Below are 57376 nucleotides of genomic sequence, written 5' to 3'. Positions count from 1 at the left end.
TCCGGGTGCTGTCCAAGATCACCGATCCGAATGACTACACCGGTCCGGCAACGGGTTACACGCTCACCGAACAGCGCCGGGCCGAGATCGACAACATCCGCCAGCAGCGCAGAGCGGCCGAGCTCACCGCCGACCAAGCCGAGCATGCCGGCCACATCAGCGTCACCGACCTCGAAACCGCGCGGCAGGGCAGCGATCCGCGGGAGGTGTGCATAGGCGTGTCACCGGCGCTGGGGCGCAGCGTGTGGCTGAGCCTGTGCGGCCTGCCGATCGGCGAGGTGATCCGCCAGCTGTCCGCCGGGCTGGAAGAGGAGGGCTGTGTACCGCGGTTCGTGCGGGTGCGCTCGACCATCGACGTCGGCCTGATCGGCCTGACCGCGGCCAAGCTGTCCGGGTCGGGGATCGGAATCGGCTTGCAGGGCAAGGGCACTGCTCTGATTCACCGTCGGGACCTGGCGCCGCTGGCCAATCTGGAGCTGTTCAGCGTGGCGCCGTTGTTGACCGCCAAGAACTATCGGGAACTGGGCCGCAACGCGGCCCGCCACGCCAAGGGCATGGCGCCGGTACCGATCCTGACTGGCGGCACCGACCAGTCGATCTCGGCCCGCTACCACGCCCGTGCCGTCGCGTTGGTGGCACTGGAGCGTGAAGCCTGTGAGCCGGGACAGGCACCCGTCACGGTGGAGGTGACTCGGAAATGAGTGAGAAATACACGGTCGAAGCCGCCGTCGACGGCAAGCTGGGCCTGTCGGACCTGCGGATGGACCCGGCGGTGCTGGCCCATCAGGCCGTTGTCGCCGAGGAGCACGGCAACCTTCAGCTCGCCGAAAACTTCCTTCGCGCAGCCGAATTGGCCACGATCGACGATGACCAGGTGATGGCTCTCTACGAGGCGCTGCGCCCGCACCGCTCCACCGCTGCCGAACTCGATGCGTTGCAGTCGTCGCTGGAAACGCGCGGTGCCGTGCGGTGCGCCGAACTGGTGCGCCAAGCCGCCGCCGTCTATGCCCGCCGGGGTCTGTTGCGGTGAGGGTGATCGCGGGCATCGACGTGGGCAACCACACCACCGAGATCGTCTTGGCCCGCATCATCGACGGCGTCGTCGAGCCGCTGACCCATGGTCAGGCACCGACCCGGGCCCGCAAGGGATCCCGGGATTCCTTGGAGGGAGCCGCGGCACTGCTGCACCGTATCGAGGTGGACGCCGGCGTGCGGGCAGACGCCTTGGTGCTCTCGAAGATCCGGCCGGTCGACACCGAGACCGCCCCGTTGGCCCCGGCGCCGTCGCCGCGCTCACCGGTGCGCAGCCTGCGTAGGCCCGATGCCAGCACCCCGGCCGGCACGGGCTACGCGGTGGGCCGGCATGTGCCGCTGGGCGAGCTGACCGCCGGACCCCAGGCCGGCCCGGTGATCGTCTCGGTCGACGCCGACACCGATTTCGAGGTGGCTGCCGAGGCGATCACCGCCGCCGTGGGGAACGGCTGGACGATCGCGGGTGTGCTGGCTGCCCAGGACGATGCGGTGCTGATCCGCAACCGGATTCCGCTCGATGTCCCCGTGGTCGACGAGGTGGGCCTCGACGGGCTGGCGTCAGGGGTGCTGGTGGCGGTGGAAGTGGTGGCCGAGGGACGCGCCTACCGGGCGCTGGCGGATCCGATTGCGCTGTGTGCGGCACTGGAACTCGGTCATGATCAGATCCACGACGTCGCTGAGTTCACCCGTGAGCTCGCGGATTCCCCGGCCATCGCGGTCACCGCCCGCACCGAAGCGCCGCAACCTCCCGACGTGGACGATGACTACGTCGAGTTCCGGATCGACGGCGCGCCCGTGCGGTATTCGCCGGCCCAGGCCCACACCATTCTGCGGCGGGAAATCCCGGGCAGCGTCGTGCGGATCCGGTTGCGCTCGATCCCGACGGCCGACCACGAAATAGCCGTCGACGACGCCTTTTTCACCGATCTCGCCGCGCTGGACAGCGGGACGTGGCTGCGCCGGGGCGTGGCCGACGCGCGGGGCACGGTGGTGGCCTTGCTGGCCGCCGATCACGTCGAGGACGCGGCGGCGACGCTGACCGAGCTGACCGGACGCCCGGCCCGCACCATCGCCACCGAGCCGGAGGCCGCCGGCCGGGGTGCCCGCACCACCCCGGGGTTGCCGCCGGATTCGGTGGTGTGCGACATCGGTGGTGGCACCATCGATTTGATCGGTGCGGAGCGCACGGTCACGGCGGCCGGGGCGGGGGAGACCATCACCGTCGCGGTGGCCCGCATGCTGAACATCCCGCGGGCGCTGGCCGAGCGGGTCAAGCGCACCCCGGCGATCCGGGTCGAGGGCCCGCACGTCGCTCACGAGGAGGACGGGCGCCGCCTGTTCCTGGACTCGCCGGCCCCGGCCGATGCGATCGGCCGGCTGTGCACGCGCGGCACAGCCGGGTTGGTTCCCTTCTCCACCAAGCTGGCTGCCGAGGAATGGCGCAGCCTTCGACTGGCGATCAAGCAGGAAACCGTGGCCGCCAACATTGCCCGCTGCCTGGCCGCGTTCGACAAACCCCCGACCGCGTTGGTGCTGGCCGGCGGCGGCGCGCTCGACGATGAGCTGCTGCGTGCGGTTGGCGAGTCGCTGCGCGGCGTGGGGGTTGTGGTGGGGCGAGCCAATATCGACGGTGTCCACGGCCCGCGCTTCGCGGTCGCCTCAGGTCTGGTGCACCTGGCTGCCGGATCGGCCTAGCCGGCCGATCGCAGGAAGTCGCCGGAGATCTTGACCGCGGGCGCCGACGAGTCGCCGCCCACCACCAGGGTGGCGAACGCGATGTCACCGGCGATCCCGGCGAACCAACCGTGTGAATGCGTGTTGTCGCCGAACTCCGCCGTCCCCGTCTTGCCGCCCAGGTCGGGGATGTCGCTCAATTGGCTTGCCGTTCCTTCGGTCACGGTTTTGCGCATCATGTCCCGTAGCGCCGCGGTGACGGTGGCAGGCAGGGGCTGCGAGGGGGTATCGGCGGTCACCTTGTCGCCGTCGACCAGGTTGGGCAGGATGGTCGAGCCGTGGGCGAGGCTGGCCTCGGCCACCGCGAGCCCGAACGGGCTGACGGTCACGGTGCCCTGGCCGATACCGTTCTCGACCCGTTGTGCGGCGGTGTCGGCGTTGGGAACCTTGCCTGTCACCGTGGTCAGGCCGGGGATGGTGAAGTCCACCCCGATGCCGAAGGCGCGGGCGGTCTTGGTCAGTGCATCGGCGGGCAGCTTGTCCGACAGTGCCGCCATGCTGGTGTTGCACGAATGGGAGAACGCCGACGTCAACGGCACTGTCCCCAGGTCGAAGTCGTCGTCGTTGGGAATGGTGCGGTTCTCGATGGTCAACCGTCCAGGGCAGGCCACGGGGGATGCCGGGGTCGCAAGGTTGGCCTCCAGTGCGGCAGCCGTGGTGATCGTCTTGAATGTCGACCCTGGTGGATAGAGGCCCGAAAAGGCAATGGCGCCTTGCGGATCGGCGGCAGAGTTCTGCGCGGCGGCCAAGATGCCGCCCGTCGAACCGGAGATCGCCACCACGACGGCGGGCCGGCCCTCCTGGGCCACCGCCTGCTGTGCGAGCAGCTGCAGTCGCAGGTCGATGGTGGTGCGCATCGGCTCGGTGGGGGCCGGTGGTTGTGCGGCCAATCGTTGCGCGGGCGCGCCATCCGCATCGACCAGATACACCGACCAACCGGCGGCTTCGGTGATCCGGTCGTGCCAGATCTGGGCCAGCCCGCTCATGGCGGGTGAGGACAAAGCCCGGTCCGTGGTCAGCAGCTCACCCTGTTCGGTCACCGCGACGCCGGGAACGTGGCTCAGTTGGTCGCGCACCGTGGCGAGGTCGTCTTCGCGCAGCTTCATCACCGTCACCCGGTCATCTGAGTTCGACGCGAACTGTGCGTTGATGGATTCCGCGGTGGTGGTGGCATCGAAGGGCGCGAGCAGTGCGGCGACCGGGGCCGCCGAATCGAGGTGGGCGCGTTCCAGGGAGATCACGCCCACGGTCTGCCACGTCATCAGCGGCTGACCGGTGCGGTCCAGCACCGGGGTCTGCAGGTCGCTGTCGGTGCTGTATTGAAACCTCAAGCCGTCCCGCAGGTCTCGGTGCAACACCGTCGGCGCCCAGGAGATGCGCCAGTCGTCGCCGGTCTTGGTGGCGGTGCCGGTGGTGTCGTAGGCGAAATCCCGGCCCTCCCCCCAAGACCACTGATACTTCAGTGTTGCGCCGGCTTGATCATCGGGTTCGGTGCTGACCTTGACCGTCGCGGCATCGCCCATGCCGTCGAACATCGACTTGATTGCCGTCTCGGCCGCCACGGGATCGCTGGTCTCGGCAGCGGCGGCATGAGCGTCTTTGCGCTGCAGCGCATCGGCGAACGCCGCAAAACGATCGGCCGGGTCAGGAGACGACGAACATCCCACGATCGAGAAGAGCAGGCACAGCAACAGGAACCAGGCGCGCCGTTGAGTCATGCTCCCAGCATGACATCAGAAGCTATGCGGCCTTGTCCGTGTCTGACTCGGTGGATGACTCGGTGGATGACTCGGTCTTGGGCTTGGCCTGGTGTTTCGGCTTGTGCGGTTTGAACGTGTCCCTGACATTCTTCGCGACGTCCGACATGGCATTGCGCACGTCGTCCCGCCGGTGGGTGGGCATGCGCTTGACGGGTTTCTTGGGGACGTCGATCTTGGGCGAGTCGACCGTGGGCGAGCTGACCTTGGGCGAGATGACCTTGGGCGAGCTGACCTTGGAATCCTCCTTCTTCGTCGCGCTGCGATCGGTCGGTCCCGACGTCGTCGAAGGTGATGTGGTGGACGGCAATCCGTCCTTGACGTTGTCCGCGCCTTCCTGCAAGGCGCCGGGCAACTGTTTGATGGTCTCGGCGATCCGCTTGGGGGGAGTGATCAACGAGAAACGGGTCGGTGTGGCGGGATCGGAGTAATCCCGATCGGTGTAGCCCATGTCGACCGCGAGCTTGAGCGTCGGTTCGATCGCCCCGAGCACCGGCTCGGTGAACGCCACGGCGTTCAGGGCCAGCGACACGTCCCGGATGGGCTGCAGCAAGGGCAGGTGTTCGGTTTTGACCAGGATGTAGGTGTCGGTGCCGCCACCGGGCTTGGCTATCGGCGTCACGATGATCGCGTCCGGGTCGTTCAGGTCGGTGGTATCCGGCGTCGGGTCACCATGCAGATAGAAGAACCCGGCCGCGGCGTTGGCCAGTGACAGTGGGTTGGCGTAGGCCGGGAAGTCGCCGATCGGGTCGTATTCGATGGTGATGAAGGTCTGGTCGTAGGGCGTGGGGGCCGCGGCCCCGGTGCTGGTGAAGCCGAGCAGTCCGAGCGGACCCAGATTCGGGAAGCGGGCGTAGATGCCGCCGTTGGGCACCGTCGGTGCAGCGATGTACACGAACGCGATGTTTCCGCCGGGGTCGATTGTTCCGGCATTGAGTTCGCGCTTGTAGTTCTCGGCCACCAGACTTCCCTCGGAGTAGCCGACGATGTAGACCGTCCCGCTCGGACCGACTTCGGTGCGGGCCGCGGTCACTTCGTCGATCAGTGGTTGGCGCCCGTCGGCCACGCTCGTGTCGATCGGCAACGTGGCCGAATATGCGACCGGGTAGTACCGATCCGCCGCCGGTCCGGCATAACCGCCGTTGTACGGCACGTAGTTGCCTTCGAACTTGTTCGGGATCCGCTCACCCAGGGTGTCGCCCCTGCCGCCGATTCCGATGACAGCGTTGTTGCCCGGCAGCGTGGCCGCGAGCGCGTCGGCGACCTGTCCGAAGGTGAGGATCGCGGTCATTCCCGCGGTGGCGCCGACTACGACGGCGGTAGACGTACGTCCGCGTTTCCGGTGATTGGCCACGGTGCACCTCCGGTCGCGATTGAAAACGACTGAGGACGGAGTGTGGGCCCGGGATCAGTCCGGGCCCACACTATGTCAGAGCTTTGCTAGTTGTGAGTGTTTTCGTCAAGGACAGGATACTTCGAGTTCGAAAGGCTTGGTTACCGGGCTCATCCCGTCCACGCCGGTCGCTTCTCCCTTGATCGTGTACTTGTTGCCATCCTTGGTCGCTTCGGCGCTGCCGCCGGGCACACCCGGGGTGTAGCCGAGGCTGACTCCGTCGATGTTGCCGAGTGCCAGGGCGGTCACCGATGGCTGGTCGCCCTCGCTGAGTGTGGCGCTGACTCCGGACATGCCCTGTCCGACGTTCAGGGTGACATTGCCTGCGACCGTGGCACACATGACCGTGCCCTCGACCTTGTGGTCCTTGCCGTCGATGCTGACCCGGGCGGTGCCCGAGCCGGTCGTGGCGGTCGTGTCGCCGCTCACCACCGAAGTCGTCGGCGCAGCCGAGGCGGTGGCCGTTTCCTCGCCGGAGGTGTCTTTCTTGTCGCTCGACGAACAGCCGGACAGGCCGGCGATGACGATCGCGGCGCCGCCGACGGCTACCAGGAACTCACGCTTCACCACTGCTCTCCTCACGGTTGTGCAGCCCGTCGCAGGTGGCGGACTGTCAGGCAGAAGTATGGAGTTCGTGCAGGTGCTCGGCGTGGGTTTGGTGGAATTGTCCGTACCGGTGGCGGTGCGCTCGTAAGTTCGAGGCCATGGAAATACTGCGCACTCCTGACGCCCGCTTCGCTGAGGTACCTGAATTTCCTTATGCGCCAGAGTTTTCCGACATCGACGACGGCGACGGCGGTCGGTTGCGGATGGCCTGGGTGCAGGCCGGGCCGCCGGATGCGGACCCGGTGCTGTTGTTGCATGGGGAACCATCGTGGTCTTTTCTGTACCGGCGGATGATCCCGATCCTGGTCGCGGCCGGGCACCAGGTGATCTGCCCCGACCTCGTCGGGTTCGGCCGGTCGGACAAACCCACCCGCATCGAGGACCACAGCTATGCACGGCACGTCGAATGGATGCGCGCGCTCGCCTTCGACGTTCTCGATCTGCGGCGGGTCACGTTGGTCGGCCAGGATTGGGGCGGGCTGATCGGGTTGCGGCTGGCCGCAGAACACCCTGACCGATTCGCCCATATCGTCGTGGCCAACACCGGACTGCCGACCGGCGACATCCCGATGCCCGAGATCTGGTGGCAGTTTCGCACGGCCATTCAGAGCTTGCCGACGATCGACGTCGGCAGGTTCGTCGCGGCGGGTTGCCGGCGCCCGGTCAGCGATGAGGTCCTGGCGGCCTACGATGCGCCGTTCCCCGATGATTCTTACTGTGCCGGTCCCCGGGCGATGCCGGGCCTGGTCCCCACCGGCCCCGATGATCCGGCCTCGGCTGCCAACCGGTCAGCATGGAAAGTGTTGTCGGCGAGCCAGACCCCGATGCTGGTGGCGTTCAGCGACGGTGACCCGATCACCGGCGGTATGGCGCCGATCTTCAAGCGGGAGATGCGCGGAGCGCAGGGCATCGATCATCCGGTGATCGGTGATGCCGGCCATTTCCTGCAGGAAGACGCCGGCGAGGAACTCGCCCAGGTGATCGTCGAGTTCCTCGCCGACGGCACGGCTAGGGGCAGGTGACGGCGATGTCGAACGGCATGTCCACCGGGGTACCCGGCTCGTTGGGGTCGATGCCCATGCCGGTGCCGGTGATGGTGTAGCCCTTGCCGTCGCGCGCGGCCACCACCGGGGCGCCGGACAGGCCGGACAGGTAGGTCAGCGACGCGCCCTCGCCGTTCACGTCACCGATGTTCACCGACTGCACCGCCGGGGCCTCCCCCTCGGTCAGCACCACCGAGGCCGGCATCTTGCCCTCGATCCCGATCGTGGTCAGCCCGTCTTTGGTCTCACAGCTGACGCTGGTCACCGGACCGGCGTCATTGGGACCGAAGGTGACCCGGCCCTGGCCGGACTTCCCGGACGAACCCGATTCCTGCGACGAGCATCCGGCGAGCGCAGCCAGACAGACAGCAAATCCGGTGGCGATGACAATGGGGCGGCTCATGACCAAATTCACGTCCGCAGTATGGTCGCGTCCGCCCCCGTGACGGAAATCGGACGCGCATCCGGTTGAATACCAGGTGTGGACCAGCCGTATTTCACCGTGGAGGCCGAGTTGCCCGGCCGACTCGGCCGGGTCGGGACCATTCACACTCCGCACGGCGATATCCACACCCCGGCCTTCATCGCGGTCGGTACCGCGGCCACCGTGAAATCGGTGTTGCCCGAGGCGATGAAACAGCTTGGTGCCCAAGCCATCCTGGCCAATGCCTACCACCTCTACCTGCAGCCGGGCCCCGACATCGTGGCCGAGGCCGGCGGGCTCGGGGCGTTCATGAACTGGCCGGGGCCCACCTTCACCGACAGCGGCGGCTTCCAGGTGATGTCGTTGGGTGTCGGGTTCAAGAAGGTCCTGGCCATGGACACCGACCGGCTGCAGACCGACGACATCATCGCCAAGGGCAAGGAGCGCCTGGCCGTCGTGGATGACGACGGTGTCACGTTCCGCTCGCATCTGGACGGCTCGAAGCACCGGTTCACCCCCGAGGTCTCGATCGGCATCCAGAACCAGCTCGGCGCCGACATCATTTTCGCGTTCGACGAGCTCACCACCCTGGTCAACACGCGCGGCTATCAGGAGAGCTCGGTGCAGCGCACCCATGAGTGGGCGGTGCGATGCCTGGCCGAGCACCACCGCCTGCAGGGGTTGTCACCGGAGCGGCCGCGGCAGGCGTTGTTCGGTGTGGTGCAGGGCGCCCAGTACGAGGATCTGCGTCGGCAGGCCGCGCGCGGGCTGGCCACGATCGGGCAGGAGGCCGGGGCGGCCGAGGGTCTCGGTTTCGACGGCTACGGCATCGGCGGCGCCCTGGAGAAGCAGAACCTGGCCACCATCGTCGGCTGGGTCAGCAGTGAACTGCCCGCCGACAAGCCGCGGCATCTGCTCGGGATCAGTGAGCCCGACGACCTGTTCGACGCGGTGGCCGCCGGGGCCGACACCTTCGATTGCGTGTCGCCGTCGCGGGTGGCGCGCAATGCGGCGGTGTACTCGGCGACGGGGCGGTTCAACATCACCGGTGCGAAGTACAAGCGGGATTTCACCCCGATCGACGCCGAGTGCGATTGCTATACCTGCGCCAACTACTCGCGCGCTTATATCCGGCATCTGTTCAAGGCCAAGGAGATGCTGTCGGCCACGCTGTGCACGATCCACAACGAGCGGTTCGTGATCCGGCTGGTGGACCAGATCCGGGCGTCGATCGTCGCCGGCGAGTTCGACGAGCTGCGCGCCGACGTACTCGGCCGGTACTACGGGGTTGCCCAAGAGCGTCGATAGCGACGGGTGTACAAACGCGTCTGCTCGCGAAAGAGTGACGCCATGCCGGAAGAGCTCACCGCCCGACAGGCCGCTGCACGCCTGGAGACCACCGACACGCTCGGGATTCCGTTGGGGCCCGGCCAGCCTCCGGGGTTCCTGCGCGCGCTGGGCGAACGTACGGATTGGGTGGACCTGCGCGTCTACGGTGCGCTGCTCGGGGTGGGCACCGAACTGTCCACCCGGGCGGGTGTGCATTTTCTGTCGGGCTTCTTCGGTCCCTTCGAGCGGGCGTTGCGGGACATGGGTGCCGACGTGGAATTCACGCCTGCGGATTTTCGTCGGTTCGCCCCGTTGCTCAAGCACCAGGCACCGCGCGTGATGACGACCGTTGTGTCGCCGCCCGACGCGGGTGGCTGGTGCTCGCTGTCGCTGCATGCGGGTGGCACCGTGGGCGAACTGCGCCGCGCGGGGGCCGATCCGCAGCGGCTGCTCGTCGCCGAGGCATCGGATGCGTATCCACGGACATTCGGGCTCGACGATTACCGTCATGCGCTGCACATCGATGAGATCGACATTCTGGTGCACTCGACTGACGCGCCACTTGCACTGCCCGCGGCATCGCCCACCGATGTCGACAGGGCGATCGCGGGGCACGCTGTCGAGTACATCCCGTCGGGCGCGACGCTGCAGACGGGCATCGGCTCGATCCCCAGCCAGATCGCCGCGCTGCTCGCCGAGGGGGACGGGGGAGACTACGGGCTGCACAGTGAGATGTTCACCGACGGGTGCATGCAGTTGCACCGGGCCGGCAAGGTCACCAATGTCGGCAAGGGTCTGTACGACGGTGTGAGCGTGACGACGTTCGCGTTCGGCTCGACCGATCTCTATGAGTGGCTCGACGGCAACACCGATGTCGCGTTCCTCCCCGTGGAGATCGTCAACGCACCCGAGGTGATCGGTGCGAACAACGACATGATCACGATCAACGGTGCGCTCGGTGTCGACATCCATGGCCAGGTGGTCGCCGACACCATCGCCGGCGATCAATTCAGCGGGATCGGCGGCGCCGAGGATTTCGTGGCCGGGGCCGGCCTTGAGTTGTCGGACCGCTCATTGATATGTCTGCCCTCGACGTTCGAGAAGGACGGTGTGCTCCAGTCACGCATCGTGCCGTGGTTCGGCCCCGGCGCGGTCATCACGACACCTCGGCATCAGGTGGACGTGATCGTCACCGAGTACGGCGCAGCCGAATTGGAGGGCCGGACGGTCCGTGAGCGCGGCGAGGCGTTGGCCGCGATCGCCCACCCGCAGTTCCGTGACGCATTGCTGGCGGCTGCGCAGCGTGCGGCGCAGGGCCGCTCTCCCGTCCAATAGCACCCGCACACCCCGACGACTAACTTACAATTTGCAAGTTGGTCGACGGAGGGAGCTGCAACATGGGTGATCGCTACGTGGTGATCGGCGGCGGGCTGGCCGGCCTGGCCGCCACGGTATGGCTGAGTGAAGCGGGCAAGAACGTCACCCTGCTGGAGCGCCGGGGCCAACTCGGCGGACGCACGCATGCGATGCGCGCCGAGACTGTCGACGACATCCCGGACAACGGCCAGCACGTGATCGCCAGCGGCTATCAGCACCTCTACCGCTATCTGACGAGCGTGGGCACCCGGCAGCACATCGCGTTCCCGAAATCGTCCACGCTGCGCTGGCCCGACGGGCGCAAGGTCACCATGCAGACCACGGGCGTCGGTGCGATCCGGACCCTGTTCGGGGTGCACCCCGACGCGAGCTGGGCTGACCGGCTGCGGGCAGCCCGCGCGACCCTGCGGTTGGGTTGGCAGGCGTTGCATCAACCGGCCGACCTGGCGGACCTGACCACCGAGCAATGGTTCGAGCGGGTCGGCATGCCGGCGCCGGCGCGGGAAGCCTTGTGGGACTGGCTGGCTCTCGGTATCGCCGCCGAGCCGGTGGCCCGCGAATCCGCCAAGGTGTTCGCCAACGTGATGGCCACCGGGTTCCGAGTCGGGGTCAAACACCGCACCCCGGTCACCATCGGTTACCCCACCGTCGACCTCGACACGCTCTACATCGCCGGGGCGCTGAAAGTGTTCGCCGAACGCGGCGTCGACGTCCGTTACCGCGCCGTCGCGCGAAAGATCCGTATCGAAAACGGTTCCGTCACCGCGGTGTTGCTCGCCGACGGCACCGAGGTTCCTGCCGACGCGGTGGTGTGTGCGGTCCCGAACTCCAACATCGGCGGGCTGCTCGACGACCTCCCCGAGCACCCCGAGATCTATGCGGCTGCCGACAAACTGGGTTATACCCCTATCGTCAGCACCAATCTCTACCTCGACCGGCCGTTGGGCACCGAATCCGCATTCGAGGGACTCATCGGCGGCACCGGGGTGATCGATGAGGTCTTCGACCGCCAGCTCATGCACGGCCGCAACACCGACCGCGCTTGGTTGTACTGCCTGACCACGAGCGGCGCGTACGAGCAGATCCACAAGAGCAACGACGACATTGTGGACGAGCAGATGGCGCTGCTGCGTCGCTACTATCCGGCGGCGCGGGACGCGAGAGTGGTTCAGGCGCAGGTGGTCAAGATGCCCAAGGCCACCTTCTCCCAGGTGGTGGGGACCGATGCGCTGCGCCCACCGCAACAGACCTCGGTACCCTCGCTCGTCCTGGCCGGCGACTGGACCGCGACGGACTGGTCGGCCACCATGGAGAGCGCCGTGCAGAGCGCGGCCAAGGCCGTGGATCTCTTGCTGAAATGACGCGGCGCCGGCTCAGTGGTGCAGAGCGCCGGGCCCAACTGCTCGACGTGGCCCGCGACATCGTCGCCGACGGTGGCTATCCCGCACTGACCATCGAGCAGGTGGCCGGGCGGTCGGGAGTCACCAGGACCGTTGTCTACCAACAGTTCACCGACCTGCCGGGTCTGACCACGGCCCTGCTGGACCGGGAGTCGGCGATCGCGTTCGCGGGGGTGGGCTCCGTGGACCAGCCCGACCTCGACCCGGAGCAGCTGGGCAGGGGAATTCTGGCCTACTTGCACGCGGCGCCGACGAGCTGGCGCATCATCCTGCGGCCACCCGACGGCGCGCCCCCGCAGGTGGCCGAGCGCATCGAGCTCGGGCGCCGGTATGCCAGGAAAGTCGCCGCCCGGCCGCTGTCGGCTGCGGTGGGCGCGGACGTGGATCCTGACGGTGCCACCGTACGAATCCTGTTGTCGGCCATCGAGGAGCTGGCCCGCCTGCACCTGGAGGACCCGGCCGGCCAGCCCGACGACACGGTGCTCGCATATCTGCGTTCGCTGGTTGCCTGGGCGGTGGGCATCGAGCGGTCGGTGTCTACAGCGGGTTGAGGATCCGCTGCAGGAACTGGCGGGTGCGTTCTTCTTTCGGGTCACCGATTACCGCCGCCGGCGGCCCCTGCTCGAGGATGACCCCACCGTCGGTGAACAGCACCTGATCGGAAACTTGTCGGGCGAACTGGATTTCGTGTGTGACGATCACCAGTGTCCAGCCTTCCACGGCCAGGTCCCGGATCACCGCGAGCACTTCGCCGACCAGTTCCGGGTCCAGTGCCGAGGTCGGTTCGTCGAACAGCACCACTTTGGGTTTGAGTGCCAGTGCCCGCGCGATACCGACGCGCTGCTGCTGACCGCCCGAGAGCTGATACGGATACTTGTCCCGCTGGTCGGCCAACCCCACCTGGCCCAGGAGTTCGGAGGCCTCGGCCAGCACTTCCTCACGTGGGCGCTTCTGCACCACGAGCGGGCCTTCGGTGACGTTTTGTAGCACGGTCTTGTGCGGAAAGAGGTTGTGGGACTGGAACACAAAGCCGCTTTGCGCCCGATAACGGCGCAGCTGGTCTTTGGGTACGGGCTGGGAGAAGTCCAGCTCGGTATCGCCGACCCGGATCACCCCGGAGTCGGCGACATCGAGGGCATTGAGCGTGCGCAGCAGCGTCGTCTTGCCCGAACCCGACGGGCCGATGACGGTGGTCGCGGTACCGCGCGGCACGGTGAACGAGACGCCCTTGAGCACCTGGACGTCGCCGAAGGCCTTGTGTACATCGGAGGCGACGATCCGGTCTTCGCGTGGTGTGGTCATCGCGCAACATGCCTTTCCAGTCGGCGTTCGAGGCGACTCTGGCCGAACGACAGCACCAGGCAGATCACCCAGTAGTAGATCGCGGCCGTGCCGTAGAGGGCGAAGAACTCGAATGTCGGGGCCGCGACGATCTGAGCCTGCCGGAGCAGCTCGGTGACCAGGATCGTCGATGCCAGGGATGTGTCTTTGACCAGTGAGATCAAGGTGTTCGACAACGGGGGGACCGCTACTCGGGCGGCCTGCGGCAGGATGATGCGCCGCAGGGTTCCGGCATAATTGAGCCCGATCGTCTCGGCCGCCTCCCACTGTCCCTTCGGGATGCTCTGGATGGCCGAGCGAATGATCTCCGCGGCATAGCCGCCGACGTTGAGGCTGAAGGCGATCACCGCGGCGGGAAACGGGTCGATCTTCACACCGAACTCGGGCAGCGCGAAGAACACGATGAACAGCTGAACCAACAGCGGTGTCCCGCGGATGATCGAGATGTAGAACCGGGCCAGGTTGCTCAGCAGCACATTTGGCGACAGCCGGGCCAGTGCCACGGCCAAGGCGATCACCAGGCCGATCGTGAAGCTGATGATCGTCAACGGAATGGTCATGGTCAGGGCGGCTTTGGCCAGCGGCCACAGGTTGTCGGCGATGAGCTGCCACGTCGATCGCGCGGGCGGGGGTTCGTCTGCCGTAGGCGCACCGGAGGCGTCGGCCCTGAGATATTTCTGCGAGATGTCCGCCAGGGTGCCGTCGGCCCGCAGTTGGTCGAGCGCGGTGTTGAGTTCGGGCAGCAGTCCGCTGTCCTTGCGTGCGGCGAAGCCCTGCTCGCTCTTCTCGCCCACGGTGCCCGCGATCTTCACCGACTTGTCGTTCGTCTCGGCCAGATAGGCGTAGACGGCGATGCTGTCGTTGACCACGACGTCCACTCGGCCCTGGTTGAGGAGCTTGATGGCCTGGGTGAAACCTTCGACCGCTTCCACCCGGGCGCCGGCCGCCCGCGCGATCTCCGACCAGTTGCTGGTGGCGTTTTCGGCGGCCACCTTGCCCTTCAGATCCGCGAGGGTCTTGATCGAATTGTCGTCTGCGCGGGTGACGATGACGCCCTCGCCGATCGAATATGGCTGGGAGAGGTCATATTTGGCTTGCCGTTCCGGCGTGATCGTGACCTCGTTGGCCACCACGTCGAATCGGTTGGCCTCGAGTGCGGCGAAGATCGAATCCCATGGGGTTTCGATGAATTCGACTCTGACACCGAGCTTGTCGCCGACTGCGCGTGCCACGTCGACGTCATAGCCGACGAGTTGACCGGTGGCGGTGTCGTGGTAGCTGAATGGGGAGTACACGCCTTCGGTGCCGACGCGCAGTACACCGGCCGACTTGAGCGGCTCGTCGGATTCACCGGCTTTCCCTCCGCACGCGGCAATCATCACCGCGAGGATCAGCAGGAGCCCCAGCAGCGAAATTCGTCGGGAACGCACCGCCGGACGCTAACAGGGGCGCGCGGTGTTCTGCAGGCTTCTGCTCAGCCGGGCTGATATATCCACGGGTGCCGGGGCAGAGCGGCCGGGTCGAATCGGTCCAGCATTCCGGGCAGATCGAGTGGGGGCCACCCGAGCGAGGCACTGATCTGTTCGAGCGCCCGCTCGACGCCGATCTCGGCGAGATTGACTGCCCCGTCGCGTTTGGCCAGCCGGGCGCCGTCTTCGTTGAGTACCAGGGGAACGTGGGCGTAGGTGGGTTCGGCGCAGTCCAGCAGTCGTGCCAGGTAGGCCTGGCGTGGGGAGGAGCTCAGCAGATCGTCGCCCCGCACCACCTGGTCGACTCCGCCGGCGGCGTCATCGACCACTACGGCCAGGTTGTAGGCGGGCACGCCGTCACCGCGGCGCACCACGAAGTCGTCGATGATCCCGGTGTAGCTGCCGTGCAGCAGGTCGGCGACGGTGCCGACGAAGGTGTCGGTGCGCAGCCGCAGCGCGGGCGGGCGGCCGGTTTCGGCGCGGCGCGAAGCGCGTTCGGCCGCGGTCAGGTCGCGGCAGGTGCCGGGGTAGGCACCTTCGGGGGCGTGGGGGGCACGTGGCGCCTGGGCGATATCCTTTCGGCTGCAATAGCATTCGTACAGCAGGCCGCGCTCGAACAGCTCGGCGATCACCGCGTCGTAGCGTTCCTGGTGGGCTGTCTGCCATTGCACCGGCTCGTCCCAGGTCAGCCCGATCGCGGCCAGGTCGGTCACCTGGCGGTGCCCGATTTCGGGAAAGGTGCGGTCATCGAGATCCTCGACCCGCACCAAGAACCGCCGCTCGGTGGACCGGGCGAACAGCCAGGCCAGCACCGCGGTGCGGAGGTTGCCGATGTGCAGCTCGGCCGACGGGCTCGGCGCGAACCGCCCGGCGGGGGTTGGGCTCACGCCCGCAATCTAGCTAATCGCGGTCCCAGGGCGCGGTCTCGCCCATCTTCTCGTAGTACTTCGCCAGGTGGTTTTTCACCCGGTCGATGTCGCCCTTCGGGAGGTCGACGCCGCCGCGGGCGCCGTCCACTCGCGGTCCCGGTCAGCCAGTGGCAGGTCCTGAAATGCGGTTACAGACATGCTGTTGGCATGCCCGCCTGCCGGCGGCGGTAAACGCTAGCGTTGGGCGGGTGCGGGAGCGACACGTCACCGGCGGCACGATCCAGGTTGAGCATCAGGACGGACTGATACGCGCGAGAGGGGTGCGCTACGGCGCCGCCAAACGATTCGCGGTCGCCGAACCACCTCCGGCCTGGTCGGGGGTCAGGGACGCGACGCAGTCGGGCCCGGCCTGCCCGCAGCGGCCTTCTCGCCTGGGCTGGGTGACGGGCAACGTCCTCGAGGGTCTGTCGACCGACGAGAACTGCTTGATGCTGACGGTGACGGCCCCGGCCGATGCGCATCGACTACCGGTGATGGTGTGGTTCCACGGCGGTGCCTATGTCGCCGGCAGTGGCGAGTCGGCCAAGTACGACGCCGGCACACTGGCCCGGGCCGGCAACGTGGTGGTGGTCAACGTGAGTTACCGGCTCGGCATTTTCGGTTATCTGCCGCCACCCGGGATCACTGCGGACAATCTCGGCCTGCGTGATCAGATCCTGGCGTTGCGATGGGTGCAGGACAACATCGCCGCGTTCGGCGGCGACGCGACCAACGTGACCGCGTTCGGTCAATCAGCCGGTGCCCATTCCGTCTGGTCGTTGATGTTGTGCCAGGACGCGGCCGGGTTGTTCCATCGCGCGATCCTGCAGAGCGCCCCGCTGGAGTTGGACCACGGGCGCGACGACATGGCGCAGAACATGGGCGCGGCGATGGCCACATCGCTGGCCGGGGCTGATCCCTCCGAGGTCAGTGTCGAGCGGTTGCTCGCCGCCGAAGGTGCCGCCGTGGCCGCAGCGCAGGGCTTCGGCCTGCTGGGCGGACTGGCCTTCGCGCCGCGGCTGGGCCGGGGACCGCTGCCGGCACCCGCAGACGTGCCCGACGCCCTCGCGGCCGCAGCCGGCCGCATCGAGCTGCTCGTCGGCTACACGAAGGACGACGCCGCGCCGTTCGTGGCGATGGATCCCCGGGTGGCCAAGCTCAACCGGGTGCCGGTCCTCGGCAGGTTGGCGGTTCGGGCGGGTTCGACGGCAGTCACCAAGCAAGCGTTCTCGGGTCCGGCCGAGCGCCTGGCGCAGGCCTGGCGAACCCACGGCGGCCGGGTCGGCACCTATCGCTTCGACTGGACGCCGGCCAATGCCCCGCTGGGCGCCTGCCACTGTATGGAGTTGCCGTTCCTGTTCGGCTCACCGCAAACCTGGGCGGACGCCCCGATGCTCGGTCCGCAGCGCACGATCGACAATCAGCTTTCCGCCGAGATGCGCACCCGGTGGGCGCAATTCGCCCACCACGGCGTCGAGTCGCTGCCCGGGCCGTCACTGCGGTTCGGCTGAACAAAACCTCGTCCGAACAGCCGTACCCGGGCTCGCTTGGTACAGTTTCGGCAAAATTCGGACGCGGTGGAGTGATGGCGATTATGGGCTCAGGTCCGTCTCTACGGGGCCGCGTCAGCGAATGTTCGACACTCCGGAAGTTGGTCTCGGACGCAGGCTCCGGCGGCAGCGCGGTGCTGGTGGTGCGCGGCGAGGCAGGTGTCGGGAAGACGGCGCTGCTCGACTATGTCGTCGAGCAGGCTGCGGGTTTCCGGGTGACCCAGGTGGCCGGGGTCGAGTCCGACATGGAACTGGCTTTCGCCGGCTTGCATCATCTGTGCGCGCCGCTGCTGGATCATCTCGACGAGCTTCCCGAGCCGCAGTGTGACGCCCTGTCGGTGGCGTTCGGGCGTGGTGTCGGACCGGCGCCGGACCGCTTTCTGGTCGGTCTGGCTGTGCTGAGTCTGCTGGCCTCCGCTGCCGACGACAAGCCGCTGTTGTGCGTGGTCGACGACGCTCAATGGCTCGATCAGGTCTCCGTGCAGACGCTGGGTTTCGTCGCGCGGCGGCTGCTGGCCGAGCCGGTGGTCCTGGTGTTCGCCGTCCGGGACGATCGTGACGGTACCGCCGTGGATGTCCTGCCCGGCCTGCCCGAACTGCGGCTCGAAGGCCTTTCGGACAGTGCTGCCAGGGAGCTGCTGGACTCGGTGGTTGTGGGGCGGCTCGATGAGCGGGTCCGTGACCGGCTCATCGCCGAGAGCCGCGGCAATCCATTGGCGCTTTTGGAAGTGCCGCGCAATGTCTCGGCCGCGGAGCGCGCCGGTGGCTTCTGGATCGTCGGGACGCGGCCATCGGTCGGGCAGGTGGAGGAGGGGTTCGTCCGCCGAATCCAGTCGCTGCCCGCGGACACTCGTCGGTTGGCGCTGCTCGCGGCGGCGGATCCGGTCGGTGATCCCGTGGTGTTCTCGCGTGCCGCAGGGTATTTGGGCATCGGAATGGATGCGCTGGCCCCGGCCGAGGCCGCCGGGGTGATCGAGTTCGGCCCCCGCATGCGGTTCCATCACCCGCTGGTCCGGTCGGCGGCCTATCGGGCGGCGGACGTGGCTGACCGACGGGAAGTGCACCGCGCCTTGGCCGTTGCCACCGATCCCGAACTCGATCCCGACCGCCGGGCCTGGCATGCGGCAAACGCCGCGGCCGGTCCCGACGACGCGGTGGCCGCCGATCTGGAGGCCTCGGCCTGGCGGGCCCAGAGCCGGGGCGGGATCGCCGCCGCGGCGACCTTCCTCGAGCGGTCGGCGATCCTGTCCGCCGATCCGGCCCTGCGCAGCTCTCGGGCTATCGCGGCTGCGGCGGCCAAACGTGAGGCAGCCGCTCCAGAATCTGCCTACGAGTTACTGTCCCTGGCTGAACTGAATCCGCTGACCGAGTTGCAGCGGGCTCAGGTGGGGCGGCTGCGGGCACAGATGGAATTCACCCGCAGCCGCGGCGGCCTGCCCGGCGCGCCGCCGGTCCGCCATGCCGCTGCGCTACTGATCGAGGCTGCCCGACGGCTGGAGACCCTCGACGACGAGCTGGCTCGGGAAACCTACATCGAGGCGCTGGCCGCGGCGATGTTCGCCTCACGCAGCCAGCCGGATGCCCTGGTGATCGCGGCCCGGGCGGCCCGCGATGCGGTCGCCCGGATCGACACGCCGACGCGGCCCATCGACCTCCTGTTGATCGGCATGGCGACGTTGGTCACCGACGGCCTGCCCGCGGCTGCCGAGCAGGTGCGCGCGGCGCTTCAGTTGTGGTGTGAGCACGCCCGCCGTCATGACGGCAGGGCGGTGCACTGGCTGGCGTCGGCCTTCCCGATCATGCAGGAGTCGCTCGCAGACGAGCTGTGGGACGACGACCTGAACGCACGGCTCGCCGGCGAGATGATCGGCTATGCGCGCGCCACCGGGGCGTTGGCGCTGCTTGCACCTGCGATCGCCTACCAGGCCGGCGTACACGTGTTGGAAGGCGAATTCGTCGCCGCAGAAAGGCTTTTGGCGGAGGCCGACACGATCGCGGAGGACATCGGTTATCACCCGATGAAGTACCACAAGGTGGAGTTGGCGGCCTGGCGCGGTGATGTGAACGAGGCGGGTGACCTGATCGAGGCCGGCCGGGCCGAAGGCATAGCCAAGGGGGAGGGGCGGCTGCTGGGGGTCACCGGGTACGTGGCCGCGGTGCTCTACAACGGTCTCGGCAGGTGCGACGAGGCATTGGCCGCAGTCCAGCAGGCCTGTGAATACCGTGATCTCGGCTTCCACGGCTGGTGTTTGTTCGAGCTGACCGAGGCCGCAGTGCGCGTCGGCAAGGTGGATGTGGCCGAGGACGCGGTGCGCAGGCTGGAAGCTGGTGCAGGCGTCAGTGGAACTGATTGGGGGCTGGGCGTATTCGCCGGTGCTCGGGCGCTGGTAGCCGACGACGCGGAGGCCGATGCCCTGTTCGAGGAGTCTCTGGAGCGGCTGGGCCGCACCCGGGTCCGGGTGCAGTTGGCCCGGATGCATCTGTGCTACGGGGAGTGGTTGCGGCGCCAGAAACAGCGCACCAGTGCGCGCCAACACCTCAACACCGCCTACGACATGTTCACCAAGATGGGTGCGCACGCGTTCGCCGAACGGGCCCGCCGTGAACTGATCGCCACCGGGGAGAAGGTGCGCAAGCAGCCGTTGGCCTCGGGCGATGAGTTGACCGCGCAGGAGGCGCAGATCGCCCAATTGGCTGGAGACGGGCTGACCAATCAGGAGATCGGCGCGCAGTTGTTCATCAGCACACACACCGTCGAATGGCACCTGCGCAAGGTCTTCGTCAAGCTCGGCGTCCGGTCACGCAGGCAACTGCGTTCCGTCTCGTGGAGCAGTTAGCGTCGGCGACCACGGGTTTTCAAGGGTCCCAAGCGTCGCCGTCCGGCCCAGGCTCATCGCATGGCGACAATCTTGTTGCAGACCACGATCGCGGAGAACCCCGACGATTGGGATGTCAGCCGGTTCTCTCTGCTGGCCGGCGAGCTGCGTGCGGACGGGCACGATGTGCTGGCCCGCAACCGGGCCGACCATGCTGGGGAGGACCCGGTGCTCAGCCACCTCGACGAGCTCGGGTTCGACCAGCTCTGGTTGATGGCCGTCGACGTCGGTGACGGTCTGACGCCCGACGAATGCGCGGCGATCGGCCGATTTCGTGGGCTCGGTGGCGGCGTGCTCACCGCGCGTGACCATCAAAACCTCGGCAGCTGCCTGCGCGGGCTGGGCTCGTTGGGGCAGGTCAACGAGTTTCACGAGGCCGGCCTGGATCCCGTCGCACGGTGCGATGACCAGGACAACCCGGACATCTCGTGGCCCAACTATCACTCGGGTGCCAACGGCGACTATCAGCCGGTGCTGGCCGAGGAGCCCGTGCATCAGCTGCTGCGCACGTCCCGGACCGCCGGCGGACGCATCGAGTGGTTCCCAGCTCATCCCCACGAGGGGCTGGTTTCGGCGCAGGTGCCGTTCGCGACGGTAGTGGCCCGGGGGCGCAGCACCGCAACCGGCAGATTGTTCAATCTCGCGGTGGCACTGGACGGTGAGCGCACGCCGGAGGGCAGGCCGATGGGCCGGGCCGTGGCCGAGTCGACCTTCCACCATTTCGCGGACTACAACTGGGATCTGGCGCACGGGGCGCCGTCGTTCGTGACCGATCAGCCCGGCTGGCAGATCGGGGCCGATCCGTCACTTCTGGGTGTGTACAAGGATTACGTCCGCAACCTGGCCACCTGGCTGCAGCCACCGGATCGCCACTAGCGGGATAACAGGCCCGGAACGATGTCGTCGAGCCGGAAGGTCACCGGCTGCTCCAGTTGGGCGTAGGTGCACGACCGTGGGTCGCGGTCGGGTCGCCAGCGGTTGAACTGGGCGGTGTGCCGGAAGCGTCTGCCCTCCATGTGGTCGTAGCGGACCTCGACAACACGTTCGGGTCGTAGCGGCACGAAGGACAGGTCCTTGCCGGCGTTCCAGCGTGAGCCACCGCCGTATCGTCGGGCCAGGTCCGGGTCGGCGGCTACCTGTGCGGCCCAGTTCCACGGGTGGTTTTCGAAACTGGTGACCAGGGGCTGTAATTCGGTGAACAGGGCCCGGCGTCTCTCCATCGGGAAGGCGCCGATGACGCCGACGGAGGCCAGTTCGCCGTCATCGGTGTAGAGCCCGAGCAGCAGCGAGCCGACCGCATCCGGTCCCGACTTGTGCAGCCGGTAACCGGCCACCACACAGTCGGCGGTCCGCTGATGCTTGATCTTCACCATGACCCGTTTGTCGGGTTGATAGGTGAGGGTGAGCGGCTTGGCGATGAGCCCGTCGAGCCCGGCTCCCTCGAACTCGTCGAACCAGCGGCGCGCGGTCGGCAGATCGGTGGTGGCCGGGGTGACATGGAACGACGGACCCGAACCCATCGCATCGACCAGGGCGGCGCGCCGTTCACTGAACGGCCGGCCCGTGAGGTCGTCGTCTCCCAGCGCGAGCAGGTCGAAGGCGATGAAGCGGGCTGGGGTCTGCTCGGCCAGCAGGCGCACCCGCGACGCCGCGGGGTGCAGACGCAATTGCAAGGCTTCGAAATCCAGACCCCGTTCGGTGGGCAGGACGATCTCGCCGTCGACGACGCAGCGGGACGGGAGCTCGGCTTTCGCGGCGTCGACGAGTTCGGGGAAGTACCGGGTCATCGGCCGCTCGTTGCGGCTGCCGAGCTCGATCTCGTCGCCGTCGCGGAACACCACTGCCCGGAAGCCGTCCCACTTGGGTTCGTAGGACGCGTCCGGTGGGATCGCCGTCGCCGGCTTGGCCAGCATCGGCGAGACGGGCGGCATCACAGGTAGCAGCATGGATCCGGATCTGGTGTGGATTGTGGGGTTTGTGGCTACCCAGTATGCGCGACATAGTCCGGCCGAGTCGCGAGACAAGAGCGGGAGTACCGGGTTTCAGGCGGCCCATCGGGTATGCGTCAAGCAGAGCACGGCTGGTCCCACCCGCCGCCGGTGGCCGCGCGATGAGTTTGCGGCGGCGCGGCGGTCTAGAACCATGACGCCCCGATGAACCAGGATGGAGCCCGTGGACCTACCCGTAGTGCCGCCGATCGAACCGATGCTCGCCAAGGCCCAGGTCAAGGTGCCCGACGAGGCGGGGGTGTGGTCTTACGAACCCAAGTGGGACGGGTTCCTTCACTGAACTTGTCAATTCCGGCAGGCCCGCTATCAGGGGGAGGTGACTGCCGTTGGGTGTTGGTTTCGTGGCGCGCGGTGGGGCCACCAGCTGGCTTCGCGGAGGAGTGTGGCGATGGCGGGCACGGTGAGGGTGCGTACGAGGAAGGTGTCGAGGAGGAGTCCGAAGCCGATGATGAGGCCGGCTTGGATCATGATGGCGACGGAGCCGACCATGAGGCCGAACATGCTGGCGGCGAAGATGAGGCCGGCGGAGGTGATGACGGCGCCGGTGTTGGCGACGGTGCGTAGCACTCCGACGCGGATGCTGGGTCCGGATTCTTCGCGTAGTCGGGAGACGAGCAGCATGTTGTAGTCGGCGCCGACGGCGACGAGGATGATGAATGCCAATAGTGGTACGGGCCAAGCGATTTCGTGTCCGAGTATCCATTGGAAGACTAGGACGCCGAATCCGATGGAGGCGAGGTAGTTGAGCAGGACGGTGCCCAGTAGGTAGATCGGTGCCAGTAGTGCTCGTAGTAGCAGCACCAGGATGAGGCCGACGATGACGGTGGTGGCCAGGGCTAGTTGGGCGAAGTCTGCCCAGAGGAATCGTTGGATGTCGGAGTTGACGGCGGGGAAGCCGGCGACCGAGACGGTGGCCTCAGCCAGGGAGGTGTTGGGGCGTGCGGCGTTGGCGACGTCGGTGATCTGGTGGGCGAGGTTCATGGCCTCGACGCTGTAGGGGTCGTAGCTGGTTTCGATCATGAACCGTGCTGTTTTGCCGTCTGGGGAGAGGAATTGTTTGGCGACGTCGGTGAATTGGCGGTTCTCGAAGGCGTTGGCCGGCAGATAGAAACCGCTTGCTGAGTCGGAGTCCTGGGCGGCGCGTGAAGAGTTCTGGAGTTGAGTGGCGATTTGGCTCATCCCGGAGAGCATTTCGATGTTGCTGTCGGCCAGGGTGCGCACACCGGTGGCCAACGCTTGGGCTCCGGAGGCGAGTTGGCCGATCCCGTCTTGGAGGCGGCGCAGGTTGCTGGCCAGGTCAGCGGGGTTTCCCAGCGCCCCGAAAGCCTTGTCCAGTGAGGTGACGGCGTTTTGGACGGTGGTGAGAGTGCCGGCGACGGTGGCGTTGCTGGCGGGGTTGTAGCGGTCGCCGAGGTCGGCGATCTGGGTGAAGAATCCGTTGTTGCGCAGGGTGGTCAGGATCTGTACTTGGTCGCGGATCTGGGCGCATTGGGGTGTGGTGGCACACCACGGCGAGGTGTTGAGGGCACCGACGAGCGGGTCCAAGGTGGTGATGGCGTGTTGTGCTTGGTCGGCCAGGGGACGTAGGCCGGGGCCGGCTTGGATGGCCTGATCGACTGCAGGGGCGGTCGCTGAGAGTTGTTGCAGCAGTGGTCGGAACTGGTTGACCTGAGCGCCGGCGGATTGGGCTTGCGTGAGGATGCCCGCCAGGGGGGATAGGGCGGTGCGCACGGTGGTGTCGAGTTGGGCCAGTCCGCCGGCGAGTTGATCGGCGCCGTCGGTGAGTTTGGTGAGGTCGTCTCGGCGGGCGTTGCCGTCGGCGACCGCGCCGGCCATCTTGTCTCCGATCTGACCGTTCTGCCAGGCCAGTTGCGCTTGATCGAGGCGCTCCCCGGTGGGGCGGGTGACGCCGGAGACTTTGGTGACACCGGGAATCTGGGAGACGCGGGAGGCCATTTCGTCGAGGTCGGCCAGTCCTCTGCCGGTGCGCATGTCGGTGGGGTTCTCGACGACGAGGAATTCGGTGATGACGATGTCTTTGCGGAAGTGGCGGTCCAACAGTTGGTAGCCCTGGTTGCTGGCGGTGGTGGCGGGTTGGCCTTTGCGGTCGTCGTAGCTGATTTTGATGGTCGCGGCCACCGCGGACAGTGCGAGCAGGATGACGAGGCTGACGATCAGCAGTGGCACCGGGCGGCGCACCACCGCGACGGCGACACTGTTCCAATACCGGCGGGTGCGATCGGATTTGGGTTCACCGATGCCCCGTTTCGCTGCCAGTGCCAGCACGGGCGGGAGCAGGGTGACGGTGGCCAGGAAACCGAACAGGACCGCGATGGCGCATGCGGGGCCTAGGGCGGCGAACACGCTCAAGCGGGCGAACACCATGGCCAGGAAGGCCAGGGCCACGGTGGCGGCGGAGGCCAGGATGACGCGGCCGATGCTGGCGGTGGCGTGAATGATGGCCTGCTCGGCCGGTACCTGTGCGCGGCGCTGCTCGTGGTAGCGGCTGATCAGGAACACGGTGTAGTCGGTGCCGGCGCCGAGCAGGATCGCGGTCATGAACGCGACGGTGAATTGTGAGACCGGCATGCCCATCTCGCCCAGCGCGGACAGGACGCCGCGCCCGACGGCCAAGCTCAGCCCGATGACCAGCAGCGGCAGCAGCGCGGTGAACACCGATCGGTAGACGATCAGCAGGATCAGCGCGATCATGGCGGCGGTGGCGATCGAGATCAACAGCAGATCATGCTCGGCGGCGGCGATCATGTCACTGAACGTCGCCGGCGGCCCGGTCACCTGCGCGGTGGCGGACGAACCGGCGAACACTTCTGCAGTGATGTCCCGCACCGCCTGGACGGATTCGGCGGCGGTGGGGTCACCCAGCGTGCCGGTCACTCCCACCGGCAGATACCAGGATGTGCCGTCGGCGCTGACGGCCTGGGCTCGGGTGACCGGATCGGCCAGCAGATCCTGCACCAGCAGGACGTGCTCACTGTCTGCGCGCAGTCGTTCCAGAAGGCGGTCGTAGCGCTGTTGGGTCGCCGGGGTCAGCCCGGCAGGGTCTTCCATGGCCACGAACAGCATGGTTTTCGACCCCTGCTCGTTGAAGGCGGTACTCAGCCGCTCCACCGTTTGCAGCGACGGGGCGTCGCGCGGAATCAAATCCACCGACTGCTGGCGCACCACCGTTTCCAGCTGCGGGAACAGCAGCGCCAAGACGATCGCGGCGCCGATCCACACACCGATGGTCAAGGCTTTGTGCCGCACAGTGAATCGTCCCAACGCTGCGAGCCGGGCGCTGTATTCGCGGCTGCGTGCGGGATCGACGGGAGTCTCGCGCCGGGCAGCGCGGGCCGGTGTTACCGAAGAGCCTGCCGTGCGGTCGGTCACCGAACCCCCTAGGTCTACGATACTACCGGTATCGCTACGCTACATTATGTAGCGAACATCGGATAGTCGATGGGGTCTGCGCCCGGTGGGGGCTTATCGGTTCACGATGTTGGCGTCGTCGCTTTCGGGGATGTCGTGTCGGACCACGCGGACACGCCCGTGCGGTAGACAGGCCATGTAGCCGTGCCGCTTGCCGTACAGCTCCCACGCGGTGAACTGCTCGTCGGGGTCGACGTCGATGCGGTGACCACGGGAGAAGCCCAGGTGCAACCCTCCGTCGTCACCCGACCAGGCCTGGGTGCACACTGCGCCGGCCAGGTTCAGCAGCGGGCGCTCGTAGACCGAGATCTGCAAGGGATTGATGAGGACTGCCTCGGCGGGAAAGCGATCTGCTGCGGGCAGAGTGAGCAGCAGGGGACGCGAGATGACGACTTCGTTGTAGTCGTCCAGGTCGAGCACCAAGCCGTCGCGCACCGAAACCCGTTGCACGACACAATCTTCGATCCACTGGGTGTACATGGCGTTCTCCTTCGACGCATCATCGAGTCGCACCCCCAAGAGTACGGCAGGTATCGCTGCGATACTAGGAGTATCGTTACGGTTCCTCGGAGTGCGCGGCGGCGCTGTCGAGTAGCCGATGAACGGCCCGGTCGATGCGGTCACGGGTCTCCTCGGCGGACACCCGCCCGCTGATGAAGGCGAGCAGGTTGGCCAACCAGATGTCGGAGATGATGCCGGCGACAACCAGATGTGTCGGTGTCGGCTCGCCCGCGCTGAGGGTGCGGGCCAGCAGCGTGTGGATCGTCGCGGCGGCAGAATCGAGTTCCGCGGCGGCGCGGGTGTCGGCCGCGGCGAAGGCCCGGGTCATGGCGTCGGTCAGCAGCGGCTCGCGCTGCCACCGGTCGTGGAGGTGGGTGGTCAGCCGCTCCAATCGCTGCCGCGGTGTGCCGGCACCGCTTGTCCAGTTGCCGGCGACGTCGAGACGCTGAAATTCTCGACTCAGCGCCGCGACCAGCAGATGGGTTTTGGCCGGGAAATAGCGGTACAGCGTGCCCACGGCCATGCCGACGTGCTCGGCGACCAATCGCATGTGCACCGCGTCGTAACCGCCGGTGGTAGCTATAGCCAGGGCGGCATCCATGATGGCCTCGCGACGACGGGCCGAGACGCGCGAACGTGGCACCCCGGCTGTGTGAACCTGATCGGCAACCGAATGCTCCTCGTCGAGCCTGGTGGGCGTGTCGCTCGCTCGGGCGCTGGCGACGGTCATGGTGTGTGATCGCCGCCGCGGCGCGAGAACTGCTCGAGGATCTCCCCGAAACCGCTGATATCGCCGTGGGCGGCGAAATGTGAGGTATCAACCACGATGAATACGGCCGTCGCGGTGAACCGGGTGGCCCCTTCGCAGGTGCCGGTCGCCGCGACGTGCAACGCCCGGCCCTCGCGGGCGCTGACATGCGCGATGATCCGGTGGGGCCGGTGCAGCGGCACTGGTTGCAGATACTCCACCGTCAGACTGCGCGTCACCGCAGGCGTGCCGGCGATCCACAGCGTGAAGCCCAGCACGTCATCGCAGGCGGCGGCGACGGCCCCACCGTGCGCCAGGCCGGGGGCTCCGATGTGGCGCTCGTCGAATGTGACATCGGCATACACCGAATCCGCACTGCGGTAGACCTCCAAGAGCAGGCCGTGCGGATTGTCCGGGCCACACCCCATACAGGTCGGGGTATGTGAAGGCAGCCGTTCCGACGGCACCGCACGATCTGACACAGAAACACTCCCGCTACTTCAAGTTTCGCTGCGATACTGGTAGTACCACAACTGCTAGACTTCCGGGTGCGACATCGCCGAAATCGACCGCCGAGGTGACCCGTGAGCGACAGCAATCAGCCCTCCCTGCCCGATGATGACGACATCGATCCGCGGCGGATCCGGTCACGGAATCGACTATTGGATGCTGCGGCAACACTGTTGAGCACCGGAGGGGTCGAGGCCGTCACCATCGATGCCGTCACCAAAGCGTCCAAGGTGGCCCGTACCACGCTGTATCGGCATTTTCAGAGCTCGTCGCATCTGCTGGCCGCCACCTTCGAGCGGCTACTACCGCAGGTAAGCACACCAGCACCGACCAGCGGTTCCCTACGCGATCAACTGATCGAGCTGCTCAGCCGCCAAGCCGCCCTGTTCAACGACGCCCCGCTGCACGTCACCACCCTGGCATGGCTCTCACTCGGCCCCACCGGCGCCAAAGACGAGACCGACAACAGTCACGCATCCGGCGCGCTGCGGGCCCGCGTCGTCGACCAGTACCGCCAACCGTTCGACACGATCCTCACCAGCTCGAAAGCCCACACCGAACTCGGCAACATCGACCGCGACCTCGCGATCTGCCAACTCGTCGGACCCCTCGCATTCGCACGCATGACCGGCCTGCGCACCATCACGCGCGAGGACTGCACAACCCTCATCGACAACTTCCTCGCAACCCACCGCCGAGCCGCCACCCCCGCAGACGAACGCGAAGTCGTCTGAAGGACCAGCGACATCGCCGGCGGAAGCTCACGACGGTCGCGTCAACCGCGAGGTACAGCACAAGACATCGCCTCATTGCGGTCGCTGATCGGCGAACGGGTTGTTGCCATGCGAAAGCCGTTGACGCGCTTCGGATTGTCGAAAGCGGAGGTGCTTGATGCTTTCCTCCAGCGCGGCGACCTCGCCGAGCCAAGCGCGGTCCTTCGCCTCTGCGAGGCGCAGTTCGGCATTCTCGGTCATCTCGTCGATGCGGCCCAGTTGGGCGGGGTCAACGCGCAGAAACCGGCATCGGGTGCAGGCGTGCTCGTGAACGCAGGGTGTGCCGTAGGGACGGTGACACTCCCCGAGCGCTACCCGGCGCAGCAAGAAGTGTTCTTCGAAGTCGGCCCACTCGTCGTCGTCGGCGACCTTGGCCTCCTCGAATGGCCGCAATTGCCGGCGGCGTTCGATGAACGCCTGATGGGCGGTGACGATGTGCTCGGGAAACACCGCGGTGTAGCCGCGGGTGGTGTCGAGGTTGAGGTGGCCGAGCAACGCGGCGGCAATGTGCAGAGGCAGGCCGTTGTTGACCGCATCGGTGGCGAACAGGCGACGGAAATCGTGTGGCGTGAAGTGCACGGGACGGCCAGCATCGTTCAGCCCGGCGATGGTGGCGAGGTGGGTCAGGATCTGGCGCACATAGTGCCGTCCCAGCACCTCGTGGCGGGTGCCCAGGGGGCGCGCGAACAGATGCGGGAACGGTTCGCTGTGGACCTTGTCATTGGTGTCGTAGGCGATCGACAGCGGCACGTGATCCTTACCGGCCTTTGCGCGACGCAGCACCTCCAGAAGCACCCCCACCAGTTCCGGGGTCATGGGGATGAGTCGTTCGCAGTCGGTCTTGGACGGCACAATGTGCAGCAACGGCACCAGAGTGGCAGTGGTGGAAGCGGTGTAGTGCCGCAGCGACAGCTGGGTCAGCTCAAGAAGTTCTTCGATGCGAATACCTGTGTGACGCAGGGTCTCCACGACCGCCCAGCCCCAGAAGCCCTCCTCTTCAAGCGCGGTTACGTCGATGCGCTGAGCGCGACCACGGATCCAGCTCGGTCGTTGCTGCCCGGGCGCCAAGTACGCCCAAATCCGCGCGTGGACATCCGCCTTCCGTCGTTCCGGCGGGCTGTGCCGCACGAAGGTGGAGCCGTCGATGACGAACTCTTCGTCGTGCACGCAGGCCAGGGCGCGCTGCAGTAGCGTCGCGGTGCGGTCCTTATGCGAGGTGGCTGTGGTCAGTAGGGCCGGCAGCAGCGGTGTCAACATGCGGGTGCGGTCCTGCATCGTGGCCTTCTGACGGCGTTTCTCCTTGGCCGCGGCCCGGCTGAGTGCACGCGGCACCGGGCACGGCGCCACCCACACACCCCAGCGGACCGGGTCATCGTGCGACCACTCGGCCAAGTCGCGATACATCCCGCGGACCGCGAACAGGATCGAATGCACTTCGCGTCGCGGCCGGCCGTCCAGCGTCACCGACAAGCGTTCCCGCCACGCCGTCACCACCTCCGCCGATATCGCCAGGTCGGCCTGACCGGGGTTGATCTGCAGAATCTCCCACCAGAACAGCCTGGCCAATCGATAGGCCAAGCCTTCCAAAGAGCTGTAATCCATGTTGGGCTGAAGCTCTTCGAGGTAGCTCACCAGAACATCGCGCACACCGGAGGCAGGGATGCCGTATCGGTCGACCAGCGTCGCGGCGCTGTGCTGGCGTGAGTTGCCCCGCGCCGACCACGTCGCCCTCAGCGTGGGTGCCTCCCCCGCCAAAGGGCCCAACGCGACCAACAGCTCCCAGATGAGGTGTTCGCCTCGCTGCCGTCCCGAGGTACGGACAACGTCGGCGTAAAACAGCAGATCGTCACCACACACCTCGGCGATGGCCTTTCCGGTGCGAATCATCACCCGCGCCAACGCCTTTTCGGCGTCTGCCTGATACTTGGGCACCGCTTCCTGGTAAGCGGGCAGCGTGCGTAACCGTTCCAAATCCGGCCCGCCGTTGTAGTCGAGAAACCGCCACAGGTTGGCTCGCTGCTTGGAGTCCAACAGCCAACTATATGAAGGCCGTAGTGCCCGAACCCGCAGCAGCGCATTGATTCCCATGAGCGTGGGCGACCAGTGATCGTAGCGCGGCAAAGCGTCATGCTCGAACCAGGTGCGAGGCGCGGCATCGTAACCACTGGCCAGCCACCGCTGCTCCCACGTCCGCCCGGGATACCGAGCCAGCACGCCAAGCACTGCTCGCGTTCCTCGAACGATCGGCTGCAGCTGCTGGGGCGCCAGGGCTTGGTGAAACTCGGCCACGAAATCGCACAACTCCGTGACAGTCAGCGACTGTATCGCCGCACCGCGGGCATGATCGGGCAGGGGCGGGGGCGCATGGTTGGCGTCATACCCCCACAGGGGACGTACCAGGCCCGCGGGGCCGAATCGGCTGTCCGCCGGGATCGCTTGCAAGTGCGGAGAATCGGGGCGCGACAGCAGCTGGACCTGCGGGCTCATCGCGCGCCGCGTCGCGGCCGCCTGCTGACGTGCCGGTGACCGAGTGTCCTCGGCGCTCAACGCGGCAGTCCCAATAATTCTCGGACCGCCGCGGCGTCATAGGCCGGTTCGATGGTCGCCGCGTCGACCTTCGGTCTGGCGTGATGCTCCAAGACCTTGCCGATCAGATCTTCCAACCGCGGCTGCGTGTAGATCTGTGTCGTCGTCACGCTTGCGTGGCGCAATACGGTCTGCACGTCGACCAGCGTGAACGCGGGGTCAGCCAGCATCCGCGCAGCGGCGGTATGGCGGAAGTCGTGCAATGACCAGTTCGCGCCCAAGCTGGCATTGGCGCGGCGCAGCACCGCGCGCATGGCGTGGTAGTTCAGCGGTGCTGGGCGGGAGCGTCGGGTCCACCACACCGGGGCGCCAGGCTCGATGAGCGGTTGCTCGGCCAGATAGAGCGCCAGCCACACGAACGAATCCACCGACGCCGGAACCGTCTCCCGCGCGCGGCTACCCTTACTGGTCACCGTGATCGTGTATCGGCCGGCATCCAGATCGCCGTGACGCAGGCCCAACAGCTCCGACGCGCGGACGCCTGAGGACAGATAGAAACTCACCAACGCTCGGTCGCGGTGACTGCGCAGCGCGTTGAACAGAGCTGCGGCAGCGTCATCAGGGATCGCCCGCCACACCGGCCGGGGTGTCTTCTGCCGATAGTTCGCGCGTCGGAAGATCGCAAAGTCTTCCATCGGGTTGTGGTGAGCATGCGGCCGACCACCATGCCTAGCGCGCTGTGCAGGAACGGGATTCACCAACGGACCCAGGCCGGCGGCACAGGCGTGCTCGTAGAACCCGAACAGCACCGACAGCTGATGATTGATGGTGCGGGGCGCGTACTTGCCCGACAACTCCGTCTTGCCGGTCACGGGGTTCACCGACCCCGGCGGCGGCCCATCTGGACGTCGGCGCAACCGCTGCGGATTAGGCGCCGCCCGAAGGTGCTCGACGAACGCCCGGACATCGACCCGCTCGGCACGCTCCCAACTGATCAGGCGCTCGTGCAGAAACCGAAACCACCGCAGCAGGTCGAACGCGTAACTTCGAACTGTGAGTGGACTGCAATCCGACGCCGCCATCTCCCGCAGATACGACATCGCCCCGAGGTGCTCGGTGTCGGGAAAGATCACCCGCCACGGCAGGCCGGACTCGGCTGACTCCACCCGACCCACTTCGCCCATCCCCGGATCCTCCGCCCGCTGCACCCACCCCACCGGCAGGCTCGCCGAAGTTCAGTCAACTAGACGGGCCCTGGTGTTCCGCGATGGCGACGACGTGGTGCTGCAGTCGCGCAGCGGCAAGGAACTCGGCCGCTACTTCCCCGAACTGCTCGACGCGCTGCGCGACGAGCTTGCCGAGCGCTGTGTGCTCGACGGTGAGGTGGTGGTGCCCCGCGAGTTCGCCGCGGACGGGAGGAGCAATTCGGCCAGAGCCCGGGTACGTCTGGACTGGGAGTCGCTGTCGCAGCGCATCCATCCCGCCGAGTCGCGGGTACGGATGCTCGCCGAACAGACCCCGGCGCACTTCATCGGGTTCGACGCGCTGGCCGCTGGTGACCGGTCACTGCTCGGCGAGCCCTTCGAGGTGCGCCGTGAGGCACTGGTCGAAACCGTCAAGGCCACGCAGTGGTGCCACGTCACCCGCACCACCACCGATCCCGAACTCGGTGCGCAATGGTTGCACACTTTCGAAGGGGCGGGGCTCGACGGCGTGATCGCCAAGCGGCTCGACGGCCCCTACCTGCCGGGGAAGCGGGAGATGGTCAAGGTCAAGCATCACCGCGACACTGATTGTGTGGCCATGGGTTACCGGATCCACAAGAGTGGCGAAGGCATCGGGTCGATTCTGCTCGGGCTGTACCGTGCCGACGGCGAGTTGCAGATGGTCGGTGGCGCAGCCTCGTTCACCGCCAAAGATCGGGTCAAGCTGCTGGCCGAATTGGAACCGTTGCGGGCAGGCGATATTCGCGATGGCGATCCCAGCCGGTGGAATTCCGCGGCCGACAAGCGTTGGATTCCGGTGCGTCCGGAACGGGTGTGTGAGGTGGCGTATGACCAGATGGAGGGCAACTCCGCTGATGGCCGGCGTTTCCGGCACGCGGTGAAGTTCCTGCGTTGGCGCCCGGACCGGGAGCCGTCGAGCTGCACCTTCGACCAGCTCGATGTGCCGCTGCACTACGACCTGCACGACGTGCTGGCGAAAGAAGGTTGAGATGGCTGAAAAAGCCGGAGGAGCAACCGAACTCGATGTGGACGGAGTCAAGGTCCGGTTCACCAACCCGGACAAGGTGTACTACCCGAAGCTGGGCAAGGACGGCACCAAGGGCAAGCTGATGGAGTACTACCTCAGCGTCGCCGATCGGATGGTGGCGCTGCTGAAAGACCGGCCCACCCACCTGCAGCGTTTCCCCGACGGCATCGAGGGTGAGGAGATCTACCAGAAGCGGGTGCCGCAGAAGCATCCCGACTACCTGGAGACCTGCGTCGTCACCTTCCCGTCCGGCCGCACTGCCGACGCGCTGAAGGTGACTCACCCGGCGGCGATCGCGTGGGCGGCGCAGATGGGCACGATCACGTTGCACCCCTGGCAGGTTCGCTGCCCGGACACCGAGCATCCCGATGAACTGCGTATCGACCTGGACCCGCAGCCGGGCACCGGGTTCGCCGAGGCCGCCGCGGTGGCCTGCGATGTGCTCAAGCCGCTTCTGGACGAGCTGGGCCTGGTCGGCTATCCGAAGACGTCGGGCGGCCGTGGCGTGCACGTCTTCCTGCGAATCAAGACCGACTGGGATTTCATCGCGGTCCGCCGGGCCGGGATCGCGTTGGCCCGCGAGGTGGAACGTCGCGCCCCCGACGAGGTGACCACATCGTGGTGGAAGGAAGAGCGGGGCGAGCGGCTGTTCATCGATTACAACCAGAACGCCCGCGACCGCACCTTCGCCTCGGCTTATTCGGCCCGTAAGACACCGATCGCCACCGTGTCGACGCCGTTGTCCTGGGACGAGCTCCGCGACGCCAACCCCGACGATTACACGATCGCCACCGTGCCGGATTTCCTTGCCGGACGGGTTGATCCGTGGGCCGGCATCGACGACGAGAAGCAGTCCCTGCAGCCGTTGCTGGACCTGGTGGCTGCCGATGAGGAACGTGGTCTGGGTGATCTGCCGTACCCGCCGAGCTATCCCAAGATGCCGGGCGAGCCACCGCGGGTACAACCGAGCAAGAAGGTCGCCGAGCACTGGGACGAGCAGGGTAATCGTCGCCCGGGTTAGCGAAAGTACTCACGTTCACTGCGGTGCCCCGCCCATCATGGTCAGCATCTTCACACCGCCGGTGCGCACGAATCGCCACACCAACAGCGCCGCGAGTGCCAGTGCGAGGATGTTGAGCCAGGTGGTGTAGTTCCATTGGATGCCTTCATCGGGCAGGTGTGCCGCGGACCGGTCCGGGGTGAGTCCGGTCAGCCCGAAGAGCAGTTCCACGACGTAGCCCGCAACGACCATGGCCACATAGAACGCCCCAAGAATGCGCCACATCATGGCCCAGCCGTAGTACTTCCGGTAGATGTTGAGAATCGGCAGAATGAGCAGGTCGGCGAAGATGAATGCGATGACGCCGCCGAAGCTCATGCCGCCGGTCCACAGCACCACCGCCAATGGAACGTTGCCCACCGAGCACACGAAGGTCAGGATCGCGACCACGGGTCCGATGATCGGCCCCCATACAGCGGACAGCACCGGGTGCCCGTCCAAGAACAGGCCTTGCCAGAACGTGTCCGGCACCCAGGCGCCCACCGCTCCGGCGATCAGGAGGCCGATCAACAGGTCGCGGTAGATTGCCGCCCACTCCATGACGAACACGTGTGAGACTGCGGTGGCCCCGTCGGCCGACAGCAGCCGGCGCCAAAAGCCGGCATCACTGCGCACCGACATGTCCATCGCGGCGTGCCCCTCCATCGAACCGGCCAGCCCTCTGTCGGCTTGCTCGCGCGCGTGTTGAATCACTTTCTGTCGTAGGGTAATTCGAAAGATCACTGCGACGGTGACGATGATGACGGGACCGCCGATGAACTCGGCGGCAGTGAACTGCCAGCCCATGAGCAATGCCAGGATGACACCCAATTCGATCACCAGGTTGGTCGACGCGATCTCGAACGCCATCGCCGCGGTGAAGTTGGCGCCCTTGCGGAACAGTGACCGCGCCAGTGCGACTGCGGCGTACGAGCACGACGACGACGCTGCCCCTAGTCCAGTCGCGACCGCGAGGGTGCGTGGGTGATCGTCGCCCAACAGCGACGTGATGGTGTCACGGCGTATGACGGCTTGCACCACCGAGGACAGTGCAAAGCCGAAGATCAACGCCCACAGGATGGCCCAGGCCATAGAACCGGTCAGGCTGAGCGCGTGCAGAACGCTGTCGACGGCGCGCATCTGACGCCTACGTACTACCTACATCGCGTGGAGGGGACACACCCGGGCGGGTTCCCGTGGGCCGACGGAATCAAACCGGTCTGAAGGGAGCTCAGGGGACGCTGCGACCCAGACGGTGGGTGAGGGCGCCCTCGACCTGCATCGCGGCGTGTTCCAGTTGGGCTCGTTCGGCATCGTCGAAGTCTGACCGTGCAACCGTGTTCCGCAGTCGTCCGAGCTGCTCACGGATGGGCGATTGGTCATGAGTGTGCCAGGCTAGTTCCTCGAGAAGCCGGAACAACCGCCGCATCACCTGCGGGTCCGAAGACCCGTAGCGACGCGGCTGGGTGATGGCGACATCGACCACTTCGGCGAAGCTGGGCCGGTGCAATACGACCCGCACTTGGTCGTCGTCGTCGCGGAGCACGACGGGCCCCAGATCGCGGCCGGCGAGCTGGCAGAGGATCGCCGAAATGTGCCCCAGTGCGTGGATCGCTGTCGTCGGGTCGTTGATTCCCGGTGACAGCGCTTTGTTTGCGACATCGGTCAGCTGGCGCAATCCGTAGCCGACATCTTGAGCTGCGGTTCGCTCGTGGCCCACCTTGATCGCCCTGCAGACCGCGCCTCGCAGTCGGTCGAAGGTGTCGTCGTCGATTCCGCCGGATGCCGACCAGGCGACTCCGATCGGAACTCCCTCGATGATGGAGCTGCCCGGATGGCAATCGATGATCAAAAGGGCGTCCGCTTCTATTGCCGCAGAGCGTAACTCGGCATCATCGATCCTGGTCAGGAAGCCCGACGACGGCGCAGTGATCTGGAGCGCGTCGGCCGGAGGCGTAGGCAGCGCCGGCTGCGGGCGAGCTTCCTCGAGTGGGCTCGTCGCACCCAAGACTGTGATACCGGCGTCGTCGTGGACATCGCGCAGCATCGTCTCGACGCGGATCTGGCGCGCGAGGTGGGCCAGGAAAAGCACCAGGCACAGCACGCTGACTATGCCGAGCGCAAAGGCGATCGTGACCGATATTCGCGGTACGAACGCGTTGCCCTCGTTGTCGCTGCGAACTGCGCGCAGCACAGTCAGGGAGTAGGTGAAGGTCGACAGGAAGATCGCCAGCGTCGTTTGGACGAAGACGTCACTCGTGAACGTGCGAAGCAGCCGTGGTGAGAATTGGCCGCTCGCCAGCTGCAGCGTGACCACGGTGAGCGAGAACGTCAGTGAAGTGACCGTGATGAGCGAACTGGCGATCGCGTCGAGCAGGGTCTGGGCGGCACCGGCGTCGCCGCCGAAGAACAGCGTGATCGACCAGCCCGGCAAGCTTTCGTCCACGTAGGCGTCCAGGTGCGGAAGTGCTATTCCTGCCACCACTGCCAGCACCACGCCGAGCACCGGCAGTGGCCACAACTGGGTCCGCACCTTCTCCCGTGCGGCCGCAAGAGCTGGGTTCATCCGGTGGCCGTATCGGTATCGCCCGTAGGGTTTCGGTGCAGTGCCCGCTGAGCGCGGTATCGTCGCGTAGCAGCCATGTCGCCACTCACGGAAACACCACGCGACCTGCTTGTCAATCACCAGCGCCGCGCGGCAGGGTTGGGGCCGGCGCGCGCCGGGAAGCCTTCTCGGCAGTCGCACCGCCGGCGACGCGAACGATGAACCTGGGAGTCTGACGTGGCGCTTGTTCTGGCATTCGGCCTGGTATTGCTGATCAGCGTCTCCTTGTCGGGTGTCGCCGCCAGAACGGTGCTTTCGACCGCGCTGATGTTTCTGGTTGCCGGCACACTGATCGGACCCGGGGGTTTCGGGATCGTCGAGATCGGATCGGATGACCCGATCGTCTCGCTGCTCGCCGACGTCGCGTTGTTCACCGTGCTGTTCACCGATGGCCAACGTGCCAATATGTCTGCGTTGAAGCAGAACTGGACCCTGTCCGGTCGGGCGTTGGGTCTCGGGATGCCACTGACGATGGTGGGTATCGCCGTTCCGGCGCACTTCCTCGCGGGCCTGGACTGGCCGACGGCGTTCTTGATCGGCGCGATCTTGTCTCCGACCGATCCAGTGTTCGCCGCTGCCTTGGTCGGCCGAGCCGACGTGCCGCTGCGGCTGCGCCGCCTGCTCAATGTCGAGTCCGGTCTCAATGACGGTCTCGCCCTGCCATTTGTACTGATCTTCCTCGCCACCGCCCAGCACGAGCATTCCGATCTGGGCGAGGTCATCGCCGAGTTGCTGCTCGGCCTCCTACTCGGCGGCGCGGTCGCGGCGATGGTGACGTTGGCGTGGCGAACGAAGATTCTCACCGCCGAGCCACGCCTGCAGGCGTTGGGGCCGATGGCCGTCGCGATCGTGGTGTACGCGGCCTGCCACCTCACGCACGCCAACCCCTATCTGGCGGCGTTCGCCGCGGGTTCGACGCTGGCGACTCTGGATTGCACCGCAGCGGAGCGCTTCGAGCCTTTCGGCGAATTGCTGTCGGAACTGACCAAATTCGCCGCCCTTCTGGTTTTCGGGGCGCTGATCACGCCAGAGCGGTTGTCCCATCTCGGTTGGCAGGAGTGGCTGTTCGCCGCGGTGGCCATAGTCCTGGTGCGTCCGGCGGCGATGCTGTTGTCACTGTGGCGCACCTCCCTGCCGCGAAGCGAGCTGTACACCGCCGCCTGGTTCGGGCCCAAGGGGTTCGCCTCGGTGGTCTACGGGTTGTTGGCGTTGCAGTCGGGGATCGCCGAGCACCAGCTGGTCTTCGACTTGGTCGCGGTCACCATTGCATTGTCGATCGTGCTGCATTCGTCGACCGATGTGCCGGTTGCCCGGATGTTGCGGATCGAACCGCCGGACAACCTGCCGACGGGACAACCTGACGTCGACGAGTCGGAGGAGCGAACGTCATCCTGAGTGGGCCGCACGTTGGCCCTTCAAGGCAGCGCCCGCACTCTTCTCAGGTGAGCAGGGCAATCGACGGTCGGGGCCCGACCAGGGCGGTGGCAAGCATCGGCTGGAATTCGGTGGTCACCGGCGCCGGGGCGGATCCGCCGATCACGACCGCGCTGGTGGGTCCGGCCGGGGTGGGCAGGTCGAGCGTCTGCCCCGGCGCGCCGTAGATGCCCGAGCAGTCAGCACCTTCGCAGGCTCCGGTGGACGCATCGATCCGGCCTGCGAACATGTCGTCCACCCAGCCGGTGATGAGGGTTTGGGAGGCTGCCTTGTTCGGTGCCGTCGAAAACCCGTAGAACAGGTATGACAGCAGCTGGATGACCGGGCTCCCGCCCTGCATGGCGTCCAGGTGTTGACCGTCGGCCAGCACCACGCCGTTGAACATGTCGGGCCGGTGCTCGATCAGCGCCGCGTCGACCCTGCGGAACTCCTTGGGCGCACCGAGTTCCATAACCGGGACGTAGGTGCCGAGCCCGTCGAGTTTGTCCAGCGCATCCGGCAGCACAGTCTCCGGCGGTGCGCCGTCGAGCAGTACCACGCCGGCCAGATGGTTTTCTGCCCCGGTCGATTTGATCGCGTCGGCGTAGTAGCCCGCGGCTCCGGCCACCACGCCTGCACCCAGAGAATGCCCGACCAGGACGAACGTCTCCGGTAGGGGAACGTCGGCACCGTACCTCGCGGCGTATCCGGCTGCCTGCGCGCTGGCCGTCAATGCCTCGCGCTCACCGAGGAACAGCTCGGCGGTGGCGCGATAGACCTGGTCATCGCCCAACCAGAACCCGTCGCGGACAAAACGATTCGACGAATAGGTCGGCACCACCACGACGCTGTTGGTGCGCTCGGCCAGGTTCGCCGCGGTGTAGCTGTACATCGCACTCACGCCCAGGAACCCGTGCTGCAGCAGGATGATCCGCTCCGGCGGTTCGTCGCCCTCCGGGTAATACCAGTTGGCCGGTACGTTGCGGCCCTCGGTGATCTCCAACGACGAGCTTCGCACCGTGACGTTGCTGCCGGCAGGTACGACGGGCGGACCCGCGATGGCCGTGACGGCCACGCCGACGAAGTCGAAGACGAATGATTGGATCTGCTCCGGCAGTGACAGCGCCGGTGCTGCGGTGGCCGACACCGGTGTGGTGGGCGCCGCCAGCTGCGGGTCAGGCGCGGACTGGGAGGCCGCGGCGCGCTTGAAGATGCGGCGCTGGAGCGGCGACGCGGCTTGCTGCTCGTCGGATTCGACGGCCGCGGAACCGGTTTCGGTGGCCTCGACCTCGGGGGCGGTCGCGGCAGCGCTGACGGTCTCCGCCGCGATCTCGGGCTCCGCCTCACCGACAGGTTTCACAGGCCTGGCGGGCGCAGTGCCGGCTTCGGCCTTCGAGATGGAACTGGCGAGCGCGTTTTTCCGTTGCGCGGTGCGGGTTTCGCGTCCCCGGTCGCCAGGTTCGGTTGCCCGGCCGGGCCGCGACATCTGGGATACCGTGGCCGGCTTCGTCGCCTTCTTACCTTTCACGTCTTGATCGGCGGCAGTTGACTGGCTTGAATGGCGTATCCGGTGGGGGCTGCGACGTGGACCGGCCCGGTTCGCCTTGTTCGAAGGGCCTGCACTGGAAGCGGACTCGGATGCCTTCGCGCCGTCTGAATTCGATGCGGTGTCAGCATGCGCAACATCGGCTCCGGCGACCATTGCGGCAGAAACACCCGCCGCGACCGCGCCCGCCCCGAGCCAAACCGAAAGTCGCGCCACTGTGTCTCCTGCCTCGAGAAGCGTCGATTCTCGAACGTCAATTTAAGACATGCACGTGCCGCGGTAGACAGTTTTCGCAATCTGCCCACGGTTGGGCGGAAAGACGCTCACTTTCCCAGCATCAGGTCCAGAAACCGCTCGTAACGGTCGGCGTCGGTGAGAGCGGCGGCGGAATCCATGAGGTGCAGCACTCCGATTCCCGTGGCGAAGGTGGCCTGGCCGCGCAGAGCCGCGTCCTCGGGGCTGAACCCGTAGTCGAGGTAGGCCTTGGTGACGGCGACCAGCACCCGGTGATCGGCTGCCCGCACGTTGGCCGCGGCGATGTCGTCGGTGCGCGCCCATTCCCGCATCGCACGTTCCAACGTCCAGTGCCGCGGGCTCAGCAGCTGCTTCATCATCTGTGACAGCCGTTCGCGCGGCGGCAGATCCTCGAGTTCGGCCAGTGCGCGACGGTCCTGCTCCAGGAAAACGTTCCACGACGCCACCAGGGCGGCGCGGTAGCCCTTCATGTCGGTGAAGTGCCAGTAGAAGCTGCCCCGGGTGGCGCCGATCTGCTCGCAGAGGCGCTCGATCTTCAGCGCCCGCACCCCGTCTGAGGCGAGCAGGGTGTACCCGGCCTGGACCCAGTCGTCGGCGGTCAAGTTGCCTGGCGTGCCCTTGCGTTCGCCTGCCATTCGAACAGGGTAAGACGCGCGTGCCCTACCCCGCGGTCGGCAGGTGCATCCCGAAGGGCACCGCGCTGATCAGGGTGACCGGCACGGCCTGGCCGCTGGGTACCGGGCAGTGGCGCTGCTCGCCCGGGCGTGCGCCGACGATGGCCTCGCCCAGAGGTGAGTTCACCGAGTAGACCTCGAGGTCGCCGTATTCGGCACCGCGGATGCCCAGTAGGAACGTCTCGATCTCGTCGGTCTGGTCGTAGCGCACGGTCAGCACCATGCCCGGCTCGGCCACCCCGTCGTCGGGCGGATCCTCACCGACGACGGCGTTGAGCAGCAGGTCGTGGATCTGCTGGATGCGGGTCTGGCGAGCCCGCTGGACGGCCACCTCGTTTTCGTCGGAATCCGAGGCGGCTTCGGTGGAGATGAGCTCGCGCAGCGTCGACAGCTCGGTCTGGAGCCGCTCGTATGCCTGTGGCGATAACCAAACGCGTTGGCTGACAGTCATTGTCGTTTCCTTCCGATGATGCGCCAGATGCCGTCAGGGGCGGGTGTGATGCGCCGCCCCTGACGGCTTGTCGGCCCGTCAGGGCGATGTCGTGGATCCTCAGCGCAGCGGGTTGAACTCCCGCAGCGTCTCGGGTTGCTTTCCGGTGGTGATGTATTCGGCCAGAAGTCGCCCGGTGACCGGGCCGTGGGCCAGACCCCACATGCCGTGGCCGCCCGCCACGTAAATGCCTTGTGCCACTTCACCGATCAGGGGCCGGCCGTCCGGGGTGACCGGGCGCGGGCCGACCCACACATCGGTACGGTCGTCCCAATCCACGCCGTCGAGCAGCGGGGCCGCGGAAGCGATGATCGCCTCGACACGAGCCGGCTGCGGCGGATCGTCGGGGGGGCGGAACTCCATGGTTCCGGCCACCCGCAGCCCGCCTTGGTACGGCGTGCAGGCGACGCGGGCGTCGGGCAGATAGATCGGCCCGAGCAGCGGGCGCCGCACCGGCACGGTGAAGGAATAGCCGCGTCCGGCCTGCACCGGCGTGCGAACCCACGGCTTGGCCAGTTTCGACAGCCACGCCCCGGTGGCGATCACCGCGGTATCGGCGTTCAGGGAACCCGTGGCGAGGTCCACGGTGACAGCGGCGCCCCGGGACCGAATGTCGGTCACCTCGCCGATGACCAAATCCGCACCCCGGGCGACCACGGCGTCGCCGAGCGCCTGCACGAACCGGCCCGGGTCCACGAACCGCTGACCCTCCACGCTGATGCCCGCGGTGATGGCCGCCGACGCCAGCGGCACGTGCTCACGCAGCGTCTCACCGGACAGGCCCGTCACCGTCACGGTCTGACCGACGGCGGCCATCCGGCGCAGTTCGGTCATCAGGTGTTCGGCCTGCTGCTGGGTTTGGAACAGCGCCGTGATCGGTCCGTCGGTGGTGGGCACCGCAACCCCGTTGGCGGTGAGTACGTCGTAGGCCTCGAGGCACTCCTCGTTGAGTGGCACGTTGGCCTTGGCGGCCCTCGTCCATGTCGAGAGCCGGCAGTTCAGTGCGAACCGGGCCAGGAATGCCAACAGGCGCGGCCCCGAGGTCATCGGGATGTGTAGGGGCGCGGCCGGGTCGAAGAGTGACCGCAAGCCGTACCGCAGCACTGCCGGGTCGTTGAGCGGGATGGTCAGCGTCGGCGAAACCCAGCCGGCGTTGCCCCACGATGCGCCCGCCGCCACTCCTCGGCGGTCGACCACGGTGACCTCGACCCCGCGCTCTTGGAGAAACCATGCCGTGGACAGGCCGACGATGCCTGCACCCACGACCACCGCTGACCGCGGCCCGCCGTCAATGCGCTCGACACCATCCATGTCTCCCATGGTGAGTCCGGTCAGACGCCCGGTGTTTGAAGGATCTCGACAATACGAAGGGGTGTGATTGTCGGCTTACGACAACTCTTCGGTGGCGGCCAGTTCGATCATCATCGCCAGCCGCTTGCGGGCATCGGCCAGGTCGAGCTGGGTCAGCTCGACCATCTTGCGCAGCCGGTATCGCACGGTGTTCTCGTGGACGCCGAGCGCACGCCCGGCCCCGGCCAGATCGCCCTGGGCCTCCAACCAGGCGCGCAGAGTTGCCGCGTACCGCGTGCCGTTGGCCTGGTCGTGGGCCCGCAACTCGGCGACCGGGCCACGCTGTGGGGCACGGCCGGAGCGGGCCGCAATCCGGAGCCGTTGCAGCAGGATCTCGTCCCACGCCTCGTCGTACACCGGGGCTGGGCCCTCCCGCCGTACCTCGTGCAGCGCCAGGCATTCGTCGGCCTCACGGCGGGCCAGCGCCAGTTCGGCGGCGGCGGCCGGACCACTGATCCCGGCCAGTACGGCCACGTGTTCGGGCAGCGCGGCACGTAGTCCCGTCACCCAGCTGCCGGCGGCCTCGGCCTCGGCGCCGGGCAGCACGGTGTAGACGGTGTTTCCGGTCAGGGCGCTGCGTCCGGGACGGGACCAGCCGAATCCGGCGGTCGCCCGCTCGAACGCCAGCAGCAGCGCGGCGTGCCGCTCGTCGGTGGTCTGGGCCCGCAATGCGATAACTCGCAGCGGCGTCTGGGGAAGGCCGAGCCGGCTTGCCGCTGTGGTGGCGTCGGCGGCGCCCTCGAGCAGGCGGATGACGAGTTCGGATTCCACCTGGCGTTCCAGATCGGCGCTGGCCCGTGAGCGCAGCAGGTGCAGCGCGACCATGCGGGCACCGTCGGCCAGCGCGGCCCGGCGGGCGTCGGGCAACGGATCGGCGCACGTCACCCAGATCGAACCGAGCAGCTCGCGACCGGCTCGGGCGGCCACGACCATCCGCCCGGTCAGGCCGCGCTCGTCGTCGCCTTCGACGAACACCGGCTCGTCCGACTCGGCCAGATGCCGAAATACCCCGCGGGCTTCGAACAGGGCGCGGAGCCGTTCCGGCGCGCCGCGGCTCAGGATCGTCTCGACGCGAGCCGGGTCGGCGTGCTGTTGCAGGCGCGAATACGCCAAGACGGCGCTGCGCCGGTCCTCGATGGTGACCGAGCCGCCCACCGCGTCGGCCAGGCTGTCGGCCAACGCGAACAAATCGGTCGGGCCGCGCCCGGATTCGGTCTCCCGGCCCTCCAGCACCACGCCGTAGACCACGGCCGCCAGCTCACTCCAGGAGACTTCGGGGTCGACCGTCATCACTGCGATGCCGTCGTCGGCCGCCGGCCCGTCATCGGGACCGCGCACCAGCACCACCACGGCGCGCGCCGCCGCGGCCCACCGCACTGCCTCGGCCAACGATCGGGCCCCGACCGCCAACAGGACGTCGCCGATCACCTGACCGGGTTCGTGCATGACGACGCTGCGCAACTCGGTCGATCGCGGCACCGGCCGGGATCCCTGGGCTGGGGCCCGCAGCCGCACACCGTAGCCGCCCAGAACATTGATCAGGCGGTCTAGCGTGACCACGGACTACGGCCCGGCGGCCAGCGTCGCCTTGCCGATGCGCTGCTGGCCGGCCTGGTCCAGCCAGGTCAGGCCGACGACGTCACCGGGGTAATGCCGATCCAGCACCAGCGTCAGGGTGCGTGCCGAATCCAGCGGGGTGCCCTCGATCGTGGTGAGCAGATCGCCGGGTGCCAGGCCGGCGGCTTCGGCCGGTCCGCCGGGAATGACGTCTTGGACGATCACGCCGCGGCTCTGGCGCTGCGCGGTGCGCACTCCGACGCCGAGCATCGTCGGCGGTCCGATATGGACCGTCGGTGACGGGGTGCGGGCACGGATCTGACCGGCGATGCCCATCGCATCGTTGATCGGGATTGCGAATCCCTTGCCGCCGGGACCCATCCGGAAGTTCACCGAGGCGGCCGTCGTCATGCCGACGACTTGGCCTGCATCGTTGACCACGGGGCCGCCGGAATCGCCGGCGCGCACCGGTGCGGCGAACTCGAACAGTCCGTTGATCTCATCGCTGGTGCCCGTCAGCTCGTCCTCGGCGTTGACGGTCCGGTTGAACGCGCTGACCGTGCCGATCTCGCGGGTCAGCGGTGCACCGCTGCCCGCGGCGTTGCCGAGTGCGATCACGGGTTGTCCCGGTGCCAGCGCCCGCGAATCGCCGATCGGTGCCGGTACCAGGCCTGCGGCGCCGTGCAGTTGCAGCACCGCGATGTCGCTCTGGCGGTCGTAGCCGACCAGGTCCGCGGCGAAGCTCTGGCCGCCGACGGTGGCGCTGATCGAGTTGGCCCCTTGCACGACGTGGTAGTTGGTCAGCACCTCACCGCCGGGCGACAGCACGATGCCGGTGCCGATGCCGTACGCCTGCTGGTAGTCGACCCGGGTGTCGATGCGCGCCACCGATGGTTCGATCTGGAGGGCCACCGCCTCCGGGTCGCCGGGCGCGGCCGCGGCAGGCGCGGACGGGACGACGACAGCAGCGGCGGCGGTCAATGCCGCCGCGAGAATCACTTTGAACGGTCGCGAGCCCACTTTGCTCATATACCCATCTTGGCTGGGCAAGAACCCGATGTCGACGCGGTCGCCGTTGCGTCAGTCTTCGGTGGCGACTTCGCCGCGCGAGCGCCAGCCCCGCCGCTTGGTGCCGCTCTTGCTGGACGGTCGGCGGTTGCGCAGTGAGGTGCCCGCCGCTTTCTCGTCTTTCTCGGCCTCTGCTTCTTCGGGCTGTTCGGCCTCGTCAGCCTCTTCGGCCTGGTCGGCCTCTTCGACGTCGGCCTCGGAGGTCTCCTCGGCTTCTTCAGCGTCGCCTTCGGCGGCGTCGACATCGGCCTCGGTGGTTTCTGCCACGGCCTCTTCGTCGGATTCTTCCGCTTCGGCGGGCTCTTCTGTGGCCTCTTCCGCGGCAGCCTTCTTGCGCCCGCGGCGGCGCTCGGCCTTCTCTCGGGGCTTGACCGGCTTGGGCGGTGGGGGCGGCAGTTCGGCGATGAAGGCCAGGTAGAAGGCGAAAATGCCGAGCAGGGCGATCGCGGCGGCTGCGCCGTAGATCCCGAACAGCCACGGCCCGACGCTGTCCAACGACAACCAGATCTCCGAGATCGCGGTGCCGACGATCAGCACCGCCGCCACCACGTGCAGCGAGATCGAGGCCGTCCGCAGCCGCAGTGCCAGCTCCGGCGTGGACAGCTCGGGACGCTTGGTCCGCTGCAGGGTGAGCACCACCGGCAGGGCCGCGAGGCCGATCAGCACACCGGTGACGATGCGCAGGACCAAGCCCAGCGTCTGTGGGGTGTCGCCCATGAGTTCGGGCCATCTGGGGAGGACGAAAAAGAAGTAGAGGCCGGCGGCCACGATCGAAAACGACACGTGCCAGATCACCGCGACGGTGCGGCCCATACTCCTCCTCGGGTACTGAAATTGGGCCGGGGTGCGAACCGCTGATCAGGGTTGATTCAGCAGGTCGCACCCCCGGACCCGAGCGCGGAGGATAGGGGATTTGAACCCCTGAGGGCTGTTAACCCAACCCGCGTTCCAGGCGAGCGCCATAGGCCACTAGGCGAATCCTCCGTCGGCAATCCTAACCGACGCCCGAACCAGTCCCGAAACGCCGGGGATACAGCCGGGTATTACACTCGCTGTGGACCCCGCGCGGCGTCCATCCTGTGAACTCCCCCAGGGCCGGAAGGCAGCAAGGGTCAACGGGCTCTGGCGGGTGCGCGGGGTCCCCTTACGTTCCAGCACATTCAGCTTCCGTGAAAGGCGCGCGGTGTCGTTCCAGTCTCTCGGCCGCGACGATCTGCTCGCGCAGCACGAAGTCCAACAGCGCAACTATGCGGAGTTGCAGGCCAAGAAGCTGAGCCTGGATCTGACCCGCGGCAAGCCGGCTCCCGAGCAGTTGGATCTGTCCAACCCGCTGTTGTCGCTGCCCGGCTCGGATCCGAACGCTTTTCGGGACCGCGAGGGCACCGACACCCGTAACTACGGGGGCCTGCACGGGCTACCCGAGCTGCGGGAGATCTTCGGTGAGCTGCTCGGCATCCCGGTGCAGAACCTCATCGCCGGCAACAACGCGAGCCTGGAGATGATGCACGACGTCATCGTGTTCTCGCTGTTGCACGGGGGGGTGGACTCGGCGCGGCCCTGGGTGCGGGAAGACAAAGTCAAGTTCCTGTGCCCCGCCCCCGGCTATGACCGCCACTTCGCGATCACCGAGTCCCTGGGAATCGAGATGATCGCGGTACCGATGCGCGAGGACGGGCCCGACGTCGACCTGATCGAGGAGCTCGTCGCGGCCGACCCGGCGATCAAGGGCATGTGGTGCGTTCCGGTGTACGGCAACCCGACCGGGGTCACCTATTCCTGGGAAGTCGTCCGGCGTCTCGTTCAAATGCGCACGGCGGCAAACGATTTCCGGTTGATGTGGGACAACGCCTACGCGGTCCACACTCTCACCGACGAGTTCATCCGCCAGGTCGACGTGCTGGGCCTGGCCGAGGCGGCCGGTAACCCGAACCGTCCGCTGGTGTTCGCATCGACCTCGAAGATCACCTTCGCCGGTGCCGGGGTGAGCTTCCTGGGCGGGTCCCTGGGCAACATCGCCTGGTACCTGCAGCACGCGGGCAAGAAGACGATCGGCCCGGACAAGGTCAACCAGTTGCGGCACAGTCGGTTCTTCGGCGACGCCGACGGTGTGCGGCTGCAGATGCAGCGGCACCGGCAGTTGATCGCCCCCAAGTTCGCCCTGGTCGCCGATATTCTCGAGGACCGGCTGGGGGAGTCCAAGATCGCGTCGTGGACCGACCCCAAGGGCGGCTACTTCGTCAGCCTCGACGTGTGGCCAGGCACGGCCAAGCGCACTGTCGCCCTGGCCAAGGACGCCGGGATCGCGGTCACCGAGGCCGGTTCGGCCTTCCCGTACCGCAAGGATCCCGAGGACAAGAACATTCGCATCGCGCCGACGTTCCCGTCGCTGTCCGATGTGCGCGAGGCGATCGACGGCCTCGCCACCTGCGCTCTGCTGGCGGCGACCGAGCAGCTTTTGCGTTGACTTTGAGCTGACGCTGAATTTGTGCGGGTGGCGGTGTGCGTGGTTTCAAAGTCAACAGCCAAGTTCCAGCGGGGGACCGGCCAGCGGCGGCCGACGCGGCGTGATCCCGAGCCCTGGCCGCCAAAGTCGATCCCATTCGCGCCCCACCCGGGAGATGATGGCGGGCCGTCGCTGTCCCGCGGCCACTCTCACGTGGGTCCAGCCGACCTGCGTGATGTAGTCGGCACGCGCGATGTCATAGGCGAGCTGATCGGTGTGCTGAACACCCTCGTATTCGACCGCCAGCATCAGTTCCTCCCAACCCATGTCGAGGAAGTACCTCGGGTAGCCGTCCGGCCCGAGCACCGGTATCTGTGTCTGCGGCCGCGGGAAACCCGCGTCGATGAGCATCAGCCGCAGCCAGGTTTCTTTCGGGGACTGGCCGCCGGGGTCGAATAGATCCAGCGCCCATTCGAGTTGCCGCAGGCCACGGGCGTGGCGGTGGTGCGCGGCGAGCGTCAGCACCTCGTCCGCCTCTAGCCCGGTGGCTCGAGCAAGTGCGTCGAGGCGCGCGACGGCCTGACCGATCAACCCGCGGCGCCCAAGGTCAAAAGCCGTGCGCTCGATGCTCGTGACCGTAAGACCATCGATGCACGTGACCTCTCGGTCGTAGATCAGGTCCTGTCGCGTGATCACCCGCGCGGGTGGCTTGGTCTTGGCGCTGATCAACTCGATCGGAACGTCGTCGGCCACCCACTTCGCGCCATGGAGTGCCGATGCGGCGGTTCCCGCGATCACCGCGTTTCGGCCCGACCACAACCACGCCGCCGTCGTGCGTTGGCGCAGCGACACAGCAGTTCGCTTGCCCACGTAGATGTTCGGCAGGATTGTGCGGTGGTAGCGGTTGAGCTGGTAGCGGTTGACGAGGCCGGCCGCCAGGGCTTCGGTGCCGATGAAGGGCTCACTCATTCGGCGAGAGTCGCCAGTCGCAGCGACAAAGATGGGTCCGGGCCGGTCTCGGCGTCGCCACCTGTGGATGAATCGCGCTCTGTGCAGAACACTGCGTTGACTTTGAGCTGACGCTGAATTTGTGCGGGTACCGGTGTGCGTGGTTTCAAAGTCAATGGGCACCGGCGCGTCGTCAGATGCAGTCGGTAGCCTTCTTCCGTGGCTCTCTACCGTAAATACCGGCCGGCAACCTTCGCGGAAGTCGTTGGCCAGGAACATGTCACCGAGCCGCTATCGACTGCGCTGACCGCGGGCCGGATCAACCACGCCTACCTGTTCTCCGGGCCGCGCGGCTGCGGTAAGACGTCCTCGGCGCGCATCCTGGCCCGCTCGCTCAACTGTGAGCAGGGGCCCACGCCGACACCGTGCGGAGTGTGCGATTCGTGTGTCGCGCTGGCCCCGAACGGCCCCGGCAACGTCGACGTCGTGGAACTCGACGCGGCCAGCCACGGCGGTGTGGACGACACCCGTGAATTGCGAGACCGGGCGTTCTACGCGCCGGCCCAGTCGCGGTACCGCATCTTCATCGTCGACGAAGCACACATGGTCACCACGGCCGGTTTCAATGCGCTCCTCAAGATCGTCGAGGAGCCGCCCGAGCACCTGATCTTCGTGTTCGCCACCACCGAACCGGAAAAGGTGCTGCCGACCATCCGGTCGCGCACCCACCACTATCCGTTCCGGCTGCTGGCCCCGCGCACCATGCGCCCGCTGCTCGAGCGCATCTGCGCCGAGGAGACCGTCCACGTCGATGACGCGGTGTACCCGCTGGTCATCCGGGCCGGCGGTGGTTCGCCCCGTGACACGCTCTCGGTGCTTGACCAGCTGCTGGCCGGCTCGGAGCAGGGCGACGGCGGCAATCACATCACCTATCAGCGGGCGCTGGCCCTGCTCGGTGCCACCGACATGGCGCTCATCGACGACGCGGTCGAGGCATTGGCAGCCGGGGACGCGGCCGCATTGTTCGGCGCGGTCGAGGCAGTGATCGACGCCGGTCACGATCCGCGACGGTTCGCCACCGACCTGCTGGAGCGCTTCCGCGATCTGATCGTGCTGCAGGCCGTGCCCGATGCGGTCACCCGCGGTGTCGTCGACGCACCGGCCGATGTGCTGGAGAGGATGCGGGAACAGGCCGCCAAGTTGGGTGCGGGCACGCTGACCCGCTATGCCGAGGTGGTACATGCCGGGCTCGGCGAGATGCGAGGGGCGACCGCGCCGCGGCTGTTGCTGGAGGTGGTCTGCGCGCGGCTGTTGCTGCCCTCGGCGCATGACACCGAGTCAGCGCTGCTGCAGCGCATCGAACGCATCGAGACCAGGCTGGACCTGTCGATCCCGGCCGGGGAGGCCGCGGCGTCGACGGCCGCCCGTCCTGCCGCCGAGCCGGCCAAGACGTTCGTGCGGCGCAGCCAGGCTGCTCCGGCCGCAGCGGAGGCCCCTGCCCCGGCACCTGCGCCTACGCCGCCACCTGCTCCCGAACCACAGACTGCGCCGGTGACCGCACCCGAGCCCGTCGCCGCACCCGAGCCGGTGGCCGCACCCGAGCCGGTGGCCACCCCCGAACCGGCGTCCGCCCCGCCACCGCCACCACCGCCACCACCGGCATCCGCTCCGGCAGCCGAGCCGGAGCCGCCGCTCCCGCCGGAGCCTGACTTCGAACCCGAGCCCGAGCCTGCTCAGGAGCCCGAGCCGGCGCGGGCATCGCTGACCCCCGGCGGTGAGCCCAACGCGGCCGCCGTGCGGTCGATGTGGTCGACGGTGCGGGAGAAGGTGCGTGAGCGCAGCCGCACCACCGAGGTCATGCTGTCCGGTGCGATCGTCCGCGCGGTCGAGGACAAAACGCTTGTGCTGTCCCATGATTCGCCACCGTTGGCCAAGCGGCTGACAGAGTCGCGCAATGCCGACGTGATCCGGGAAGCGTTGAAGGATGCGCTCGGGGTGGATTGGCAGATCCGGTGTGAGGTCGGCACGGCAGAGGCCGCCCCACCGCCCCCGCCGAAGGCCGCGAAGCCGCCGCCACGGGTACCCGCCCGCCCTGGCCGCGTCATTCCCGAGCCTGAACCGGAACCTCCTGCTCCGGAGCCGCCCTCGTCGCCGGAACAGGAAGAGGCAGAGATGCTCGCCGAGGCTTCGCAGAGCGAGGCCGGGCCGCGTCGTGACCCCGAAGAGGTCGCCCTGGAACTGCTGCAGAACGAACTGGGCGCGCGCAAGATCGACAGCTGAATGCGGCGGATTACTGCTTGATACTGACCGTAATCCGCCGCGTGAGCGCCACTGCTTCGCGGCTCTAGGGCGTCCACCACGGCCGCAGCGGCAGACCGCCGTCTTTGCCCTGTTCATCGAGCTTGACGGCCAGAACCTGGTGCAGCTGAATCACATTCGTCTCGAAACCGAGCCGGGATCCGGCCATGTACAGGCCCCACACCTTCGCCGTCGGCAACCCGACCTCGGCCACGGCCTCGTCCCAGTGCTCGACGAGGTTGGCGCACCAATCACGCAGCGTCATCGCATAGTGGTTGCGCAGGTTCTCCTCGTGCATGACCTCCAGGCCGACGTCCTGGATCTCGGTGATGATGCGTCCCGATCCGGTCAGCTCCCCGTCGGGGAACACATAACGGTCGATGAATCCACCCGCGGCCGCGCCGGTTCGATTGTCGTGGCGGGTGATGCAGTGGTTGAGCAGCAGCGCGCCGGGACGCATCTTCGACTTGAGGAAACCGAAGTACGAGGGGTAGTTGTGCACCCCGATGTGCTCGGTCAGCCCGATCGAGGACACCGCGTCGAACCCGTCTTCGACGATGTCGCGATAGTCGCCGTGGCGCACCTCGGCCAGGTCGCTGAGGCCTTCCTTGGCGATGGCGTCTCGCGCCCAGCGGGCCTGCTCGGCCGACAGCGTCACCCCGAGCGCATTGACGCCGTGGCGGGCGGCGTAACGCACCATGCCGCCCCAGCCACAGCCGACGTCGAGCAACCGGTCGCCCGGTTGCAGCCGCAGCTTCTCGAACACCAGCCGGTACTTGTTGTCCTGCGCGGTTTCCAGACTGGCATCCGCGTCCGGGTAGCACGCGCAGGTATAGGTCATCGACGGCCCGAGCACCCATTCGTAGAAGGTGTTGGACACGTCGTAGTGATGGTGGATCGCGTCGGCGTCGCGAGACTTGCTGTGCCGCAGGCCCTCCATCATCCGGCGCCACCGCGGCAGCGCCTCCTGGGGTGGCGGCGCGATCGGCCGGAGATGCTCGATGCCGATGGAGCGGACGATGTTGGCCAGCACCCGGGCCGGCGGACGCTTGAACGCCATCTTCTCGGCCAGCGCGCACAACAGCAGGTACGGATCGCCCGGATGTACTCCGAGCGGTTCCAGGTCGCCGGACACGTAGGCGCGGGCCAGTCCCAGATCCCCGGGAGCGGTCGCCAGAAAGGTGGTGCCGCGCGGGGTCTTGAGGTCCAGTCCGAGTGTGGCGCCGCTGGGGCCGGCGGAGCTGCCGTCGTAGGCGGTGAATCTCAGTGGCTGCGAGCCCGAAGTGAAGATCTCAAGGATCTCGGAAAGGGTCAGCTTGTGATCGGTCGCGGGCGTCGAGTGCTCTTTGAAGGTGGTCATCGCTGTTCTCCGTTCATCGGCGCAAGACGGCTTTCGAGTACAGATCAAACAGGCGCGAATCGGGGTCGTAGGACTTCTTGACGGTCTTGTACGTCTCACCGCCGTAGAGCTCGTCGAAATCCTCACGCGGGTAGTAGGAATCGGAATACAGGGACTTGTGCCCGTCGAGTTCGCCGACCTTGGCCTCGATCAGCTTGTTGGTGTGCCCTTCGACCGGGCCGACGGGCACCGACGACCAGAACCCGATGTTGACGTAGGTGTGGTTGGAGCGGAGGGGGTAGAGGGGCCAGCCTCCCGACAAGCCTGCGTCGTGGTGACGATTCTCCCTCAACCGCAGCGGGCACAGCCAGATCGGTTCGATCGGAACGTTCTCCAGGAACCAGTCCAGGAACTGCGCGCACCGTTGGATGGGCACCTCGACGTCCTGCACCACGCGCTCGCGGGGCGGGCGCCCGTTGCGCTTTTCGATCCGGTCGGCGATGTTGAATCTCTGGTCGTAGCCGACGAGTTTCCAGTAGAAGCTGCTGCGGCGCAGCCGGCGCGGCCAGAACCGCCGGATGGTGGGGTTCTGCGCCCCGAATGCCCGCGAACACCAGAACCAGTCGGTGTCCCAGCGCCACAGGTAGTCGTGAATCGTCAGCCGGTCGTGCTTCTCTCCGTCAGCGTGCTGGATCGAGCGGTAGTAGATGTCCTGGCCGGTGTAATCGCTGACCGGGCCCGGGGTCGTCGTCTTGAAACCGACGCACAGGTAGCTCTCGTCGGCGCTGAACACCACGCCGTCGAGGTAATCGACCGGCGTGCCGTCGAGCCCGCCGGTCTCGATGATGCGGTCCATCGCCGCGACGAGATCGGCCAACGAGTGAAAACGCAGGTGCCGCAATGCGACAAAGGGGGTGACGGGCTCCAACTCGATCCGCAGCCGGGTCGAATAACCGAGCGTGCCATAGGAATTGGGGAAAGTTCGATACAGGTCGGCATGCTGCTCGGGCGATGCGGTGACGATTTCACCTGCCCCGGTGAGAATGTCCATCTCCAGCACTGATTCGTGTGGCAGGCCGTTACGGAACGAGGTGGATTCGATGCCGAGCCCGGTGACGGCTCCGCCCAAGGTAATGGTCTTGAGCTGCGGCACCACCAGGGGCGCCAACGCGTGCGGAAGCGTCGCGGCGACCAGATCCTCATAGGTGCACATGCCCGCAACGTCGGCGGTGCGGGCTTCGGCGTCGACCGCGATCACATTGGTCAGCCCCGAGACGTCCAGACCTTTGACATCGCTGCGATCTCGCGCACGAAACAGGTTCGACGTGGGCTTGGCAAGCCGCACCGTCGAATTGGGCGGTATGGCGCGGTAACTGTCTAGGAGGCGCCGTACGCCCGCAGCGTGGACAGCTTGTGCGTCAGTCGCAGCAACAGACACACATATACGCTAGTCGGAGGTTGCCGACGATGCGACCGTAGACACGAGTTGAAGGAGTTTGAGTAATGGGACAGGTCAGTGCGGTCAGCACGGTTCTGATCAACGCCGAGCCGGCCGCTGTGTTCGCCGCGATCGCGGACTACCAGACCGTGCGCCCGAAGATCCTCTCCTCGCACTACCGCGATTACCAGGTCCTCGAGGGCGGTCAGGGCGCCGGCACGGTGGCCAGCTGGAAGCTGCAGGCCACCGAGTCCCGTGTGCGTGACGTCAAGGCCTCGGTCGACGTGGCCGGCCACACGGTGATCGAGAAGGACGCGAACTCCAGCCTGGTGACCAACTGGACCGTCGCCCCGGCGGGCACCGGGTCCTCGGTGAACCTCAAGACCAGCTGGACCGGCGCCGGCGGGATCAAGGGCTTCTTCGAGAAGACCTTCGCGCCGCTGGGCCTGCGCAAGATCCAGGGCGAGGTGCTGGACAACCTGAAGAAGGAAGTGGAGGGCGCCTAGCGCCCACCATCGAGGACGGCGAGCTACCGTTGCTGGCCGCCACCCAGGCTGCCCAGGTAGGCGGTGACACCCCGGACGATGGCCTCGGCGTACTTCTGCCGGCCTTCCGGGGCCTTCATCAGCGATGAGTCGACCGGGTTCTTCATGTTGCCGCACTCGACGAGGATCGACGGGAACTGCGCCAGGTTGAGCCCGGCGATGTCCGAGCGGGCGTCCAGACCACCCGAACCGATGTAGGTGGCCGGCGGGATCCCCGAGGCGGAGAGCTGATCGCGCATGGTCTTGGCGAATTGCACCGATGGCCCTGCTTGCACGTTGTTCAGCGGCGGTGACGAATAGAGCACGTGAAACCCGCGGCCGTTGGCCGGCCCGCCGTCGGCGTGGATGGATACGACGGCATTGGGCCGCAGGGCATTGGCCATCGCCGCCCGCTCGTCGACGCACGGGCCCAGGGCGTTGTCGTTGCCGCGCGACATGGCGGTCCGGACGCCCATCCGATTGAGGAGGGCGCGAACTCGCAGGGTGGTGTCCCAGGTGAAGGTGTGCTCGGGGAAACCGTCCGCGGTGGAGGTGCCGCTGGCCTGGCAGTCCTTCGTGCCGCCGCGGCCGGTGGGCACCTGCCGGCTGATCGACGCGTCGTTGGCGCCGTTGTGGCCGGGGTCGAGGAAGACGATCATGCCGGCGATGTTCGAGGGAGCGGCGGTGGCGTGGGGAGCGTCGACGACGGCCGGGACAGCCGCGGCGATGAACACGCTGCTGACCATGGCGGTGCCGACACGCACGCAGGCTGGGACTCGCACGGGCGCCACGCTAGCCCGCACGCCGACTAGGCTGAAAGTCCGAATCGCCGCCGACAGGCGAGAGCAACCAAGTCGAGACCAAGACTTAATCAACACGGCAAGGGGACTACTCATGCAACCCGGAGGCACGCCCGATATGTCCGCCCTGCTGGCGCAGGCGCAACAGGTACAGCAGCAGCTCATGGAGGCGCAGGAGGCGCTGGCCAATTCCGAGGTGCACGGCCAGGCCGGCGGCGGGCTGGTGCAGGTGACGGTGAAGGGCAGCGGTGAGGTGGTCGCGGTGGCGATCGATCCGAAAGTCGTCGATCCCGAGGACGTCGAGACTCTCCAGGACCTCATCGTCGGCGCCCTTGCCGATGCCTCCAACCAGGTGACCACTCTGGCGCAGAGCCGTCTGGGTCCGCTGGCCGGCGGGTTGAGCGGGTTCGGACTTCCGGGGGTCTGAGTGTTTGAAGGCCCGGTTCAGGATCTGATCGACGAGCTCGGCAAGCTCCCCGGGATCGGGCCCAAGAGCGCGCAGCGGATCGCGTTTCACCTGCTGAGCGTCGAGCCGCCGGACATCGATCGGCTGACCGCGGTGCTGGGCCGCATCCGTGACGGCGTCACGTTCTGTGCGGTGTGCGGCAACGTGTCCGACGAGGAACGCTGCCGGATTTGTAAGGACCCCCGCCGGGACGCGTCATTGGTGTGCGTGGTGGAGGAGCCCAAGGATGTGCAGGCGGTCGAGCGCACCCGCGAGTTCCGCGGTCGTTACCACGTGCTGGGCGGTGCGCTGGATCCGTTGTCCGGCGTAGGTCCCGACCAGTTGCGTATCCGGGAGTTGCTCAACCGGATCGGCGAACGTGTCGACGGTGTCGATGTGGCCGAGGTGATCATCGCGACCGACCCCAACACCGAGGGTGAGGCGACCGCCACCTATCTGGTGCGGATGCTTCGCGACATCCCCGGCCTGACCGTCACGCGCATCGCTTCGGGCCTGCCGATGGGCGGTGACCTCGAGTTCGCCGACGAGCTCACCCTGGGCCGGGCGTTGGCCGGCCGCCGCGCCATGGCCTGATACTTTTCGCCTACCTTCCGCCGAAACGGTATTCCAGCAGAAAAAGTACGAGTAGAGGCCTGCTGGATTACAGCCTCGACATGCTGGTCTCGGGCTTGTCGCACCCCCGCGCCAGTATCGGCGCATGGGGGATATATTCGTCGGCACAGAGGCCGTCGCGAACCGCGTCGTCACTCGATACGAGCTGCAACGCTGGTATCGGCCGCTGTACCCGAACGTCCACATCCCTCGAGATTGCGTGCCCTCCTTGCGGGACAGAACGACGGGGGCGTGGCTGTGGTCCCATCGCGAAAGTGTCGTGACGGGCGTGGCGGCCTCCGCATTGCACGGGGCCGAATGGATTGACGCCGACATCCCGATCGAACTCATCTGGGACTGCACGCGTCCGCCGCGTGGTGTGATTGTCCGGAAGGAGCGGATCGCGGACGACGAGATCACTTGCATCGCAGGCATGCCGGTGGCGACACCCGCGCGCACGGCCTTCGACCTTGGGCGGTACCTGCCACGCAAGAAGGCACTCGAGCGGTTGGACGCACTTATGCACGCATGTCCGTTCTCCACAGAGGACGTGCTCATGCTGACCAAGCGGTACCGCGGCGCCCGCGGGGTGGCGAAGCTCAAAGCCGTGCTCCCATTGGTCGACGGCGGCGCGGCGTCACCTCCGGAGACCCGGCTGCGTCTGCTCTACATCGACGCCGGGCTGCCTCGGCCGACCACTCAGATCGCCATTGCCGATGAGTGGGGACGCGTAATTCGCACGGTCGACATGGGTTGGGAAGACTTTCAGGTCGCCTCGGAGTACGACGGTGGTCAGCACCAGACTGATCGTGCGCAATACATCAAGGATCTGAAGGTGTTGCCGAAGCTTCGTCAGCTTGGTTGGGACGTCATGCAGGTGATCAAGGAGGACCGGGAGCATGAGGTCATCCAGCGCGCCTACACCGCATTGAAAGCACGTGGTTGGGGCGGCACGCTTCGCCCCGCAGCCCGCGAAACCGCATTCCAGCATCGAAAGTTCGAGTAGCGACCTGCCGGAATGCGGTTTCGGCGGACGACGGTAGCGTCGAATCATGTCCGACCTTCTCCAGATGGCGCCCTCGCTCTATCGTCTGCGCATCCCCGGCGGCCAAGCCCACCTGCTCAACAGTTATCTCTGGACCGAGCCGGACGGCGTGACGCTGATCGACACCGGATGGGCGGACAGTGCCGAGTTGATTGCCGACGCGCTGACCGAACTGGGTCTGCGGCGCATTCATGTCAAGCGCATCGTGCTCACGCACTTCCACGAAGACCACAGCGGTGCGGCCGCTGAGATCGCGGACTGGTCCGACGTGGAGGTCATCGCCGGCGCGGGCGACGCCGGCTACGTGCGCGGCGAGCCGGGTCCGATACCGCTACTGACCGATTCGGAGCGGACCCTTCGCCCCGACCTAGTTGTAATTCCCACACAGGTTGTGAACGGCGTGGTTAGCGGAAAATAGGTGAGGACCTCCGGTATCGGTGTGGTTACCACACACACCCCGATCACCGAGAGGTCCTCATGTCTCACCGTAATGCGTTCC

General features: G+C 67.0%; 48 protein-coding genes, 1 tRNA gene, 1 other RNA gene and 2 pseudogenes (1 of these 52 cut by a window edge). 24 read left to right on the top strand and 28 right to left on the bottom strand.

Annotation, left to right across the window (positions count from 1 at the left end; all coding sequences use genetic code 11):
* The 3 genes in view from BKG60_RS02880 to BKG60_RS02870 are tightly spaced (at most 2 nt apart) and all read left to right on the top strand, a layout consistent with a single transcriptional unit that may run on beyond the window.
* A protein-coding gene (locus BKG60_RS02880) for a propanediol/glycerol family dehydratase large subunit (RefSeq protein WP_075909233.1) crosses the window boundary here: on the top strand, positions 1-701 show its end. 1519 nt of this gene lie to the left of the window's left edge; only the last 701 of its 2220 coding nucleotides appear in the window; its start codon lies beyond the left edge, outside the window; it ends in the stop codon at positions 699-701.
* Positions 698-1030 (top strand): diol dehydratase small subunit, encoded by a 333-nt coding sequence (locus tag BKG60_RS02875; RefSeq protein WP_075909188.1) that lies wholly within the window; start codon positions 698-700, stop codon positions 1028-1030. Before BKG60_RS02880 ends, BKG60_RS02875 begins: the two co-directional genes overlap by 4 nt.
* A 2-nt stretch (positions 1031-1032) precedes the next feature.
* Complete coding sequence (locus BKG60_RS02870; protein ID WP_207553863.1) at positions 1033-2727, top strand: diol dehydratase reactivase ATPase-like domain-containing protein; 1695 nt, start codon at positions 1033-1035, stop codon at positions 2725-2727.
* Here BKG60_RS02870 and BKG60_RS02865 read toward each other — a convergent pair.
* From BKG60_RS02865 to BKG60_RS02855, 3 genes are all read right to left on the bottom strand, one after another.
* Complete coding sequence (locus BKG60_RS02865; RefSeq protein WP_075909186.1) at positions 2724-4484, bottom strand: penicillin-binding transpeptidase domain-containing protein; 1761 nt, start codon at positions 4482-4484, stop codon at positions 2724-2726. The two genes, BKG60_RS02870 and BKG60_RS02865, sit on opposite strands and share 4 nt — an antisense overlap.
* Positions 4485-4506: 22 nt before the next feature.
* Positions 4507-5877 carry a PE-PPE domain-containing protein gene (locus tag BKG60_RS02860; protein ID WP_242671553.1) on the bottom strand — a complete coding sequence of 457 codons (1371 nt, stop codon included), beginning with the start codon at positions 5875-5877 and terminating at the stop codon, positions 4507-4509.
* Between the two features lie 105 nt (positions 5878-5982).
* Complete coding sequence (locus BKG60_RS02855; protein ID WP_075909232.1) at positions 5983-6483, bottom strand: lipoprotein LpqH; 501 nt, start codon at positions 6481-6483, stop codon at positions 5983-5985.
* Between the two features lie 137 nt (positions 6484-6620).
* Here BKG60_RS02855 and BKG60_RS02850 point away from each other — a divergent pair, with 137 nt between their 5' ends.
* Positions 6621-7544 carry a haloalkane dehalogenase gene (locus tag BKG60_RS02850; protein ID WP_075909184.1) on the top strand — a complete coding sequence of 308 codons (924 nt, stop codon included), beginning with the start codon at positions 6621-6623 and terminating at the stop codon, positions 7542-7544.
* On the opposite strand, the gene BKG60_RS02845 is transcribed toward BKG60_RS02850, so the two are convergent.
* Positions 7531-7968, bottom strand: a complete 438-nt coding sequence (locus BKG60_RS02845) for a lipoprotein LpqH (protein ID WP_239252418.1) — start codon at positions 7966-7968, stop codon at positions 7531-7533. The two genes, BKG60_RS02850 and BKG60_RS02845, sit on opposite strands and share 14 nt — an antisense overlap.
* 78 nt (positions 7969-8046) lie before the next feature.
* Between BKG60_RS02845 and tgt the strand changes: the two genes are divergently transcribed.
* The 4 genes from tgt (at position 8047) to BKG60_RS02825 (ending at position 12646) form a co-directional block, all read left to right on the top strand.
* Entirely contained in the window at positions 8047-9297 is a 1251-nt protein-coding gene (tgt, locus tag BKG60_RS02840; protein ID WP_075909183.1) for a tRNA guanosine(34) transglycosylase Tgt, read from the top strand.
* 42 nt (positions 9298-9339) lie between these two features.
* Positions 9340-10653 carry an acetyl-CoA hydrolase/transferase family protein gene (locus BKG60_RS02835; RefSeq protein ID WP_075909231.1) on the top strand — a complete coding sequence of 438 codons (1314 nt, stop codon included), beginning with the start codon at positions 9340-9342 and terminating at the stop codon, positions 10651-10653.
* 62 nt (positions 10654-10715) lie between these two features.
* Positions 10716-12056, top strand: a complete 1341-nt coding sequence (hpnE, locus tag BKG60_RS02830; RefSeq protein WP_075909182.1) for a hydroxysqualene dehydroxylase HpnE — start codon at positions 10716-10718, stop codon at positions 12054-12056.
* A complete protein-coding gene (locus BKG60_RS02825; protein ID WP_075909181.1) occupies positions 12053-12646 on the top strand; it encodes a TetR/AcrR family transcriptional regulator in 594 nt (197 codons plus the stop codon). Before hpnE ends, BKG60_RS02825 begins: the two co-directional genes overlap by 4 nt.
* Here BKG60_RS02825 and BKG60_RS02820 read toward each other — a convergent pair.
* From BKG60_RS02820 to gluQRS, 3 genes are all read right to left on the bottom strand, one after another.
* Positions 12633-13397 carry an amino acid ABC transporter ATP-binding protein gene (locus BKG60_RS02820; RefSeq protein WP_075909180.1) on the bottom strand — a complete coding sequence of 255 codons (765 nt, stop codon included), beginning with the start codon at positions 13395-13397 and terminating at the stop codon, positions 12633-12635. The genes BKG60_RS02825 and BKG60_RS02820 overlap by 14 nt on opposite strands.
* Positions 13394-14815: an ABC transporter permease subunit gene (locus tag BKG60_RS02815; protein WP_207553862.1), complete on the bottom strand. Its 1422-nt coding sequence runs from the start codon at positions 14813-14815 to the stop codon at positions 13394-13396. Before BKG60_RS02815 ends, BKG60_RS02820 begins: the two co-directional genes overlap by 4 nt.
* Positions 14816-14910: 95 nt before the next feature.
* Positions 14911-15792, bottom strand: coding sequence for a tRNA glutamyl-Q(34) synthetase GluQRS (gluQRS, locus tag BKG60_RS02810; RefSeq protein WP_075909178.1), 882 nt, complete (start codon positions 15790-15792; stop codon positions 14911-14913).
* A 230-nt stretch (positions 15793-16022) separates the two neighbouring features.
* Between gluQRS and BKG60_RS02805 the strand changes: the two genes are divergently transcribed.
* The 3 genes from BKG60_RS02805 to BKG60_RS02795 all read left to right on the top strand — a co-directional run bounded on the left by BKG60_RS02805 (position 16023) and on the right by BKG60_RS02795 (position 21115).
* A complete protein-coding gene (locus BKG60_RS02805; protein ID WP_075909177.1) occupies positions 16023-17324 on the top strand; it encodes a carboxylesterase family protein in 1302 nt (433 codons plus the stop codon).
* 74 nt (positions 17325-17398) lie between these two features.
* A complete protein-coding gene (locus BKG60_RS02800; RefSeq protein ID WP_075909176.1) occupies positions 17399-20200 on the top strand; it encodes a helix-turn-helix transcriptional regulator in 2802 nt (933 codons plus the stop codon).
* 60 nt (positions 20201-20260) lie between these two features.
* Complete coding sequence (locus BKG60_RS02795; protein WP_075909175.1) at positions 20261-21115, top strand: hypothetical protein; 855 nt, start codon at positions 20261-20263, stop codon at positions 21113-21115.
* Here the strand turns inward: BKG60_RS02795 and BKG60_RS02790 are convergent.
* On the bottom strand, positions 21112-22185 hold the full coding sequence (locus tag BKG60_RS02790) for an ATP-dependent DNA ligase (protein WP_075909174.1): 1074 nt from the start codon (positions 22183-22185) through the stop codon (positions 21112-21114). The two genes, BKG60_RS02795 and BKG60_RS02790, sit on opposite strands and share 4 nt — an antisense overlap.
* Positions 22186-22402: 217 nt before the next feature.
* On the opposite strand from BKG60_RS02790, the pseudogene BKG60_RS31320 reads away from it, so the two are divergent.
* Positions 22403-22519: pseudogene (locus tag BKG60_RS31320) on the top strand (ATP-dependent DNA ligase); the annotation flags it as partial.
* Positions 22520-22554: 35 nt separating this feature from the next.
* Here the strand turns inward: BKG60_RS31320 and BKG60_RS02785 are convergent.
* From BKG60_RS02785 to BKG60_RS02770, 4 genes are all read right to left on the bottom strand, one after another.
* Positions 22555-25638, bottom strand: coding sequence for an MMPL/RND family transporter (locus BKG60_RS02785; RefSeq protein WP_075909173.1), 3084 nt, complete (start codon positions 25636-25638; stop codon positions 22555-22557).
* A 93-nt stretch (positions 25639-25731) separates the two neighbouring features.
* Positions 25732-26157: a DUF6188 family protein gene (locus BKG60_RS02780; protein WP_069404066.1), complete on the bottom strand. Its 426-nt coding sequence runs from the start codon at positions 26155-26157 to the stop codon at positions 25732-25734.
* A gap of 76 nt (positions 26158-26233) precedes the next feature.
* Positions 26234-26908, bottom strand: coding sequence for a TetR/AcrR family transcriptional regulator (locus BKG60_RS02775; RefSeq protein ID WP_070946083.1), 675 nt, complete (start codon positions 26906-26908; stop codon positions 26234-26236).
* Entirely contained in the window at positions 26905-27354 is a 450-nt protein-coding gene (locus tag BKG60_RS02770) for a PaaI family thioesterase (RefSeq protein ID WP_075909172.1), read from the bottom strand. The genes BKG60_RS02775 and BKG60_RS02770 overlap by 4 nt, the downstream gene beginning before the upstream one ends.
* Positions 27355-27510: 156 nt before the next feature.
* On the opposite strand from BKG60_RS02770, the gene BKG60_RS02765 reads away from it, so the two are divergent.
* Positions 27511-28170, top strand: coding sequence for a TetR/AcrR family transcriptional regulator (locus BKG60_RS02765; RefSeq protein ID WP_070946085.1), 660 nt, complete (start codon positions 27511-27513; stop codon positions 28168-28170).
* Positions 28171-28242: 72 nt separating this feature from the next.
* Here BKG60_RS02765 and BKG60_RS02760 read toward each other — a convergent pair whose 3' ends face one another.
* Positions 28243-30756 (bottom strand): tyrosine-type recombinase/integrase, encoded by a 2514-nt coding sequence (locus BKG60_RS02760; protein ID WP_242671552.1) that lies wholly within the window; start codon positions 30754-30756, stop codon positions 28243-28245.
* Positions 30753-31919 carry a tyrosine-type recombinase/integrase gene (locus tag BKG60_RS02755; protein ID WP_070946104.1) on the bottom strand — a complete coding sequence of 389 codons (1167 nt, stop codon included), beginning with the start codon at positions 31917-31919 and terminating at the stop codon, positions 30753-30755. The genes BKG60_RS02760 and BKG60_RS02755 overlap by 4 nt, the downstream gene beginning before the upstream one ends.
* Here BKG60_RS02755 and BKG60_RS02750 point away from each other — a divergent pair.
* Both BKG60_RS02750 and ligD read left to right on the top strand, forming a co-directional pair.
* Positions 31864-32949, top strand: coding sequence for an ATP-dependent DNA ligase (locus BKG60_RS02750; RefSeq protein ID WP_479724686.1), 1086 nt, complete (start codon positions 31864-31866; stop codon positions 32947-32949). The genes BKG60_RS02755 and BKG60_RS02750 overlap by 56 nt on opposite strands.
* Position 32950: 1 nt before the next feature.
* Positions 32951-34009, top strand: coding sequence for a non-homologous end-joining DNA ligase (gene ligD, locus BKG60_RS02745; protein WP_075909170.1), 1059 nt, complete (start codon positions 32951-32953; stop codon positions 34007-34009).
* Between the two features lie 15 nt (positions 34010-34024).
* Here ligD and BKG60_RS02740 read toward each other — a convergent pair whose 3' ends face one another.
* Positions 34025-35167, bottom strand: a complete 1143-nt coding sequence (locus BKG60_RS02740; RefSeq protein WP_070185056.1) for a permease — start codon at positions 35165-35167, stop codon at positions 34025-34027.
* 91 nt (positions 35168-35258) lie between these two features.
* Positions 35259-36593, bottom strand: a complete 1335-nt coding sequence (locus BKG60_RS02735) for a DUF2254 domain-containing protein (RefSeq protein ID WP_075909169.1) — start codon at positions 36591-36593, stop codon at positions 35259-35261.
* Between the two features lie 216 nt (positions 36594-36809).
* Between BKG60_RS02735 and BKG60_RS02730 the strand changes: the two genes are divergently transcribed.
* The gene (locus BKG60_RS02730) at positions 36810-38027 is read left to right on the top strand and encodes a cation:proton antiporter (RefSeq protein ID WP_075909168.1); all 1218 of its coding nucleotides are present in this window, start codon (positions 36810-36812) and stop codon (positions 38025-38027) included.
* Between the two features lie 43 nt (positions 38028-38070).
* On the opposite strand, the gene BKG60_RS02725 is transcribed toward BKG60_RS02730, so the two are convergent.
* The 8 genes from BKG60_RS02725 to BKG60_RS02690 all read right to left on the bottom strand — a co-directional run bounded on the left by BKG60_RS02725 (position 38071) and on the right by BKG60_RS02690 (position 45969).
* Positions 38071-39573, bottom strand: a complete 1503-nt coding sequence (locus BKG60_RS02725) for an alpha/beta fold hydrolase (RefSeq protein ID WP_242671546.1) — start codon at positions 39571-39573, stop codon at positions 38071-38073.
* 341 nt (positions 39574-39914) lie between these two features.
* Positions 39915-40481 (bottom strand): TetR/AcrR family transcriptional regulator, encoded by a 567-nt coding sequence (locus BKG60_RS02720; RefSeq protein WP_070185058.1) that lies wholly within the window; start codon positions 40479-40481, stop codon positions 39915-39917.
* A gap of 25 nt (positions 40482-40506) precedes the next feature.
* Positions 40507-40971, bottom strand: coding sequence for a GreA/GreB family elongation factor (locus tag BKG60_RS02715; protein ID WP_070185059.1), 465 nt, complete (start codon positions 40969-40971; stop codon positions 40507-40509).
* Positions 40972-41070: 99 nt separating this feature from the next.
* Positions 41071-42321 carry an NAD(P)/FAD-dependent oxidoreductase gene (locus BKG60_RS02710; protein WP_075909166.1) on the bottom strand — a complete coding sequence of 417 codons (1251 nt, stop codon included), beginning with the start codon at positions 42319-42321 and terminating at the stop codon, positions 41071-41073.
* A 75-nt stretch (positions 42322-42396) separates the two neighbouring features.
* Positions 42397-43920 carry a PucR family transcriptional regulator gene (locus BKG60_RS02705; RefSeq protein WP_075909165.1) on the bottom strand — a complete coding sequence of 508 codons (1524 nt, stop codon included), beginning with the start codon at positions 43918-43920 and terminating at the stop codon, positions 42397-42399.
* 3 nt (positions 43921-43923) lie between these two features.
* Complete coding sequence (locus tag BKG60_RS02700; RefSeq protein ID WP_075909164.1) at positions 43924-44946, bottom strand: S1C family serine protease; 1023 nt, start codon at positions 44944-44946, stop codon at positions 43924-43926.
* A 51-nt stretch (positions 44947-44997) separates the two neighbouring features.
* Positions 44998-45798, bottom strand: coding sequence for a lipid uptake coordinator LucA (gene lucA / locus BKG60_RS02695; RefSeq protein ID WP_070185063.1), 801 nt, complete (start codon positions 45796-45798; stop codon positions 44998-45000).
* An 85-nt stretch (positions 45799-45883) separates the two neighbouring features.
* Positions 45884-45969, bottom strand: a tRNA-Ser gene (locus tag BKG60_RS02690).
* Positions 45970-46038: 69 nt separating this feature from the next.
* Here BKG60_RS02690 and ffs point away from each other — a divergent pair.
* Together ffs and BKG60_RS02680 are read left to right on the top strand one after the other, a co-directional pair.
* An RNA gene (ffs, locus tag BKG60_RS02685) (signal recognition particle sRNA small type) lies at positions 46039-46133 on the top strand.
* Between the two features lie 35 nt (positions 46134-46168).
* The gene (locus BKG60_RS02680; RefSeq protein WP_075909163.1) at positions 46169-47449 is read left to right on the top strand and encodes an aspartate aminotransferase type Ic; all 1281 of its coding nucleotides are present in this window, start codon (positions 46169-46171) and stop codon (positions 47447-47449) included.
* 51 nt (positions 47450-47500) lie between these two features.
* Here the strand turns inward: BKG60_RS02680 and BKG60_RS02675 are convergent, their stop codons facing one another.
* A complete protein-coding gene (locus tag BKG60_RS02675) occupies positions 47501-48397 on the bottom strand; it encodes a DUF559 domain-containing protein (protein WP_075909162.1) in 897 nt (298 codons plus the stop codon).
* Positions 48398-48595: 198 nt separating this feature from the next.
* On the opposite strand from BKG60_RS02675, the gene BKG60_RS02670 reads away from it, so the two are divergent.
* Complete coding sequence (locus BKG60_RS02670) at positions 48596-50656, top strand: DNA polymerase III subunits gamma/tau (RefSeq protein ID WP_075909161.1); 2061 nt, start codon at positions 48596-48598, stop codon at positions 50654-50656.
* A 64-nt stretch (positions 50657-50720) separates the two neighbouring features.
* On the opposite strand, the gene BKG60_RS02665 is transcribed toward BKG60_RS02670, so the two are convergent.
* Together BKG60_RS02665 and BKG60_RS02660 are read right to left on the bottom strand one after the other, a co-directional pair.
* The gene (locus tag BKG60_RS02665; RefSeq protein WP_070186464.1) at positions 50721-52034 is read right to left on the bottom strand and encodes a class I SAM-dependent methyltransferase; all 1314 of its coding nucleotides are present in this window, start codon (positions 52032-52034) and stop codon (positions 50721-50723) included.
* 13 nt (positions 52035-52047) lie between these two features.
* Positions 52048-53451, bottom strand: coding sequence for an FAD-binding oxidoreductase (locus tag BKG60_RS02660; RefSeq protein ID WP_070186463.1), 1404 nt, complete (start codon positions 53449-53451; stop codon positions 52048-52050).
* 65 nt (positions 53452-53516) lie between these two features.
* Between BKG60_RS02660 and BKG60_RS02655 the strand changes: the two genes are divergently transcribed.
* The gene (locus BKG60_RS02655; RefSeq protein WP_070946095.1) at positions 53517-53957 is read left to right on the top strand and encodes an SRPBCC family protein; all 441 of its coding nucleotides are present in this window, start codon (positions 53517-53519) and stop codon (positions 53955-53957) included.
* 23 nt (positions 53958-53980) lie between these two features.
* On the opposite strand, the gene BKG60_RS02650 is transcribed toward BKG60_RS02655, so the two are convergent.
* On the bottom strand, positions 53981-54721 hold the full coding sequence (locus BKG60_RS02650) for an Rv3717 family N-acetylmuramoyl-L-alanine amidase (protein WP_070946096.1): 741 nt from the start codon (positions 54719-54721) through the stop codon (positions 53981-53983).
* Positions 54722-54869: 148 nt separating this feature from the next.
* Here BKG60_RS02650 and BKG60_RS02645 point away from each other — a divergent pair, with 148 nt between their 5' ends.
* The 4 genes and pseudogenes from BKG60_RS02645 to BKG60_RS02630 all read left to right on the top strand — a co-directional run.
* Positions 54870-55202, top strand: coding sequence for a YbaB/EbfC family nucleoid-associated protein (locus BKG60_RS02645; RefSeq protein ID WP_036391184.1), 333 nt, complete (start codon positions 54870-54872; stop codon positions 55200-55202).
* The gene (gene recR, locus BKG60_RS02640; RefSeq protein WP_003883644.1) at positions 55203-55814 is read left to right on the top strand and encodes a recombination mediator RecR; all 612 of its coding nucleotides are present in this window, start codon (positions 55203-55205) and stop codon (positions 55812-55814) included.
* 124 nt (positions 55815-55938) lie between these two features.
* The gene (locus BKG60_RS02635) at positions 55939-56838 is read left to right on the top strand and encodes a hypothetical protein (RefSeq protein ID WP_070186460.1); all 900 of its coding nucleotides are present in this window, start codon (positions 55939-55941) and stop codon (positions 56836-56838) included.
* Between the two features lie 46 nt (positions 56839-56884).
* A pseudogene (locus BKG60_RS02630) lies at positions 56885-57259 on the top strand (MBL fold metallo-hydrolase); the annotation flags it as partial.
* Positions 57260-57376 lie beyond the last annotated feature (117 nt).

It is taken from the genome of Mycobacterium syngnathidarum (genome assembly GCF_001942625.1).
GTDB lineage: Bacteria > Actinomycetota > Actinomycetes > Mycobacteriales > Mycobacteriaceae > Mycobacterium > Mycobacterium syngnathidarum.
This window is presented reverse-complemented; position numbering and strand designations above follow the sequence as displayed.

What these genes read in the sequence shown, in the direction of transcription:
- BKG60_RS02795 (WP_075909175.1), top strand. Translation starts at nt 20,261, where the DNA reads ATGGCGACAATCTTGTTGCAGACCACGATCGCGGAGAACCCCGACGAT.
- ligD (WP_075909170.1), top strand. Translation starts at nt 32,951, where the DNA reads ATGGCTGAAAAAGCCGGAGGAGCAACCGAACTCGATGTGGACGGAGTC.
- BKG60_RS02675 (WP_075909162.1), bottom strand. Translation starts at nt 48,397, where the DNA reads ATGAGTGAGCCCTTCATCGGCACCGAAGCCCTGGCGGCCGGCCTCGTC.
- BKG60_RS02875 (WP_075909188.1), top strand. Translation starts at nt 698, where the DNA reads ATGAGTGAGAAATACACGGTCGAAGCCGCCGTCGACGGCAAGCTGGGC.
- BKG60_RS02720 (WP_070185058.1), bottom strand. Translation starts at nt 40,481, where the DNA reads ATGGCAGGCGAACGCAAGGGCACGCCAGGCAACTTGACCGCCGACGAC.
- BKG60_RS02780 (WP_069404066.1), bottom strand. Translation starts at nt 26,157, where the DNA reads ATGTACACCCAGTGGATCGAAGATTGTGTCGTGCAACGGGTTTCGGTG.
- BKG60_RS02850 (WP_075909184.1), top strand. Translation starts at nt 6,621, where the DNA reads ATGGAAATACTGCGCACTCCTGACGCCCGCTTCGCTGAGGTACCTGAA.
- BKG60_RS02815 (WP_207553862.1), bottom strand. Translation starts at nt 14,815, where the DNA reads ATGATTGCCGCGTGCGGAGGGAAAGCCGGTGAATCCGACGAGCCGCTC.
- lucA (WP_070185063.1), bottom strand. Translation starts at nt 45,798, where the DNA reads ATGGGCCGCACCGTCGCGGTGATCTGGCACGTGTCGTTTTCGATCGTG.
- BKG60_RS02645 (WP_036391184.1), top strand. Translation starts at nt 54,870, where the DNA reads ATGCAACCCGGAGGCACGCCCGATATGTCCGCCCTGCTGGCGCAGGCG.
- hpnE (WP_075909182.1), top strand. Translation starts at nt 10,716, where the DNA reads ATGGGTGATCGCTACGTGGTGATCGGCGGCGGGCTGGCCGGCCTGGCC.
- BKG60_RS02740 (WP_070185056.1), bottom strand. Translation starts at nt 35,167, where the DNA reads ATGCGCGCCGTCGACAGCGTTCTGCACGCGCTCAGCCTGACCGGTTCT.
- BKG60_RS02775 (WP_070946083.1), bottom strand. Translation starts at nt 26,908, where the DNA reads ATGACCGTCGCCAGCGCCCGAGCGAGCGACACGCCCACCAGGCTCGAC.
- BKG60_RS02770 (WP_075909172.1), bottom strand. Translation starts at nt 27,354, where the DNA reads ATGGGGTGTGGCCCGGACAATCCGCACGGCCTGCTCTTGGAGGTCTAC.
- BKG60_RS02700 (WP_075909164.1), bottom strand. Translation starts at nt 44,946, where the DNA reads ATGAGCAAAGTGGGCTCGCGACCGTTCAAAGTGATTCTCGCGGCGGCA.
- BKG60_RS02710 (WP_075909166.1), bottom strand. Translation starts at nt 42,321, where the DNA reads ATGGATGGTGTCGAGCGCATTGACGGCGGGCCGCGGTCAGCGGTGGTC.
- BKG60_RS02735 (WP_075909169.1), bottom strand. Translation starts at nt 36,593, where the DNA reads ATGAACCCAGCTCTTGCGGCCGCACGGGAGAAGGTGCGGACCCAGTTG.
- BKG60_RS02755 (WP_070946104.1), bottom strand. Translation starts at nt 31,919, where the DNA reads ATGGGCGAAGTGGGTCGGGTGGAGTCAGCCGAGTCCGGCCTGCCGTGG.
- BKG60_RS02825 (WP_075909181.1), top strand. Translation starts at nt 12,053, where the DNA reads ATGACGCGGCGCCGGCTCAGTGGTGCAGAGCGCCGGGCCCAACTGCTC.
- BKG60_RS02800 (WP_075909176.1), top strand. Translation starts at nt 17,399, where the DNA reads ATGGCGATTATGGGCTCAGGTCCGTCTCTACGGGGCCGCGTCAGCGAA.
- BKG60_RS02790 (WP_075909174.1), bottom strand. Translation starts at nt 22,185, where the DNA reads ATGCTGCTACCTGTGATGCCGCCCGTCTCGCCGATGCTGGCCAAGCCG.
- BKG60_RS02835 (WP_075909231.1), top strand. Translation starts at nt 9,340, where the DNA reads ATGCCGGAAGAGCTCACCGCCCGACAGGCCGCTGCACGCCTGGAGACC.
- BKG60_RS02845 (WP_239252418.1), bottom strand. Translation starts at nt 7,968, where the DNA reads ATGAGCCGCCCCATTGTCATCGCCACCGGATTTGCTGTCTGTCTGGCT.
- BKG60_RS02650 (WP_070946096.1), bottom strand. Translation starts at nt 54,721, where the DNA reads ATGGTCAGCAGCGTGTTCATCGCCGCGGCTGTCCCGGCCGTCGTCGAC.
- BKG60_RS02820 (WP_075909180.1), bottom strand. Translation starts at nt 13,397, where the DNA reads ATGACCACACCACGCGAAGACCGGATCGTCGCCTCCGATGTACACAAG.
- BKG60_RS02635 (WP_070186460.1), top strand. Translation starts at nt 55,939, where the DNA reads ATGGGGGATATATTCGTCGGCACAGAGGCCGTCGCGAACCGCGTCGTC.
- BKG60_RS02715 (WP_070185059.1), bottom strand. Translation starts at nt 40,971, where the DNA reads ATGACTGTCAGCCAACGCGTTTGGTTATCGCCACAGGCATACGAGCGG.
- BKG60_RS02665 (WP_070186464.1), bottom strand. Translation starts at nt 52,034, where the DNA reads ATGACCACCTTCAAAGAGCACTCGACGCCCGCGACCGATCACAAGCTG.
- BKG60_RS02865 (WP_075909186.1), bottom strand. Translation starts at nt 4,484, where the DNA reads ATGACTCAACGGCGCGCCTGGTTCCTGTTGCTGTGCCTGCTCTTCTCG.
- BKG60_RS02655 (WP_070946095.1), top strand. Translation starts at nt 53,517, where the DNA reads ATGGGACAGGTCAGTGCGGTCAGCACGGTTCTGATCAACGCCGAGCCG.